The 57,671-nt window shown below is 40.3% G+C and carries 57 protein-coding genes (2 of these 57 cut by a window edge); 17 read left to right on the top strand and 40 right to left on the bottom strand.

Translation table 11 applies throughout. The features are described 5' to 3' along the window. From malK to FH976_RS04050, 4 genes are all read left to right on the top strand, one after another. A protein-coding gene (malK, locus tag FH976_RS04065; RefSeq protein ID WP_194089637.1) for a maltose/maltodextrin ABC transporter ATP-binding protein MalK crosses the window boundary here: on the top strand, nt 1–990 show its 3' portion. The gene continues 120 nt to the left of window position 1, outside the view; the window shows 990 of its 1,110 coding nt (coding positions 121–1,110); the start codon falls outside the window, past its left edge; its stop codon occupies nt 988–990. 502 nt (nt 991–1,492) lie between these two features. Then, nucleotides 1,493–2,773: a maltoporin LamB gene (gene lamB / locus FH976_RS04060; RefSeq protein ID WP_194089636.1), complete on the top strand. Its 1,281-nt coding sequence runs from the start codon at nt 1,493–1,495 to the stop codon at nt 2,771–2,773. Nucleotides 2,774–2,864: 91 nt separating this feature from the next. Next, entirely contained in the window at nt 2,865–4,223 is a 1,359-nt protein-coding gene (locus FH976_RS04055) for an alpha-amylase family glycosyl hydrolase (protein WP_194089635.1), read from the top strand. Between the two features lie 168 nt (nt 4,224–4,391). Next, nucleotides 4,392–5,339, top strand: coding sequence for a DMT family transporter (locus FH976_RS04050; protein ID WP_194089634.1), 948 nt, complete (start codon nt 4,392–4,394; stop codon nt 5,337–5,339). A 66-nt stretch (nt 5,340–5,405) separates the two neighbouring features. Here the strand turns inward: FH976_RS04050 and FH976_RS04045 are convergent, their stop codons facing one another. From FH976_RS04045 to FH976_RS03930, 24 genes are all read right to left on the bottom strand, one after another. Further along, nucleotides 5,406–6,176 carry an IclR family transcriptional regulator gene (locus FH976_RS04045; RefSeq protein WP_194089633.1) on the bottom strand — a complete coding sequence of 257 codons (771 nt, stop codon included), beginning with the start codon at nt 6,174–6,176 and terminating at the stop codon, nt 5,406–5,408. A 123-nt stretch (nt 6,177–6,299) separates the two neighbouring features. After that, on the bottom strand, nt 6,300–7,607 hold the full coding sequence (locus FH976_RS04040) for a TRAP transporter large permease (RefSeq protein WP_194089631.1): 1,308 nt from the start codon (nt 7,605–7,607) through the stop codon (nt 6,300–6,302). 11 nt (nt 7,608–7,618) lie between these two features. Beyond that, nucleotides 7,619–8,146 carry a TRAP transporter small permease gene (locus FH976_RS04035; RefSeq protein WP_194089630.1) on the bottom strand — a complete coding sequence of 176 codons (528 nt, stop codon included), beginning with the start codon at nt 8,144–8,146 and terminating at the stop codon, nt 7,619–7,621. Nucleotides 8,147–8,203: 57 nt separating this feature from the next. Further along, nucleotides 8,204–9,193 (bottom strand): TRAP transporter substrate-binding protein, encoded by a 990-nt coding sequence (locus FH976_RS04030; protein ID WP_194089629.1) that lies wholly within the window; start codon nt 9,191–9,193, stop codon nt 8,204–8,206. 39 nt (nt 9,194–9,232) lie between these two features. Continuing rightward, a complete protein-coding gene (gene kduI, locus FH976_RS04025; protein ID WP_194089627.1) occupies nt 9,233–10,072 on the bottom strand; it encodes a 5-dehydro-4-deoxy-D-glucuronate isomerase in 840 nt (279 codons plus the stop codon). A gap of 1,097 nt (nt 10,073–11,169) precedes the next feature. Beyond that, nucleotides 11,170–11,475 (bottom strand): excalibur calcium-binding domain-containing protein, encoded by a 306-nt coding sequence (locus tag FH976_RS15850; RefSeq protein WP_228767333.1) that lies wholly within the window; start codon nt 11,473–11,475, stop codon nt 11,170–11,172. Nucleotides 11,476–11,594: 119 nt separating this feature from the next. Next, nucleotides 11,595–12,080: an RDD family protein gene (locus tag FH976_RS04015; RefSeq protein ID WP_194089626.1), complete on the bottom strand. Its 486-nt coding sequence runs from the start codon at nt 12,078–12,080 to the stop codon at nt 11,595–11,597. 257 nt (nt 12,081–12,337) lie between these two features. Next, a complete protein-coding gene (locus tag FH976_RS04010) occupies nt 12,338–12,700 on the bottom strand; it encodes a SelT/SelW/SelH family protein (protein ID WP_194089625.1) in 363 nt (120 codons plus the stop codon). Nucleotides 12,701–12,814: 114 nt separating this feature from the next. Continuing rightward, the gene (locus FH976_RS04005) at nt 12,815–13,225 is read right to left on the bottom strand and encodes an SDR family NAD(P)-dependent oxidoreductase (protein ID WP_228767332.1); all 411 of its coding nucleotides are present in this window, start codon (nt 13,223–13,225) and stop codon (nt 12,815–12,817) included. Nucleotides 13,226–13,428: 203 nt separating this feature from the next. Then, nucleotides 13,429–14,532, bottom strand: coding sequence for a mechanosensitive ion channel family protein (locus FH976_RS04000; RefSeq protein ID WP_194089623.1), 1,104 nt, complete (start codon nt 14,530–14,532; stop codon nt 13,429–13,431). Between the two features lie 389 nt (nt 14,533–14,921). Continuing rightward, nucleotides 14,922–16,064 carry a cytochrome P450 gene (locus tag FH976_RS03995; protein WP_194089621.1) on the bottom strand — a complete coding sequence of 381 codons (1,143 nt, stop codon included), beginning with the start codon at nt 16,062–16,064 and terminating at the stop codon, nt 14,922–14,924. A gap of 202 nt (nt 16,065–16,266) precedes the next feature. Further along, complete coding sequence (locus FH976_RS03990; RefSeq protein WP_194089620.1) at nt 16,267–16,626, bottom strand: MmcQ/YjbR family DNA-binding protein; 360 nt, start codon at nt 16,624–16,626, stop codon at nt 16,267–16,269. Nucleotides 16,627–16,787: 161 nt separating this feature from the next. After that, entirely contained in the window at nt 16,788–17,420 is a 633-nt protein-coding gene (locus tag FH976_RS03985) for a DUF4823 domain-containing protein (RefSeq protein ID WP_228767331.1), read from the bottom strand. 889 nt (nt 17,421–18,309) lie between these two features. Beyond that, complete coding sequence (locus FH976_RS03980; RefSeq protein ID WP_194089619.1) at nt 18,310–19,062, bottom strand: DUF2971 domain-containing protein; 753 nt, start codon at nt 19,060–19,062, stop codon at nt 18,310–18,312. Nucleotides 19,063–19,658: 596 nt separating this feature from the next. Further along, entirely contained in the window at nt 19,659–19,934 is a 276-nt protein-coding gene (locus tag FH976_RS03975) for a hypothetical protein (protein ID WP_194089618.1), read from the bottom strand. A 23-nt stretch (nt 19,935–19,957) separates the two neighbouring features. After that, nucleotides 19,958–20,209 (bottom strand): hypothetical protein, encoded by a 252-nt coding sequence (locus tag FH976_RS03970; RefSeq protein WP_228767330.1) that lies wholly within the window; start codon nt 20,207–20,209, stop codon nt 19,958–19,960. A gap of 1,153 nt (nt 20,210–21,362) precedes the next feature. Beyond that, nucleotides 21,363–22,226, bottom strand: coding sequence for a cell division protein (locus FH976_RS03965; RefSeq protein ID WP_194089617.1), 864 nt, complete (start codon nt 22,224–22,226; stop codon nt 21,363–21,365). Nucleotides 22,227–22,320: 94 nt separating this feature from the next. Further along, a complete protein-coding gene (locus FH976_RS03960; protein WP_194089615.1) occupies nt 22,321–22,653 on the bottom strand; it encodes a hypothetical protein in 333 nt (110 codons plus the stop codon). Nucleotides 22,654–23,298: 645 nt separating this feature from the next. Next, nucleotides 23,299–23,547, bottom strand: a complete 249-nt coding sequence (locus FH976_RS03955; RefSeq protein WP_194089614.1) for a hypothetical protein — start codon at nt 23,545–23,547, stop codon at nt 23,299–23,301. Further along, entirely contained in the window at nt 23,538–23,789 is a 252-nt protein-coding gene (locus FH976_RS03950) for a hypothetical protein (protein WP_228767330.1), read from the bottom strand. Before FH976_RS03950 ends, FH976_RS03955 begins: the two co-directional genes overlap by 10 nt. Nucleotides 23,790–24,720: 931 nt before the next feature. Then, entirely contained in the window at nt 24,721–24,999 is a 279-nt protein-coding gene (locus FH976_RS03945; protein ID WP_194089612.1) for a hypothetical protein, read from the bottom strand. A 174-nt stretch (nt 25,000–25,173) separates the two neighbouring features. Continuing rightward, on the bottom strand, nt 25,174–25,323 hold the full coding sequence (locus tag FH976_RS03940) for a hypothetical protein (protein ID WP_194089611.1): 150 nt from the start codon (nt 25,321–25,323) through the stop codon (nt 25,174–25,176). Between the two features lie 731 nt (nt 25,324–26,054). Further along, entirely contained in the window at nt 26,055–26,333 is a 279-nt protein-coding gene (locus tag FH976_RS03935) for a hypothetical protein (RefSeq protein ID WP_194089610.1), read from the bottom strand. Nucleotides 26,334–26,740: 407 nt separating this feature from the next. Next, the gene (locus tag FH976_RS03930) at nt 26,741–27,148 is read right to left on the bottom strand and encodes a hypothetical protein (protein ID WP_194089609.1); all 408 of its coding nucleotides are present in this window, start codon (nt 27,146–27,148) and stop codon (nt 26,741–26,743) included. A 144-nt stretch (nt 27,149–27,292) separates the two neighbouring features. Between FH976_RS03930 and FH976_RS03925 the strand changes: the two genes are divergently transcribed. Beyond that, complete coding sequence (locus tag FH976_RS03925; protein ID WP_194089608.1) at nt 27,293–28,492, top strand: IS4 family transposase; 1,200 nt, start codon at nt 27,293–27,295, stop codon at nt 28,490–28,492. Nucleotides 28,493–28,606: 114 nt separating this feature from the next. Here FH976_RS03925 and FH976_RS03920 read toward each other — a convergent pair whose 3' ends face one another. Both FH976_RS03920 and FH976_RS03915 read right to left on the bottom strand, forming a co-directional pair. Next, nucleotides 28,607–28,900, bottom strand: coding sequence for a hypothetical protein (locus FH976_RS03920; RefSeq protein ID WP_194089607.1), 294 nt, complete (start codon nt 28,898–28,900; stop codon nt 28,607–28,609). Continuing rightward, on the bottom strand, nt 28,900–29,277 hold the full coding sequence (locus FH976_RS03915) for a hypothetical protein (RefSeq protein WP_194089606.1): 378 nt from the start codon (nt 29,275–29,277) through the stop codon (nt 28,900–28,902). Before FH976_RS03915 ends, FH976_RS03920 begins: the two co-directional genes overlap by 1 nt. A 231-nt stretch (nt 29,278–29,508) precedes the next feature. Between FH976_RS03915 and FH976_RS03910 the strand changes: the two genes are divergently transcribed. After that, nucleotides 29,509–30,486 (top strand): integron integrase, encoded by a 978-nt coding sequence (locus FH976_RS03910; protein ID WP_194089605.1) that lies wholly within the window; start codon nt 29,509–29,511, stop codon nt 30,484–30,486. 104 nt (nt 30,487–30,590) lie between these two features. Here FH976_RS03910 and add read toward each other — a convergent pair whose 3' ends face one another. The 6 genes from add to gcl form a co-directional block, all read right to left on the bottom strand. Further along, nucleotides 30,591–31,730: an adenosine deaminase gene (gene add, locus FH976_RS03905; RefSeq protein ID WP_194089604.1), complete on the bottom strand. Its 1,140-nt coding sequence runs from the start codon at nt 31,728–31,730 to the stop codon at nt 30,591–30,593. 388 nt (nt 31,731–32,118) lie between these two features. Beyond that, nucleotides 32,119–33,210, bottom strand: a complete 1,092-nt coding sequence (locus tag FH976_RS03900) for an NADH:flavin oxidoreductase/NADH oxidase (protein ID WP_194089603.1) — start codon at nt 33,208–33,210, stop codon at nt 32,119–32,121. A 240-nt stretch (nt 33,211–33,450) separates the two neighbouring features. Next, entirely contained in the window at nt 33,451–34,059 is a 609-nt protein-coding gene (locus FH976_RS03895; protein ID WP_194089602.1) for a TetR family transcriptional regulator C-terminal domain-containing protein, read from the bottom strand. A 411-nt stretch (nt 34,060–34,470) separates the two neighbouring features. Next, nucleotides 34,471–35,367, bottom strand: a complete 897-nt coding sequence (locus FH976_RS03890) for a 2-hydroxy-3-oxopropionate reductase (RefSeq protein ID WP_194089601.1) — start codon at nt 35,365–35,367, stop codon at nt 34,471–34,473. A gap of 55 nt (nt 35,368–35,422) precedes the next feature. After that, complete coding sequence (gene hyi, locus FH976_RS03885) at nt 35,423–36,202, bottom strand: hydroxypyruvate isomerase (protein ID WP_194089600.1); 780 nt, start codon at nt 36,200–36,202, stop codon at nt 35,423–35,425. A gap of 127 nt (nt 36,203–36,329) precedes the next feature. Beyond that, on the bottom strand, nt 36,330–38,105 hold the full coding sequence (gcl, locus tag FH976_RS03880; RefSeq protein WP_194089599.1) for a glyoxylate carboligase: 1,776 nt from the start codon (nt 38,103–38,105) through the stop codon (nt 36,330–36,332). Between the two features lie 299 nt (nt 38,106–38,404). Here gcl and aceB point away from each other — a divergent pair, with 299 nt between their 5' ends. From aceB to FH976_RS03865, 3 genes are all read left to right on the top strand, one after another. Further along, on the top strand, nt 38,405–40,042 hold the full coding sequence (gene aceB / locus FH976_RS03875; protein WP_407701625.1) for a malate synthase A: 1,638 nt from the start codon (nt 38,405–38,407) through the stop codon (nt 40,040–40,042). A 63-nt stretch (nt 40,043–40,105) separates the two neighbouring features. After that, nucleotides 40,106–40,534 (top strand): GlcG/HbpS family heme-binding protein, encoded by a 429-nt coding sequence (locus FH976_RS03870; RefSeq protein WP_194089597.1) that lies wholly within the window; start codon nt 40,106–40,108, stop codon nt 40,532–40,534. 56 nt (nt 40,535–40,590) lie between these two features. Further along, the gene (locus FH976_RS03865; RefSeq protein WP_194089596.1) at nt 40,591–41,325 is read left to right on the top strand and encodes a GntR family transcriptional regulator; all 735 of its coding nucleotides are present in this window, start codon (nt 40,591–40,593) and stop codon (nt 41,323–41,325) included. Nucleotides 41,326–41,608: 283 nt separating this feature from the next. On the opposite strand, the gene FH976_RS03860 is transcribed toward FH976_RS03865, so the two are convergent. Next, complete coding sequence (locus FH976_RS03860; RefSeq protein WP_194089595.1) at nt 41,609–42,256, bottom strand: glutathione S-transferase family protein; 648 nt, start codon at nt 42,254–42,256, stop codon at nt 41,609–41,611. A 371-nt stretch (nt 42,257–42,627) separates the two neighbouring features. Continuing rightward, nucleotides 42,628–45,039: a Lon protease family protein gene (locus FH976_RS03855; RefSeq protein ID WP_194089594.1), complete on the bottom strand. Its 2,412-nt coding sequence runs from the start codon at nt 45,037–45,039 to the stop codon at nt 42,628–42,630. 288 nt (nt 45,040–45,327) lie between these two features. Here FH976_RS03855 and FH976_RS03850 point away from each other — a divergent pair, with 288 nt between their 5' ends. The 6 genes from FH976_RS03850 (at nt 45,328) to FH976_RS03825 (ending at nt 49,803) form a co-directional block, all read left to right on the top strand. Further along, on the top strand, nt 45,328–45,984 hold the full coding sequence (locus FH976_RS03850; protein WP_194089593.1) for a nitroreductase family protein: 657 nt from the start codon (nt 45,328–45,330) through the stop codon (nt 45,982–45,984). A gap of 269 nt (nt 45,985–46,253) precedes the next feature. Beyond that, a complete protein-coding gene (locus FH976_RS03845; protein WP_194089592.1) occupies nt 46,254–46,574 on the top strand; it encodes an Ig-like domain-containing protein in 321 nt (106 codons plus the stop codon). A gap of 255 nt (nt 46,575–46,829) precedes the next feature. After that, nucleotides 46,830–47,255 carry a VOC family protein gene (locus FH976_RS03840; RefSeq protein WP_194089591.1) on the top strand — a complete coding sequence of 142 codons (426 nt, stop codon included), beginning with the start codon at nt 46,830–46,832 and terminating at the stop codon, nt 47,253–47,255. Nucleotides 47,256–47,305: 50 nt separating this feature from the next. Next, nucleotides 47,306–47,938, top strand: coding sequence for a Rossmann-fold NAD(P)-binding domain-containing protein (locus FH976_RS03835; RefSeq protein ID WP_194089590.1), 633 nt, complete (start codon nt 47,306–47,308; stop codon nt 47,936–47,938). A 306-nt stretch (nt 47,939–48,244) separates the two neighbouring features. After that, nucleotides 48,245–48,961, top strand: coding sequence for a HipA family kinase (locus tag FH976_RS03830; protein WP_194089589.1), 717 nt, complete (start codon nt 48,245–48,247; stop codon nt 48,959–48,961). Continuing rightward, nucleotides 48,958–49,803 (top strand): DUF3037 domain-containing protein, encoded by an 846-nt coding sequence (locus FH976_RS03825; RefSeq protein WP_194089588.1) that lies wholly within the window; start codon nt 48,958–48,960, stop codon nt 49,801–49,803. The genes FH976_RS03830 and FH976_RS03825 overlap by 4 nt, the downstream gene beginning before the upstream one ends. Before the next feature lie 121 nt (nt 49,804–49,924). On the opposite strand, the gene FH976_RS03820 is transcribed toward FH976_RS03825, so the two are convergent. Genes FH976_RS03820 through FH976_RS03810 form a run of 3 tightly spaced genes read right to left on the bottom strand, consistent with a single transcriptional unit; the run spans nt 49,925 to nt 52,585 of the window. Continuing rightward, a complete protein-coding gene (locus FH976_RS03820) occupies nt 49,925–50,719 on the bottom strand; it encodes an ABC transporter permease (protein WP_194089587.1) in 795 nt (264 codons plus the stop codon). Next, a complete protein-coding gene (locus FH976_RS03815) occupies nt 50,712–51,479 on the bottom strand; it encodes an ABC transporter ATP-binding protein (RefSeq protein ID WP_194089586.1) in 768 nt (255 codons plus the stop codon). The genes FH976_RS03820 and FH976_RS03815 overlap by 8 nt, the downstream gene beginning before the upstream one ends. Nucleotides 51,480–51,493: 14 nt before the next feature. Continuing rightward, on the bottom strand, nt 51,494–52,585 hold the full coding sequence (locus FH976_RS03810) for an ABC transporter substrate-binding protein (protein ID WP_194089585.1): 1,092 nt from the start codon (nt 52,583–52,585) through the stop codon (nt 51,494–51,496). Between the two features lie 306 nt (nt 52,586–52,891). Between FH976_RS03810 and FH976_RS03805 the strand changes: the two genes are divergently transcribed. Next, on the top strand, nt 52,892–53,767 hold the full coding sequence (locus tag FH976_RS03805) for a pirin family protein (RefSeq protein ID WP_194089584.1): 876 nt from the start codon (nt 52,892–52,894) through the stop codon (nt 53,765–53,767). A gap of 247 nt (nt 53,768–54,014) precedes the next feature. Here FH976_RS03805 and FH976_RS03800 read toward each other — a convergent pair whose 3' ends face one another. After that, nucleotides 54,015–54,791, bottom strand: a complete 777-nt coding sequence (locus tag FH976_RS03800; RefSeq protein WP_194089583.1) for an ABC transporter substrate-binding protein — start codon at nt 54,789–54,791, stop codon at nt 54,015–54,017. Nucleotides 54,792–54,852: 61 nt separating this feature from the next. Beyond that, nucleotides 54,853–55,962 (bottom strand): histidinol-phosphate transaminase, encoded by a 1,110-nt coding sequence (hisC, locus tag FH976_RS03795; protein WP_194089582.1) that lies wholly within the window; start codon nt 55,960–55,962, stop codon nt 54,853–54,855. Nucleotides 55,963–56,203: 241 nt separating this feature from the next. Between hisC and FH976_RS03790 the strand changes: the two genes are divergently transcribed. Beyond that, nucleotides 56,204–57,130 (top strand): LysR family transcriptional regulator, encoded by a 927-nt coding sequence (locus FH976_RS03790; RefSeq protein WP_194089581.1) that lies wholly within the window; start codon nt 56,204–56,206, stop codon nt 57,128–57,130. A 171-nt stretch (nt 57,131–57,301) separates the two neighbouring features. Here FH976_RS03790 and FH976_RS03785 read toward each other — a convergent pair whose 3' ends face one another. Then, on the bottom strand, nt 57,302–57,671 hold the final stretch of the coding sequence (locus FH976_RS03785; protein ID WP_194089580.1) for a DUF808 domain-containing protein. Its footprint extends 548 nt past the window's final position; the window shows 370 of its 918 coding nt (coding positions 549–918); the start codon falls outside the window, past its right edge; its stop codon occupies nt 57,302–57,304.

Here is a 57,671-nt window from a genome sequence, read left to right as displayed (position 1 = left end):
GGTAAATCGACATTACTACGCTGCATTGCTGGTTTAGAAGACATTACCTCTGGCGAGCTTTTCATTGGCGACAAAAAAATGAACGATGTACCTCCATCAGAGCGTGGCGTCGGCATGGTGTTTCAATCTTATGCGCTGTATCCGCACTTAAATTTATTCGACAATATGTCTTTTGGTTTAAAACTGGCTAAAGAAGATAAAGCCAAAATCAAATCTCGCGTTGATCACGCCGCGGATATTTTACAACTCGGTCATTTATTAGAGCGTCGCCCAAAAGCACTATCGGGTGGTCAGCGTCAACGAGTCGCAATTGGTCGTACGTTGGTGGCGCAACCTAAAGTATTCTTGCTCGATGAACCACTTTCTAATCTCGATGCTGCGCTACGTGTCCAAATGCGAATTGAACTTGCCAAGCTACACAAGAAACTCGGTTGCACCATGATATATGTGACTCATGACCAAGTAGAAGCAATGACCATGGCCGATAAAATCGTGGTATTAGATGGCGGCAGTGTTTCACAAGTAGGTAAGCCATTAGAGCTTTACCACTATCCAGAAAACCGTTTTGTGGCAGGATTTATTGGCTCGCCAAAAATGAACTTTATTAATGTACAAATCAAAGAAGTCGAAGCTGAGCGTGTGAAAGTAGAACTCGCAAGCCAAGCCGCTTTTTGGATACAGGTGGATGGTAGTACGGTCAAGCAAGGTGATCGCATGTCATTAGGCGTACGCCCAGAACATTTACTGCCAGCAAATGAAGGCGATGTCAGTATTAAAGGCAAGGTGCAAGTAGTAGAAAAACTAGGTAACGAAACCCAAGTCTACTTAAACCTTGATCACGTTGATGCTGATGTCATCTACCGTCAAAACGATACGTTAGATGTAGAGTCTGGAGATGCCTTTGAAATTGGTATTCCGGCTTACCGTTGCCATTTATTTCACAGCGATGGCAGAGCATGCCGCCGCTTATATCAAGAACCTGGCGTATAAACTCAACACGATTAAATTATTTTTCATAGTAATGCCCTTGCCCCATCCCTAACTGGTTTGGGGCTTTTTTTGGGGTTGTTAATAACCATTTGTTAATTCTCCTACTTGCTCGTCAAAACTGCCTTATATTTAAAATAATCAAATGCGACGCCAACTAAATTCTCATCAAATTTCAAAATAAAACCCCGATCACAAATCCGTATAATTCGTGATAGCTCTCCCATATTTAACACCAATCGTTAGGAAAAAACAGCGTACTTCACATTCGGTTCAACGCTTCTCTGCCCCAAGTGTGACCACCACACTCCTCCTTTAATTCTACTCCCCCTACGCCTCTCTTTTAGGAGGATGTTGAGTTAACGCATTTCTCGCAAGATAACTCCATCACTGAATGACTAAACCAAAGAAAGTTGTACGCATTCAGCGAACATCAACCCATTAAGTATTCATGTTAGTCATTGCATGAATCGGGTAACGGGAAACAATATAAAGGATTGTAATTATGAAAACGCTAAAGGTTTGTTTAACAGCTGCTGCGGTATCCTCTGCTCTTCTTGCTTCTTCTGCTATGGCAATTGAAGCTGACTTTCATGGTTATATGCGAGCGGGTGCTGGCATAAGTGCTCATGGTGGCGCGAATGAATCGTATGAAAAAAATAAAGTCGGTCGCCTGGGTAACGAGAACGACGTTTATGGTGAAATTCAATTAGACACCAAACCAATCAAAGCCGGTGAAACGGCAGAATTTATTGTTAGCTCAATGATTGCTTATGGCTCTGATGGCTCGAACGGTTGGGAATCGGCTCGCGATGATGACAACGGCGCAGATGTGGCTTTAGCGCAATTTAACGTGCAAGCAAAAGGCCTATTCGATGCGGATCCAGATGCCACTCTTTGGGCTGGTAAGCGTTACTACCAACGTCAAGACATTCATATCACTGACTTCTACTATTGGAATACTTCTGGTGGCGCGGGCGGCGGTATTGAAAATGTCACAGCAGGGCCAGGTAAAATCTCATTTGCTTTTATGCGTGATGATGCTTTAGGAACGGATGTCGGTGTCGACCTTGATAACGATGGTGTTAATGACAACCAAAACGTCAATGTTAACAACTTGGATTTACGTTATGCCGACCTTGGTTTGTGGCAAGATGCGACTTTAGAACTTGGTGTTAACTACTACATGGTTAATGAAACCGATGAGCAAGATGATTTAGATATTGATACTAAAGACAGCGTAATGGCAACCGCGGTCATTACTCAAGGCAACTTCTTTGGTGGTTTCAACAAAACAGTTTTCCAATTTGCCACTAACGGCGCAGCATCAGGTATGGCTGGGCTAGGTTCAGGTAGCTGGATCCCTGCGGTTTCGGATGGTGATACTGGTTTCCGCGTCATTAACTTTGGTGTGGTAGATTTAAGCGAGAACTGGGATTTCGGTCACCAAGTCATGTACGCTCAAAGCTCTTATAAGGGCGATAAAAAAGACCATACTTTTGCCAATATTGTTGTGCGTCCAATCTATAACTGGTCTGAAATCATGAAAACCGAACTTGAAGCGGGTTACTACACCGAAGACAATCAGTGGGGAACCGATGGCGCCGATAATGAAGGGGCTAAATTTACGGTCGCTCAAGCATGGTCTGCGGGATCTGGCTTCTGGGCTCGCCCTGAAATTCGCGTCTACGCCTCTTATGTTGATGACTTTAAAAATGATGACCGCTTTGGAAAAGGCAATTCATCTGAAATGTCTGTCGGTATCCAAGCGGAAGCATGGTGGTAATGCCATCGTAGTCGCTTAAATTCTAACGCTAGCTTTTGCTGGCGTTAGTTGTTTTCTCTCAATTTGTTTTTATTAATATTTAAGGGGCATTATGTCTGTATTCACACAAAAACCAGCCGTATTTCAAGCTGATGTGATTTTACATGCCTTTGATTGGCCATATCACAAAGTCACGGAAGAAGCTGAACGTATTGCGCAACTCGGCTACCAATCCGTCTTAATTTCACCGCCAATGAAGTCACCAGATGAAGAAAAATGGTGGATGCGTTATCAACCGCAAGATTATCGCGTTATCGACAATCCATTGGGAAATACACTGGATTTCATTGCCATGATTGAAGCGCTAAAACAGCAGAAAATCAAAATCTATGTCGATGTCGTTTTTAATCACATGGCGAATGAAGCCTATCTACGCAGCGATCTCAATTACCCCAATCAAACGATCTTAGCGCAATATCAAGCTCAGCCAGAGCACTATGAGCGCCTACGTTTATTTGGTGATTTATCTCAACCGCTATTCACCAAAATCGATTTTGAAGCCGCTTTTCCAATTAAAAACTGGCTGGATGCAAAAGAAGTACAAACAGGTCGCTTAAGTGGCAGTGACACCGATCCGGGATTGCCGACGCTTGCGCCAACCGACAACGTGATAAAACAACAACAACATTATATCTGTGCGCTAAAAAAGCTGGGCGTAAACGGCTTTCGCATTGATGCAGCAAAGCACCTCTCCGCTCAACATATCGAAAAGGTTTGGACTCCTAATATTTGTGCTGATGTCAGAGTTTTTGGCGAGATCATTACCGATGGTGGCGTGGATAAAGCCGAGTATGAAATATTCTTGCAACCTTTTATCAAGCACACCAGCTTTGATGCGTATGACTTTCCATTGTTCCACTCTATTTTGAATGTGTTTGAACATAACACCAGTATGAAATCTTTATTATCGGTGGCAGAAAATGGTCAATGTTTAGCGTCGGATCGCGCGATCACCTTTGCTGTTACTCACGATATTCCTAACAACGATATCTTTCGTAATCAGCTAATGTCACCGCAACATGAGCAACTCGCGTATTGTTACTTACTCGGTGCTTGTGATGGTTCACCGCTCATTTATACCGATTTAAACACCAGTAATGATTACGACTCATTAGGTCACCCTCGTTGGATGAGAAGCTGGTACGATAATAACTTAGTTAAGATGATTCATTTTTATAAGCATGTTCATGGCGAACCGATTCATGTTCTTGCCTGTGGTAATGAATTATTAGTGTTGCTGCGCGGCAGCATTGAAGCGGCTAAAGGTATTGTTGCTATCAATAAAAGTAATGAAGAATTTCAAGTTAATCTCCCCGTCGCGCAATATAGTGTGCTGCTGGGTGGGGATGATTTACTCTCTCAACATACCTTAACCATTCCAGCCCAATCTGGCTTAATGTTAATGGCGTAAATGTAAACTCAAGCTCCCAACTCAGCCTTTTAATCTTCCCTCTGAATTTTTATTATTTAAAGAGAAGATTAGAAGGTTTATTCTGTTTTTCTCATCGAGATATCACTCTAATTTTGCTATATTGATCCCCTTCCAATATTCCTTTCTTTTACTTTTTTTGGATATAGCATGACACACACTAATAATGAATTTTTTACCCGACCATTAGTTGTTTTTGGCCTTGCGATTTTATGTACTTTTCTTTGGGGGAGTGCTTATCCCGCCATTAAAACGGGCTATGCTTTACTGGAAATTGGGCAACACGATACCGCCTCACAAATGGTGTTTGCTGGGCAACGCTTTTTATTAGCCGGTATATTTTTACTTATCATTGCGCGCGTGATGGGCAAACATAAATTTGGCATGACGATTCAAAAGTTTCGTCAAATTGCTCTGCTTGGTCTCACTCAAACCACATTGCAATATATCTTTTTCTACATTGGGCTGGCGTACACGACAGGCGTAAAAGCATCCATCATGAATGCGACAGGGACATTTTTTAGTGTGTTACTTGCGCACTTCATTTATCAAAATGATCGCCTAACGCATAGGAAAGCACTTGGTTGTGGAATTGGGTTTTTAGGCGTATTTATCGTTAACTTTGATTCATCTCTACTTGATTTCCATTTCTCTTTAGCGGGTGAAGGTTCAATCGTATTGGCGGCATTTTTGCTTGCTTCAGCCTCGATCTATGGCAAAAAACTATCACAAAAAATGGATGCAATGTTAATGACAGCTTGGCAGCTAAGCATTGGCGGCGTTTTATTATTAGTTATTGGTTTTAGTTTTGGTGGTAGCAGCGGTGAATTTGATAACTCATCGGTATTATTGATGATTTATTTAGCCCTGTTATCTTCTGCTGCGTTTGCGTTGTGGAGTGTTTTATTAAAATACAACTCAGTAGGAATGATCACCATTTTCAACTTCTTAATTCCTATATTTGGTAGCTTGCTATCGGCCCTATTCCTCGATGAAAATATTTTGGAATGGAAAAATCTTGTCGCATTAATTCTCGTGTGTAGTGGTATTTACCTCGTAACGAGAGTTCGCCGAAAAGCGGTTGAATATAAGGTTTAGATCGAATCTTAATTGAACCTATAGACTAAGTTCGGATATCATTTTATCCGAACTTATTATTTGAACTTAAGACAAATTCTGATGCAGTTGTGATGCCAGTGATAATAGCTCATTACGTGTATTCTCTAAGTCTGCAATATGATGATGAACAGTTTTAGAATTAAGCGTCATAAACGGCGTGGTTACCACCGCGACAATTTCACCAAACACACCGAAAATGGGCACTGAGATATTGGTTACACCGGATATTTGTGGACTCTCACCAACATAATAACCCTGCTGTTTTGTTTTCTCGATTTGCCCTAATGCATGTTTCACTTCTTCTTTCGTTGCACTTACTTCAAGCGATATCATCGCCTCTCGTTGCGACTCTTCACTAAAACTTAATAAAACAATTCCTGAACCAGATGAACAAATATCTAACTTTGCTCCCAATCGTAAACTAAAACCCATTTTATACGGACTTTCATGGCTGGCGATCACGATTAATTCGCCATTACTATAACGACTTAAATGACAGGATTGATTTACTTTTAAGCACAGCTTTTCCATTAACGAAACCGCGCGTTTTAGTAAAATAGCTACCGGTGGTGATTGGTTAGACAAGGCAAACATTTTAAGGGTTAATGCATAGCCCGAGCTGTCTGCATCATATTGAATATACTGCTTTTCAACTAGCACCGATAGCATACGAAAAATTTCATTCACACTGCGATTCAATCGTTCTGAGATTTGTTTTTTGGTAAGCGGCTCAGACTGAAGCGCAAGTAACTCTAAAATCTCTAACCCTTTTTCTAAAGCAGGCGCTCGATATTCTGTTTTCTTATTTATTTCCATTCTACATCCAAGCTTATCGACTATGCGTTGATTAATCTTATCATCAAGATAGAAAAAAGCCCCAAACATGTTCTCTTTCGAGTTGAGGGGCTTAAATCACATTTTATATATATCGTGGAGCTATTAGCCCACAAGTCCCATCGCTTGTGGAATTGCCATCGAAATAGCAGGAATGTAAGTCACCATCATTAAGACTAAGAAAATCACAAAGAAAAATGGCAATAGCGTTTTAATCACACTATCAATACTAACGCCACTGACCTTACAACCGGTAAACAATATTGGCCCTACAGGAGGGGTAATCGTACCAAGTGATAAGTTGAACACCAATAAGATACCAAACTGAACCGGATCCATTCCCAATCCCATACAAATAGGCAGAAATATGGGCGTAAAGATCAAAACCGCTGGCGTTGGATCCATGAAGGTTCCCACAAACAACAACACGATATTGATGATCAATAAGATGATGATCGGATTATCAGTTAAAGACAATAAACTGTCTGCGATCATGCCTGGAATTTGAGTGAATGCCATGACCCAAGACATAATCGAAGAGGTTGCTAACATAAAGATAACAATCGCCGACATTTTTGCCGTATTTAGGAATATCTGGGGCAGTGTTTTAAAATCAAGAGACCGATAGCAGCCACTCAAGAATAATGAATACACGACGGCAATCGCCGAAGCTTCTGTGGCAGTAAATATGCCACCTAAAATTCCACCAATGACGACCACAATCAAAGATAAGCTTGGAATTGCATCAATCGCCACTTTTCCACATTCAGCCAGTGTCATTCGATGCCGAGCAAGATAACCACGACGTTTGGCCATAATACCGGCCACAATCATCACGCCAACCCCCCATAAAATACCCGGTAAATACCCACCCATAAACAAAGCAGAGATAGACACACTACCTGCAACAGTCGCATAAACAATCAAGGTATTACTTGGTGGGATCAACATTCCCGTTGGCGCAGAAGCTATATTGACTGCGGTACTAAAGGCCGGATCATAACCTTCTTTCTTCTGAATTGGCGACATAATGCCACCGACCGCCGCCGCCGATGCCACGCCAGAGCCACTGATAGAACCAAACAACATGTTCGATACCACATTAGTTTGCGCTAAAGAGCCAGGGAAGAAGCCACTGATAATTTTAGAAAAGTTAATTAGGCGGATCGCGATCCCGCCGTTATTCATAATATTACCTGCAAGGATAAAGAAAGGTATCGCCAGCAAAGCAAAGGAGTCAAGACCCACAAACATACGTTGAGCCGAAGTTAACATCGCCCCTTTCATTGGCAAAATGACCAACATGGCGGCAAAAGATGAAATCCCAACACTGATACTAATTGGCGTACCAATAATCAGGAAAAAAACCACACCACCAAGCATGATCAATGCGGCAAGAATTGCTAAATCCATATTCATCACTCCTATTTATTAGACTCATGATTTATTTCTTTTAAACGAGCAAATAGATTGATCTCGTTACAAATGAAATAAAATAAAATACATAATCCACTAATCGGAATAGCAGAATAAATAACCCCCATAGGGATTTGTAATGCTGAATCTAATTGCCACATTTGGCGCATTGCGGTGTTATAGCCACCAAAAATCATGATGCAATAAGTAAAGACAATAACCACCAGTTCAATGAACATATCGGCAATAACTTTCATTTTTGGTGAAAACTTATCTTTAACAAAAGAAATACTCATGTGTTCTCTTAAACCAAACACATAAGCACTACCAAAAAAGATCAACCAAATAAACAAATAGCGAGATAACACCTCACTAACGCCACTTGGACTATTAAATAAATAGCGTGAAATCACTTGATAAGTAACAAGTAAAGTCATTGCTCCGACAATCGTAATACATGCCCAAGAGGCAATAAAATCGACCGCAGACTTAACCTGATTGACTCTCTTTAGAAAGTTAGATTGATTGTTTACCATTTCACTTAGCCCCAAAAAAGTTGGGCATTATTATGATACCCAACTTCCTTTTTCTGTTTACTGCATTGATACCACTTTGTTGTATAGATCTTTTTGCGCTGGAGTTTCAACTAACTCATCTTGCAACTTCTTACAGCTTTCTTGGAACGGTTTGATATCAACATCCGTAAACGTTGCACCATGGGATTTAGCATTGGCTTTTGCCGCGGAAATTTGCTGATTCCAAATATTAAATTCTTCCACCGTACTTGCTTTGATCAATTTTCTCAGTGTCGCTTGGTCTTCTTTTGACATCGTGTCTAAGAAGTCGGTACTGATCACGACTAAGTCCGGCACCATTAAATGGCGAGTGCTCGAGAAGAAAGGCGCGACTTCGTATTGTTTTAAGTCAGAATAAGTAATTTCATTGTTTTCAGCGCCGTCAAGAACACCTTGCTGCACAGCACTGTATACTTCACCTTGTCCCATCGGAACGCCTGTCCCACCCATACATGACAACATTTTGATCATGGTATCTGATTGCATCACACGAATTTTTTCGCCTTTCATATCAGCAATATTTTTTACCGGACCACTTTTGGTGTACATGCTGCGAGCACCTGCGGTATAGGCGGTTAATACTTCAAAACCAAATCGTTGAGTAGATGAAAATAGGTTATCTAAGATGCCAGAAGTAAACACTTTTTCTTGATGTTCAGGGCCTGAATAGATATATGGCATTCCGATCACACGGAAAGTCTTATCGTAATTTTCAACTAATGGATTAGCGACAACTGCCATTTGAATCGAACCCGTTTGAACTAACTCTAATGCTGCACGTTGATCACCTAATAGTTCATTAGGAAAAATTGAAACTTTATAACGACCTTCTGTTTCTTCAGTTAACTTTTTACCGAAGTCTTGTAACGCAAGGTATTGTGGGTGTTTATTTGATTGGTTAAATGCCGCTTTAATTTCAGTCGCAGCACTTACCATGGATGACATAGCCAGTGAGCCGCCAATGACAGCTGCAAGAGTCGCAAGTTTTAACGTTTTATTTTTCAACATACTATTCATCTCCATGAGAATAATTATTTTAATATTCGATTACTTAATGGTTTCCATATCAATGAAATCCATATCATCAAACGTTTGGTTTTCACCGACCATTCCCCAAACAAAACTATAATTTTGCGTACCGCAACCAGAATGGATAGACCAACTAGGTGAAAGTACTAGTTGTTTGTTTCGTACCACGATGTGACGAGTTTCTTGCGGCTCACCCATAAAGTGGAAAACCACTTGAGATGGCTGAACATTAAAATATAAATACGCTTCCATACGACGTTCATGCGTATGCGCTGGCATGGTATTCCATACACTGCCCGGTTTTAGATGAGTTACCCCCATACAAAGCTGACAAGTTGGCAGCACATCTGGATGTAAATACTGAGTAATCAAGCGTGCATTGGCATTTTCTTGCGTGCCTAAGTCCACCTGTTTAGCTTCAGAGCGACGGATAATACGAGATGGATATGTGTGATGCGCAGGCGCACTCAAGCAATAGAAAGCAGGGTCTAATTCAGAATCGAGTGAAATAAATTCAATATTTTGTTCACCTTTGCCTAAGTAAACGGCATCTAAATGTTCCAATACATAAGAGACACCATTACAATTAATTTCAGCCTTGCTGCCTAGATTTAAGATACCTAGCTCACGCCTTTCTAAGAAATAATCGGTACCGAATGCCTTCTTTTCCACTAAATCGTCAAGCTTTAACGGTTTATCCGTTGGGCAAACCCCCATCGCCACAATACGGTCAATATGGCTGTAAACAATCGTTAACTCATTTGGCTTAAATAGATCTTCAGTTAAGAACTCATCACGCAAACGAGTCGTGTCATATTGCTTCGCATCGATAGGGTTACTGTTGTAATTAATGTGCATGTCATTCTCCTCAGTAATGTACTCAGAGTAACCGTTATTTATATACAAACAATAGCATTCATATACGAACAATCCATTCTGTGATCAAAGTTCATATTATTTTTGAAACGATGTTTCTTTATATGATCAAGATCAACAGTGAACAATAAAAGCTCACAAAAATGGAGAATCACTCTTTTTCGATGGAAAAACGTGCAAAAAATACCTTTTAACTGACTAAGAACTTTCTTTTTGCACCATCAAGCCGCACTGATTTTGGCTCATAGCTCATTGAGTATTCGGTATTGGATATTGGATATTGGATATTGGATATTGGATATTGGATATTGGATATTGGGAGCATTCCACGCCTATTTAACTCGACGTCGACTTTATGTGGAGACAACTAAGCGTTATAAAACTGTAACCGGTTTGATTTTATGCTAGAAATTTTTAGCGATATTTGGGCAATACCACTGTTCAAATTATAGTGACAGCGTTTAATATTTTGGTCTTAATCGCGGGGTTTGGAATGACTTACACATATTTAAGAAGTGAAGACACCGTGGTGCCAATACCAGTATGTTGAGGATTGTTACCTTTTAAATCGTGATAAAAGCGTTTTTCTTACACCCGATGGAAATGGGATGATTCAAATCGGTGAGGTTATGACTAAAACCTAGTGACCTGTAGCCATTTAATTTTTCCAACTATAACAGCTTGAAAAAATTAAATAGCACCAATAATTATTATCCATATTATTCCAATTCATCCCCTTTATTAGAAAGAACCTTAGAACCACAGCGATTACATTTTATATAACGATTCATATTGTAGTAATGACCACCATTTATAAACTCATGAACTAATAAAGCTAGCCGACCAAATAATGATTTATTGTTATCATATTTAAGTGCCCGTTTAACACCTTATTGTATTGGTTCTAACCACCCTTAAATTAACCATAAATAACATGATTAACAATACGACCATTCAGATTTTTACGATTAAACACTATACCTTCTAATTTCATACCTAAACATTCACAAACCTTATGACTCGGTAAGTTATTATCATCTGCTAAAATCTGAAGTGATTTTCTTACTATATATTTAAAGTTACCATTTATTAAATTGCTTTTCGCATGGTATTCCGTCTCGATCACCATCCATTTTTGTATTAGGACAATTATTCAGAAAATATTTAGCTTCTTCGTATGACCCCATTTGAGAACAATATTGTCTGCCATCACATCTATAGGTCACTTTAAAATTAGGTATTTCTTTTTCAAAATTTTGCATTTCCGCATTATTAGTCAATTCAGAAACAACTTGAGAAGTTTTCTCTTCAATAACAGAATTATTTTTTAAATAAACCTGCCAAATTGCCAAACCAATCAAGGTGATAATTAATAATCTGTTCAATCGAACTCCATGTTAAATAAAACTTATAGTACTTTACTAAATCGCACTATAAATTTACTTTACCAGGCTTCAAGCTGAGAACGCCGAGCCTGTTAGCTTTCATTTAAGTAATTTTCAGTCTAATTCTTACCAAAAAAATTAACTTCATCAACATTATGTTTAGCATTAATTACAACTGTATTCGCCAATTTATCATGCCAACCTTGTTTACGTTTGTCCCAAATGATCCAGAAGAAGCCAAGACACAAAGGTAGGAATGCAATTATATATCCCAGATATCGAATTATGTATTGGCGTTGTGTAGGCTTATTGCCAGTATCAGCATCTACAATTCGAGCTGATATAGCCATTTTACCTGGTGTTGCTTGTTTATAGGTCCAGAAAATCATGGTAACGACAAATGGAAACACCCAACTGAGTATGAAATCTGTACCACCGTGGATAATTGTTTCAGATTCTAAATAAGACCAGCCATATACAGATATCAAAATTGGATAAGTAATAATCGATATGAGTATACCGTCAATTATACTGGCTCCAAATCTAGGCCAAAAACCAGAGTATTCATAAATATCGCTCATTCTAGCTGGAGTGTTGTCGTTCATAAATATACTTCCCTTGTAATGTTTAAATATCCAAATATGCCATTAGTTTTATTTATATTGTATTGATATTTATTCGAGGGATTAATATTTGCGAGACAAGTATAATTTCAATTTGTCTAAGGCTTTGCTAAGAAGAAGATTATGGTTGGTTAAAATGGTTAGTTATAATAGCGGAGCGATGAGTAACTGTTTTCACTCCGTCTAATCAACCTGTTATGCAGATATTACACGTTAAAAAACTTAACCAAAATAAGCATTCAACGGAGTATTAATTTGCAGTAAGGTTTATCTATCAACATCCATATATATTGACCATCGACTTCAATCAGGTATGACTTTCCGCTTGGTGGAAGTGTGCCAATTTCTTCTTTCGTCATATTAGGATAATCAGCCAAGATAATTAGACGGAGATCAACCATTTGTGCAGCGTAACCACTAGCAATATAGTTGTTAACCAAATCATTAGGCGATTTAGCATTGATAAATTCTGTCGCTTTTTCTGACATAGCAGAAAGTTCAACGCATTTACCATGGCTTTCTATTACGTTCCATTCCTCTACTTGTGCTGAGCTGGAAAAGCTAGACACACATAAAAGCAAACCAAAGAAAGTGACTCTCATACAAAGTACCTGTTGGATTCAATTTATAATCTAAGAGTCTTTATCACATTACTAAAATAAAACCTTTTTAATACGAGTATCCTGCGATCGAGCTAACGCTAAGCTCACCTGCCTCTATGCGGAATAGCGGTCAGGTGAAGCGATGAAACGACTACCGTGTTTGACGGCAGCGAGTGCCCCCCAAAAACGGACTTCGAAACTATCATGTGCCGCAGCGAGATCAATATCCGTAGTGGCCACTGGAGCAGAGCTACCCCAATCATTTGCCGTAATAACGAGATGATCAAACTCTCCAACCTTCTCAAAAAGATCAGAAATACTGGCCTCGTCCCGCAGATCGACCGTCTTACCCGTTATCCCCGGTAGATGTTCTATCGCTGCATCGACGCGAGCAGAATTGCGTGAAGCAATCACAACCTGTGCGCCCAACTCATGCACTAACCCAGCAACTGCAAAGCCAATACCAGAAGCCCCGCCGATAACCACGACCCGCTTTCCATCAAGCGATGTAGCTAAATTGATCATTGTGCGTCTCCTTTCAAGAAAAATAAATTATATATTAGCAAGCTCATGATTTTATCTATGTAATCGAAAACCGGAGCTCACAGAATCAGTATAATACCTCGTCCTAAACACCCGCGCCTTTATAGCAGACGCTCCGTGATTCAGAACATTATGCTACAGCGTGGCTCATGTTGTAGTAAACGAACGTAAGTAAAAAACGCCTATCAGCTATCAGGTTCCCGCATAGGCGCTTCGTTTAACCACACATGATTGACTGGCAACACCTTACAACCTTTACCGCGGGCAATATCGGCAATACCCATTAGAATTTCTTCTTGCGCTTTAGCAAAATCCGCATAAGGCACGAAACTATGACGTCCTGTCGACTGCACCCAAGCATAAATACTGAGCTTAAGGGCTTTATCTCCGAATTCGCTAAAACGAAAAACAAAATATTTCAGGTCTTCACGCGCGGCCAACAGCTTATTGCCCTCTTCGACAACTTCATTGATTTTTTCGTAATCGGCATAGCTCAATAGAACATCCTGTGAGAGCGTGCGGTGTGTAAGACGAGAATGGTTGATCAAGTTTTCAGTGTTAAAAGTAGAGTTGGGCACGTAAATACGCTTACCATCCCACCCGTCGATGGTAGTCGAGCGCCAACCAATATAAGCAACCGTACCGGACAGGCCTGTACTTTTGAGAATAATGTCATCGCCCAGCTTGAAAATTCGACTGGCATACACAGTCAGACCACCGAAAAAGTTAGACACTAAGTTCTGGGCGGCAAAACCCACCGCAATACCAGCGGCACCACCAAAAGCTAGCAACCCAGAAACAGAAAGGCCTAACGCCTGAAAAACACCAAGAGCCACCATCAGAAACGCAACGATTACGGCAATCTTTTTCACCGCTGTGGCTGCAGTCCGGTCTACATAAATATCCTGAACACTGGCACGCTTGAAGTAATTTTCTTCAACGCGATTAATCAAGCGAAACAGAAACCAACCCATCAAAAAAATGAATAAAACTTTCTGAACTGGCGAATTTATATCGTCAATTATTGGATAGCCACTACCCGGCGGAAAATAATGTCGCGTGGCAATAATAACGCCCAATAACCAAACTGACGCTCGTAAAGGCGCGTTAGAAGCATTAACTATAGCACTACGCCACACCTTTACTTCCGGCTTATCCCTTTTCCAGAGAAATGTTAGCGTTACACCTAAAATAAGGTTGATCGCCATCAGACCCACTAATAAAAATAATGGGAAAACCCACCATATATCACTGGCCAAAAAATCTTTAATTGGCTCGAACCACTCCATCAAAATTCTCCTCTCTTCGGGGGGTAAACGGTAGAAAACTCACCTTAATTAGCAAATAAATGCCTATAGAAAGCAGTTTAATTTAAGCACGAATCAGGAAGTGATCACAAACCTCATGTTCATTTCGCTACTATGCAAAAGCCCAATAGTATCGTAGCTTTTGTTAAGCCCGCGGCTCTGTCACCACATGAATTTCAATACCAGCGTACCCTGTTGTGCCCGGTTATACCTCATCATTTTTTTAAACTCGAAGTGTTTCCGCTAAGTTAAAACGAATGCCTTATTCACCGGAAAATTCGGAGTGCAGCAGTAATTTTTCCGAGTGTAGCAACTTGTTAGCATCATCAGCTATATTAAGTTTTGCTAAAAATGGAGGCTCCTCAAATCTATTAAGAAAACACAATCGGTACCCGATGAAAGCCTCCAAGAGGTGTAATTTCTCGTTCTACTTGTTGATTCGGGGCCAGTTTAATCGTTTGTACCGAAGACAATAACGTCTGTAGCATGATCCGCAGCTCCCAAGTTGCTAACAGACGACCCGGGCAAGCGTGTTTGCCAACCCCGTAAACTAGATTAGTATCTCTATTTCTTTCAGGACAAAAATTATTGTCTCTGAATACCGATTCATCTCGATTAGCAGAAGTCCAGTTTAATTTTATTTTGGCTCCACTTGGAATATCATGCCCACTAATTCGTACAGGGCAGGTAGTCATTCTCCGATTCGAAATGAATGGGTCATCAATGCGTAAAACTTCATCGATAAATGCCTCCACTTCGCTGTCTTTGGCTGCTTTTAACTGTTCTACAAGAATTGGTTTCTGTGCTATTTCATATACAATGACACCAACACATAACGCGATAGATCCAAGATCACCGCCAGTCCAATTTCGCATAATAGAAATTAATTCTGGCTCCGACAACCGTCGCCCAAGGCTAACGTCATTACATAGCTGAGTAACCACATCACTACTTTCTTCCGCTTGATCAGACCGCCGCTGACTAATAATAGATCGAATTATTTCATCGAATTGTTTTGCAACAATTTCCATTTTTTTATGGTTTCGAGAACGAGTAGCCGCATGATTGTCAGTCATCCATTTCAACAAACGAGGCTCTAATTCTTTTGGCCAACCTAGCCATTCACATTGTGCACGTACAGCAAAAACAGCACCAATGTCGCTTACCGCATCCAATATCTCGCCTTTAGGTAACTCTATCATTAGTTGAGTAGCCACTTTTTGAAAAACGGGAATGTACGGTTTTAACATTTCTTCACTTAAATACCGGTCAATAACTTTTCTATAACGTGTGTGTTCATCACCATCTAATCCATTCGGAATTTGAAGGTAACGAGACACAGCACTGGAAAAACGCTCATGATCGCTAGCGGCTGCTACGACATCCGCATGTTTAAGTAGCACCCACTCACCGAAAGTATTCTTGACCACTGCATGGTTTTGTCGTAATTCGTCGGTATATTCACGTAAATCTCGCCCCTCGGGAGATATATAGTCTGGAATGTGATTAGTCATGTATTCTCCTACACCATCAAAAGGCTAACTTTTTGTCGCTAAACAGGTTACACACTTTAAATAATTTACCGCATTAATTCATGATTTAAATAGACATATATTGATAGTTGGCAGGCCGCCCTAATGCTAACGCCGCGCTCACCGAGAGCTTTAAAATTGTCCGAGTGCAGCGCCTTGTTAGGTGGCATATTGGAGAGCGTCTTCAATCATGTGTGGTGAGTTGATGACTGTCATCAATCAGCTCATAAATTTCTTTTTCTGGGACCGTGTTATCCAGAACCGTCAGCCAATGCTCTTTGTTCATGTGATACGCAGGCAGAAAGCCTTCTTTCATGCGTAAAGAGCCTACGAGTTCTGGCCTGCATTTTACGTTGACCACGTCAACCTCGCCGTCTCCCTTGAGACCGAGTTTATCTCTTGGAACGTTCATTAGGAGGGCAAACCACTTGTCTGACCCTTGATGCCGCAACACCGTGTAATTTGGAAACTTTGCCCACGGAAAATCAGGCTTTGCTTGGTATTTATTATCTGCATATTTGATGATTGCCGTTTTTAGGCTCATATCCGTTTTCCTTGGAGTAAAGATCAATCGCAAGAGCGGGTCATTGTGGACGCCTAACGCTTAAATAATTGGCGCACCCACTTAGCTAACAAAGCGCACCAAACCTACAAACCAAAATGCCAAGCCCCAGCCGTCCAATTTATTTTTTTGTTATACGATTTTTATAGAATACCTTGCCAATAATCATTTACCGCTTCAGGCAATAAATCCTGAGGATGATCGCCCCCAAAAGTAAAAATACCACTTTTCCCATTTATCACGGCAGATTTAATAATTGTACTATCTGATATTCTGGTGACTGATATTTTCACTTGAAGTTTATCTGGGATTCCTGACCATTCCGTTGCCCTATCCTCCCAATGTAAAATTGTCGGATAGACTAAATAATCAAATTTATTTTGTTTTGCATAATTTAGTGCTTCTGAATATGTTTGATGTTCTTTGGCTACTACAACATTGTCTAATTTTGTCATTAGTGATGCTTTTATTGATTGAGTTAGCATATCACCAGATCCGATATAGTTTTTGGAACCATATTGCCCATTTTCAGAAACGGCAATATAAATTGAATCTGTGGAAAGTACCTTAACATTCGAAGTAAGTTCTGATACCTGTAAGTTATGACTATCTGCACAGCCAACAACCATAAATAAAAATGATATGTAAAATAATGATTTCTTCACCAGACTTCCTCTGTCATTGCTTCTCGTATAACGCTTAAATAATTGGCGAACTACTTTACCAACAAAGCGCACCAAACCTAAAACCAAAACAGCCAAGCCCCAACCGTCCAATTTATTTTCTTGTTAGAACACCACAAATGTTAAAGCGGCTTGACCGCTCCAATAAAATATTAAAGAAACCCATTTCACTCAAACGGTTAATCACATTTATGGGATCAAGTTGAGATAAAAACGAAAAATGGACGAACTTGGCTACGATACTTTCAACGATTAACAACTACGAAACCAGCCAAAAACCAGATAACAAACTCAAACGCGACTGTTGAAAAAGTCACATTGAAAGTTAAAGCCACGAAGCGAAAAACACTGAACGAATGGGCTGAGAAACTTAAGCTAATTGGCAGAAAAGCCAATCATTTCTGAGTAACTAAAACCTTGAAAATACGAACACGTTCTAACGCCACAATAAATGGCGCTTACCGTTAAATTTACCAAACACACAGAACTTCAAACCAAAACAGCCAAGCTCCATGCGTCCATTTAATTTTTTTGTTATGAAAGGCGTTTCCCAACCGTGGCACAAAACCCAAGGCACACGATAAACCATCTGAAATAACGCTGTGCTGATGACCCACGAAACTGACCAAAAATCCAATTTTAGCGATTAGATAATTCACTTTAACAGCGTTGCGCCGCCCACAAAAGTTACCACCAAATTGATGAAATATTGAGAACGAAAAAGCCAATTGGCATATTAGTTTTTAGTTGAATTTAAACGGCGCTCAGCGACAAAGAACCAAACCAAGTTACAGCAAAAAATAGCGTTAAATTGAACCGATCAACTTTCAAATTTAGATGAACTAAACCACCAAAAAACTCATGCTTTTCATCAGCTTCATAACGCCGAGTGCAACGGCAGTTTGTGGAGTGGCTTTTTGTGCGAGCGTAGCGCCCCGTACAAAAGGAGCCACGGAACAAACTGTCCGACTGGCACGACTTGTTATGCATTTGCCAATATATGAGGCGTATAGTTAACTTCCTCAAAAGTCACTTTGTAATGCTCTTTGGACCGCGTCCCTTTATAAAATTTAGCCTCTGGATTCTGGCCTTGAATAATTAGGCAGATAATTTCTAAGAAATCTTGGTCGGCCTCAGGGCCGAAGTACACACCTGTTAACGACTCTTTTGGATAGTGGTACACCTTATTTATCTCACTATGTAAAGCACGCCATTCCTTTTCGTAGCTCCAATTAGATGACTTTGTACAAAATAGCGCCTTCAAGAAATACAAGCCATCTATTGAAAATATTTTCCGATAATCCAGCTCAGGCGGATTATCGAGGTACTCGACAGGTAACAATTTTCCAAAATGTTCGTTATCAGTATCAAACTCTAAGCAAAAACCTTTAGCGGACGATGCATAATGAGACCACATCAAAAGATTATCATTACTTTCGCTGAAGCAGCATACACCTCTAGATTTAAAAACCTCATTTGCACGCTCCTTTAGCATATTTTCTGCAAGAACCACCCCCATGGCAGCCAACTCACCAGTAGACTGACTTTCGATTTCAGTCAATTTTGGATGATCTTTAAGTTCTTCCCTTAGGAATTTAAGTATATAAGGGACTTCATCTATATAGGGGACACGAAATTTAATATCCATTCTGCAGTCGAATGGATCATTAAAGTTCAATGGAGAATTGAAATATATCGCTTGAGACTTAAGGTTTGTCAAAGCTTGTATAGACATTGATTCATACTTAAATATTCTTTTTTGGATAACTCAAACGATCCCCCTGAGTGCATAACGCTTAAATAATTGGCGAACCCACTTAACCAACAAAGCGCGCCAAACCTAAAACCAAAACTGCCAAGCCCCAACGTCCAATTTATTTTTTTGTTAGAACACCACTAATGTTCAAGCGGCTTGACCGCCCCACTAAAATATTAAAGAAACCCATTTTACTCAAACGGTTAATGATATTTATGGGATCAAGCTGAGATAAAAACGAAAAACAGATGTACTTGGTTACGATATTTACAGCAATTAACAACCACGAACCCCACCAAAAACCAGATGCACAATTCAAACGCGACTTTCACAAAAGCTACGTTAAAAATTAAAGTTACGAAGCGACAAAAGCAAAACGAATGGGTTGAGAAACTTATGCTAATTGATAAGAAAGCAGACCACTTTTGAACAAGCAAAACCTTGAAAATACGAACACGTTCTAACGCCTAAAGCACGCGCCCAATACCGGAGCTTGAGCTTTGTGCGAGTATTTTGGCGCACAAAGCTCAAGTGGAGAGTATTGGGTCGCCGTGACTTTTTTTGTTAAATGCACTTTACCAGAACCGCTTCTTATCTTTTTGGTAGCATTTATACGCTAGAACCAGAAATGAAAAGAGAGCAACTAATGCAGCTTTATCGTATTTCTTAGCAATTTTATGAGCAATGACATCCTGAATCCCTTTTACAGAGCCCTGTAACTCAAAGTTACTGAGCATATGCTGACCAAGAAGAAGGATACCAAAGTAGAACACAGCGCCAAAAATAAGGGCCCACTGAGTTTTCTTTGATAAAGCCAATACATATAAGAATTCGTTCAACCAATTAGGCATTAGCTCTCCGTAGCCGATGACATTTAACGCCACAATAAATGGCGCTTCCAGTTAAATTTACCAAACACACAAAACTTCAAACCAAAACAGCCAAGCTCCATGCGTCCATTTGATTTTTTTGTTAGAACACCACGAATGTTCAAGCGGCTTGACCGCCCCAATAAAATATTAAAGAAACCCATTTTACTCAAACGGTTAATGACATTTATGGGATCAAGTTGAAATAAAAACGAAAAATAGACGAACTTGGCTACGATACTTTCAACGATTAACAACCACGAAACCCACCAAAAGCCAGATGGAAAATTCAAACGCGACTTTCACAAAAGCCACGTGAAAGCTGAAATATCGAAGCGAAAAACACAGAGCGAATGGGTTGAGAAACTTAAGCTAATTGGCAGAAACGCCAACCACTTTTGGATAGCTAAAGCCTTGAAAATACGAATACGTTCTAACGCCTAAATAATTGGCGCACACACTTAACCAGCAAAGCGCGCCAAACCTATAACCAAAACAGCCAAGCCCCAAACGTCCAATTTATTTTTTTGTTAGAACACCACGAATGTTCAAGCGGCTTGACCGCCTCCAACAAAATATTAAAGAAACCTATTTTACTCAAACGGTTAATGACATTTATGGGATCAAGCTGAAATAAAAACGAGAAATAGATGAACTTGGCGATAATACTTTCAACTATTAACAACCACGAAACTAGCCCAAAACCAGATGACAAACTTCAACGCGACTTTTACAAAAATCACATTGAAAGATGGAATATCGAAGCGAAAAACACGGAACAAATGGGTTGAGAAACTTGGGCTAATTGGCAGAAAAGCCAACCATTTTTGAATAACTAAAACCTTGAAAATACGAATACGTTCTAACGCTTAAATAATTGGCGAACCCACTTTACCAACAAAGCACGCCAAACTTAAAACCCAAAATGCCAAGTCCCAACCGTCCAATTTATTTTTTTGTTAGAACAACAGGAATGTTAAAGCGGCTTGACCGCCCCACTAAAATATTAAAGAAACCCATTTCACTCAAACGGTTAATAACATTTATGGGATCACGCTGAAATAAAAACGAAAAATGGACGAACTTGACTACGATATTTTCAACGATTAACAATTACGAAACCAACTAAAAACCAGATGAACAACTCAAACGCGACTTTCACAAAAGCTACGTTCAAAATTAAAGTTACGAAGCGGCAAACACAAAACGAATGAGTTGAGAAACTTGGGCTAATTGACAGAAAAGCCAACCACTTCTGAACAACTTAAACCTTGAAAATACGAATACGTTCTAACGCCGCATTAAGGGGTGAACAACGCCACCACCCAACCTAACGCATTGTACCTTAAACACTAAATTTGAAGTAGAAGCAAAAATGCCAAGCGTTGAGAATCCCTCTTAAATGCTTTGTTAGCTATATGATTCGATACGCTGAAGTGACTCCTTTTCAAACTTCAACGCTTCAGTACGATCACCTAAATATCGAGGAACACTCTGTAGCGCCATAAAGCCACCAACTGGATTTTCATGGTAACCTATTATTAAACCGCCATAACAATTATGAGCATGGCAGTCTCGAAGTAGGGTGGAGTTATTCGTTACTAGAATGTTGCTTGGTCTTATTAAGATTTCAACCCCATTTCTCAACAAACGCCCGCGATTAATAACAACGCGATTAGGAGGGAAAAACTCTACTTCAAATAGAATTTTTTTATGCGCCTCTCTAATTGTTAGTTTTTTTCCAACTAACTGTATATCCCACGGGGAAGTCGAATAAATTAGTTGGTTATTTTTGATATGAAGCACTGGTGCGTTGCATTCATCGAATACAACCAGATTGAGCAGTAGATGACCGTCAGCTAAAATCAATCCAATCAATGGTGTACCATCAACACTTACAGGCACCATTGCGGTCCCGTACCCATTATCTTTACAGGTAAAGCTATTGCTGCCGATCTCTATTGTTGCTTCAGTTCCCGCAAAATGTAAGTTGTAAGGCTTAGAGTTCCCCTCTTTCAAGTTGAAAGGAGCTTTATTTGCAGCTTTCACAACTTCAACTGGCAGTAGCCCGCCAGTTTTTTCTCTATGGTGCTGGTCACATAATAGTGTAATTTCATCAGCAACATGACGCTTTACTACAGCCCACTCCTCCATATGCTCATATTCATACAACGGCAAACCACAAATGACACAGCCAAAGCCACACCTCTGACGAACTTCTCGTTGAATTGGTAGTGGAATATTCCGACTGTTGCATTGCTCTATTTCACTCATAGTTTTCCTCGATTTTCAAAAGACAGCTAACGCCGCCAACACAGGCGAGCGTCAGCGAGTCCAGCCAGCTTGCTGGCGTTTGTGATTGGCCTTGTTAGTGCTGATTTTCAATATCATACATACAATGCTGACAATAAGTGCCGCCTAGCTCCATGTCACGACCATATGCATTTACTAAGTCGTGAATATCTATAGAGCCAGCGCAATGACCATCGCAAGCGACTTCAACAAGATGAAGAACATCTTGGTTATAGCGATATATTTGTTTCTCTGTAAGGTTATCTAGGGTTTGTTCGCCTATGATTTGTCGGCTTATACCTCGTGCACGATCATCTTCGATCATGTCACATTCCAAAAGATATTCTAGAACGGATGCAAGTGCTTTCCTTGATTCCAGATCTTCCATGTAATCTACAATTGAACTCATGCGGATTTCTCTCCTTTATGTAGTGGCACTAACGCTTAAATAATTGGCGAACCCACTTTACTAACCAAGCGCACCAAACCTATCACCCAAAATACCAAGCTCCAAACGTCCAATTTATTTTTTTGTTAGAACACCAAGAATGTTCAAGCGGCTTGACCGCCCCAATAAAGTATTAAAGAAGCCCATTTTACTCAAACGGTTAATCACATTTATGGGATCAAGTTGAGATAAAAACGAAAAATGGACGAACTTGGCTACGATATTGCCAGCAATTCGCAACTACAAAACTAGCCCAAAACCAGATGGCAAACTCAAACGCTACTTTCGAAAAAGCTACATTGAACGTTAAAATCACGAAGCGAAAACCACCGAACGAATGGGTTGAGAAACTTGGGCTAATTGACAGAGAAACCAACCGCTTTTGAACAACTTAAACCTTGAAAATACGAATACGTTCTAACGCTTAAATAATTGGCGTACCCACTTTACCAACAAAGCCCGCCGAACTTAAAACCCAAAATGCCAAGCCCCAACCGTCCAATTTATTTTTTTGTTAGAACACCACGAAACTCTATGCGGCTTGGCCGCCCCAATAAAATATTAAATAAACCATTTTAACTCAAACAGTTAATGACATTTATGGGATCAAGCTGAAATAAAAACGGAAAATGGACGAACTTGGTTACGATATTTTCCGCGATTAACAACCACGAAACTCACCAAAAACCAGACGCACAATTCAAACGCGGCTGTCGAAAAAGTCACATTGAAAGATAAAGCATCGAAGCGAAAAACACCGAACGAATGAGTTGAGAAACTTGGGCTAATTGGCAGAAACACCAACCGCTTTTGAACAACTAAAACCTTGAAAATACGAATACGTTCTAACGCCACAATAAATGGCGCTTCCAGTTAAATTTACCAAACACACAAAACTTCAAACCAAAACAGCCAAGCTCCATGCGTCCATTTGATTTTTTTGTTAGAACACCACGAATGTTCAAGCGGCTTGACCGCCCCAATAAAATATTAAAGAAACCCATTTTACTCAAACGGTTAATGACATTTATGGGATCAAGTTGAAATAAAAACGAAAAATAGACGAACTTGGCTACGATACTTTCAACGATTAACAACCACGAAACCCACCAAAAGCCAGATGGAAAATTCAAACGCGACTTTCACAAAAGCCACGTGAAAGCTGAAATATCGAAGCGAAAAACACAGAGCGAATGGGTTGAGAAACTTAAGCTAATTGGCAGAAACGCCAACCACTTTTGGATAGCTAAAGCCTTGAAAATACGAATACGTTCTAACGCTTAAATAATTGGCGCACCCACTCAACTTGCAAAGCGCGCCAAACCTAAAACCAAAACAGCCAAGCCCCAAACGTCCAATTTATTTTTTTGTTAGAACACCACGAAACTCTATGCGGCTTGGCCGCCCCAATAAAATATTAAAGAAACCCATTTTACTCAAACGGTTAATGACATTTATGGGATCAAGCTGAAATAAAAAACGTGAAATGGACGAACTTGGTTACGATATTTTCCGCGATTAACAACCACGAAACTCCCAAAAACCAGACCCATAATTCAAACGCGACTGTCGAAAAAGCCACATTGAAAGTTAAAGTCACGAAGCGAAAAACACAGAACGAATGGGTTGAGAAACTTGAGCTAATTGGTAGAAAAACCAACCACTGTTGAATAGCTAAAACTTTGAAAATACGAACACGTTCTAACGCCATAATAAATGGCGCTTCCAGTTAAACTTGCCAAACACACGAAACTTCAAACCAAAACAGCCAAGCTCCATGCGTCCATTTAATTTTTTTGTTATGAAAGGCGCTTCCCAACCGTGGCACAAAACCCAAAGCACACGATAAACCATCTGAAATAACGCCGTGCTGATGACCCACAAAACTGACCAAAAATATAATTTCAGCGATTAGGAAACGTACTTTAACAACGTTGCGTCGCCCACAAAAGTCACCACCAAATAATTGGCACTTGATGATATTTTGAGAACGAAAAAGTTTGTTGGCATATTAGTTTTTAGTTGAATTTAAACGGCGCTCAACACCAAAGAACCAAACCAAGTCACAACAAAAAATAGCGTTAAATTGAACCGCTCAACTTTAAAGTTTTGATGAACTAAACCACCAAAAAACTCATGCTTTTCATCAGCTTCATAACGCCACAATAAATGGCGCTTCCAGTTAAACTTACCAAACACACCGAACTTCAAACCAAAACAGCCAAGCTCCATGCGTCCATTTAATTTTTTTGTTATGAAAGGCGTTTCCCAACCGTGGCACAAAACCCAAAGCACACGATAAACCATCTGAAATAACGCCGTGCTGATGACCCACAAAACTAATCAAAAACCGAATTACAGCGATTAGAAAACTTACTTTAACAACGTTGTGCCGCCTACAAAAGTCACCACCAAATAATTGCCACTTGATGATATTTTGAGAACGAAAAAGCCAATTGGCATATTAGTTTTTAGTTGAATTTAAACGGCGCTCAACACCAAAGAACCAAACCAAGTCACAACAAAAAATAGCGTTAAATTGAACAGCTCAACTTTCAAATTTTGATGAACTAAACCACCAAAAAACTCATGCTTTTCATCAGCTTCATAACGCTTAAATAATTGGCGCATCCACTTAACTAGCAAAGCGCGCCAAACCTAAAACCAAAACAGCCAAGCTCCAAACGTCCAATTTATTTTTTTGTTAGAACACCACGAAACTCAACGCGGCTTGGCCGCCCCAATAAAATATTAAAGAAACCCATTTTACTCAAACGGTTAATGACATTTATGGGATCAAGCTGAAATAAAAACGAAAAATGGACGAACTTGGTTACGAGACTTTCAACGATTAACAACCACGAAACCGACCAAAAACCAGATAGCAAACTCAAACGCGACTTTCGAAAAAGCTACATTGAAAGTTGAAATCACGAAGCGAAAAACACGGAACGAATGGGTTGAGAAACTTGTGCTAATTGGCAGGAAAACTAGCTATTTATGGAGAGTTTAAACCTTAAAAATACGAACACGTTCTAACGCCACAATAAATGGCGCTTCCAGTTAAACTTGCCAAATGCACAGAACTTCAAACCAAAACAGCCAAGCTCCATGCGTCCATTTGATTTTTTTGTTATGAAAGGCGCTTCCCAACCGTGGCACAAAACCCAAAGCACACTATAAACCATCTGAAATAACGCCGTGCTGATGACCCACGAAACTCACCAAAAACCCAATTTCAGCGATTAAAAAACGTACTTTAACAACGTTGCGCCACCTACAAAAGTCACCACCAAACAATTGCCACTTGGTGAAATATTGAGAACGAAAAGGCTAATTGGCATATTAGTTTTTAGTTGAACTCAAACGGCGCTCGACGCCAAAGAACCAAACCAAGTTACAGCAAAAAATAACGTTAAATTGAACCGCTCAACTTTCAAATTTGGATGAACTAAACCACCAAAAAATTCATGTTTTTCTTCAGCTTCATAACGCCATAATAAATGGCGCTTCCAGTTAAACTTGCCAAACACACGAAACTTCAAACCAAAACAGCCAAGCTCCATGCGTCCATTTAATTTTTTTGTTATGAAAGGCGCTTCCCAACCGTGGCACAAAACCCAAAGCACACGATAAACCATCTGAAATAACGCCGTGCTGATGACCCACAAAACTGACCAAAAATATAATTTCAGCGATTAGGAAACGTACTTTAACAACGTTGCGTCGCCCACAAAAGTCACCACCAAATAATTGGCACTTGATGATATTTTGAGAACGAAAAAGTTTGTTGGCATATTAGTTTTTAGTTGAATTTAAACGGCGCTCAACACCAAAGAACCAAACCAAGTCACAACAAAAAATAGCGTTAAATTGAACAGCTCAACTTTAAAATTTTGATGAACTAAACCACCAAAAAACTCATGCTTTTCATCAGCTTCATAACGCTTTACTAAATGGCACCTTTCGACAAGCTACCAACGAATTCCATACTTTATACCAAAAATGGCAAACTCTAAGTGTCCATTTAAGTAATTTGTTATGTTTATTAACCTAATGCTCCCAGCAATAAACAGAACAAACCAGGGACGAATATGACTTTGAAAATAAACGGAGGCAATAAATCGCCAATAGCTTTACCTCCGTATGTTTCAAACTTGTTTCCTAGAGCAAATAATGTTGCCCAACCAGTAAGAGCTGCTCCAAAAAAGTTAAAAATGCTAACCCAATTAATTTCCTCTTGGAGATCTAGCTTCCCAACCCAAAAACCTACAGATAAGACAAATACAAGAATCACGATCGTCGTTAATAATGAAAACCAAAAGCCAGCGCGTAGCCCTTTAACTTCAATATCTCTTCGTTCAATATCATACTCATTACCCATAATCTGTTTTGCATGGTCCCCAAAACGCTCCTTACTGAAGAGCAAGAAGAATAATGCTTTGAATAAATACACTTAAATATAAACCTCGTAAACATAACGCTTAAATCTTACGAATCCCCTCATAATTTATAATATAAACAATGAAGTAGACACGCATCGCTACCTTTGATCTAATGATTATCGCCAAACAAACACTTCGATCAATTGGAGATAACGATGCGCGATATTCAGATTCTACAACAATCTATCCAAAATCACTGCCCCAACATTCACAAAAAACGACTTGATTCTCTGATACTTGCGACCAAAAGCGTTCTCAGTGGCGCTGATCTTACGTTAACCAAGTTAGGCCGAAAACTCGACACCAATACGACGGTAAAGCATTCGATTAAACGCATTGATAGACTGCTGGGTAATCATCAATTACATCGAGAAAAAGAAGACATTTATAAATGGCATGCCCAGTTAATTACTCGGGCAAATCCTTGCCCGGTTATTCTTGTCGACTGGTCGGATGTTCGCGAACAACTGAGATATATGACGCTCCGCGCCTCCGTTGTGTTGGATGGGCGAGCGGTGACACTTTATGAACAAGTATTTGAATATCAACACTATAACTCGCCTAAAAGTCATCAACAATTTCTCGATACTTTGTCGACAATATTGCCTCACGAAGCATCGCCTATCATTGTGTCCGATGCGGGATTTAGGAACACATGGTTTCGACAAGTAGAAGATAAAGGCTGGTTTTGGCTTGGAAGAGTGCGAGGTGATGTCTCTTTAAAGCAACCCAATAAAACTTGGGTATCGAATAAAACGGTCTACCCTGACGCGAGTAATAAACCAATCTATCTGGGTCGTTGCTTATTGGCTAGACGGACCTCGCTTGCCTGTGAAGCTTATCTTTATAAAGGGTTAGAAAAGGGACGAAAAGCAAAACGTCATAGTCGGACAAGCCAGAAGCATTCTGCCACTCATCTATATCAACGCAGCGCAAAGGAGCCTTGGTTATTGGCCACCAACATATCGAGACATGTGCTCAATGAAGTTCAAATCGTTAATTTATACGCGAAGAGAATGCAAATTGAAGAGTCATTCCGAGATCTAAAAAGTACAGCCTATGGCATCGCACTTCGACATAATCGAACCCGCAGTACAAAGCGTTTAGATATTCTGTTACTCATTGCATTGCTGGCAGAAATTTTAATGTGGTGGAATGGCTTAGCCGCCATTCAATCCAAGTGGCACTTTGACTTTCAAGCGAATAGTATCAAGCACCGAAGAGTCCTATCAATCCCTAGGTTAGGTCGTGAGGTTCGAGATCACCGACGATATCAAATCAATGAATCCCAATATCAGTGGGCAATATTGGAATATCAGCGATTAACACACAACGCTGGGCTAGGCAAAATATGAGGGGATCCGTCAGCGCTTAAATAATTGGCGAACCCACTTTACCAACAAAGCGCGCCAAACCTACAACCTAAAATGCTAAGCCCCAACCGTCCAATTTATTTTTTTGTTAGAAATTTAGCCCCACCGACCTGATGATTGAGGATTATTGATAAAATCCCACACCTCTTGATTGGCTAACCCATTGGCTTGATTAGCATCAGTAATTAAACATGTTAAACAATTAGAAAATCTATCGGTTATAATCTTAGTTATTTCTGGAATACCAAACTCACAAACAACTAATATTGCATTTGGCGACACTGCATACCAGTTCTTAATAATACTTTGCGTATTTAGGTAATCTAGTATTTCATCCCTATTAATAACAGGCGGTATTGGTGAGAAAAATGTAATTAAAAAGACTCCCATTACTGCTCCCCTCCATTATTTACCTGCTTAGCTTTGGGATTAACAATATTTTCAATTGACGTATAAGGCATTTCAATAGTACCAATTTTTTGTTGAATAATTTGCAAGGACTCATGTCTTATTTGATAATCTTCAGACTGCAGTTTTTCACTCTTAAATAAAGCAAAATATACAAAACCCAAACAAGTAACTACAACAGGAAGTACTCCGGAAAATATTAAAATTTCAAAAGCGGGGCTAGAGTCACGCAGAGCGTATGAACCAGTAAGAAATATAGGCGTTGCTATGCCTGTCAACCACAGCATAGGATTTAATGCACTTTTGACATGTAATGATTGTGCCGCACTTTCAGCAGAACTTCCTGACTGTTGAAACATCTACATGTTGCTCCTTAAATTTTCTAACGCTTAATAGACAGAAACCATCCATCTATCCAATCTGTCTATCTTTTCTCATTTATTAGAATCGTACAAACATTTATTTTAATAACAAGATGCTAGCTCTACTTTTAAAACATAACACCATGACTAGACAGAAAAAATCCATATTGCTTGATGACTTTGACTAATATATCAGCACTGGTTAAACATACATAGGTTTAAAGGGCGATGAAATCTGAATTTTTGACATACATCCATGATTATATGTTGTCTCGCCATTATGCGTTAAGGACGGTTCAAACTTACTTATACTGGATTAAACAATTTATACTTTTTCACAATAAACGACATCCCAATACAATGGGTGATGCAGAGGTAGAACAATATCTCACTCAATTGGTTACAGTGAAAAATGTATCAGTAAAAACTCAGGCTACCGCGCTAAATTCAATCACCTTTTTATATCAGCATATTGTCGAAAGGCCGTTAAGCTTAGATATGAAATTTAAGCGCTCTTCGGTTTCACCTAAACTTCCTGTCGTGCTAACCCAAACAGAAATACAGTTATTGTTATTTCAAATTCAACCCAAATATTTGTTACTGGCCCAACTTTTATACGGCAGTGGTTTACGGTTAATGGAAGCGCTACGATTAAGGTATGATGATATTGATTACGATTATGGCGCGCTCAAAATTTGGCAAGGGAAAGGAAATAAAAATCGGACGGTTACACTCGCCAAAGAGCTTTATCCTCACCTACAAGCACAGCAAAAAATAGTTGAGCAATATTTCACTTTAGATATGCGAAATACAAGTTTTGCGGGTGTTTGGCTGCCAACGGCATTGGATAGAAAATACCCCAACGCGCCCAAAGATCTAAAGTGGCAGTATTTATTTCCTTCTCAAAAGCTAAGTGTGGACCCTCAGAGTAAGAAATTACGACGACATCATATTGATGCTTCATCACTACAAAAAGAGATTAAACGCGCTTCAAAACTTGCTCAAATTAATAAGAAGGTATCATGTCATACGCTTAGGCATTCGTTTGCAACCCACTTGCTAGAATCTGGAGCTGACATTCGAACAGTTCAAGAGCAGCTTGGGCATTCAGATGTGAAAACGACTCAGATTTATACTCATGTATTAGAAAGAGGTGCCAGTGGTGTGCTCAGCCCTCTTTCTCGTTTGGCCGGGTTTCAAAAGTAACCATCTAAATGTTTTATTTAAGCAAACAAATGAATCACAAAAAAACGTTGATTCAGTCGACGTTTTGAGTTGTTATTAATTCTAACGAAATCTAATCCCAAACCTTATTGCTGAGTCAATCTCGCTTGCAAGCGTTGCTTTAATGCACCATCAGCTAACGTTTGGCAATGGGTATTTAAGTTCCGCCAATCTTGCTGACTGAACTGAGTATAAACTTGAGCAATTAAACGCTGCTTAGTCTCATCATCAACAAATGCCGCCTCTAAAGCGCACAAGGTGACATCTAATAATTCGACTCGGTTGAAACCAAATACCTCTTCAGCTAAACGATATTCTTTAGCCACATCAGTCCCAAACAAACCAGCATCATCAGTATTAATAGACAAACGAACGCCTGCCTCATACAAACGACGCAATGGGTGCTGATCTAAAGACTGTTCAAATTCAGTCACCAAAATTCGGTTACTGGTCGGCGCGACTTCCAGCGTGATTTGCTCATCGATTAGCGCTTGAATTAGCGCAGGATCTTTAATCGCTGCAATACCATGCCCAATACGTTTTGCGCCACACGCTAATGCATCACGGATACTTTCAGGGCCACGAATTTCACCAGCATGATACGATTTTTGCAGAGGAATTTGAGCCACCAGCTGATGGGCATAATTGAAATCGGTAAATTCACCAGCCATTTCATTGCCCGCAATATTAAAACCCGTCACTTCACTGCGAGGCTGCGCTGCCACAAAATCAGCGCTCATTTTAAATTCATCAAGGCTCAAATGACGAACACCACACGCATGCAAACGAGTTTCGGTGCCATATTTGGCTTTTACTTCATTGATTGCGCGCAAAATGCCATCCATTAAACCATGGTAACGAACGGCATCTAATGTGTTGCTCTCTTCGTTGTGACACATATGAAAAGCCGAGGTGATCATTTCGCAATACACCAAACCTTGCTCAGCATTACGGGTTAAATAATCTTTCATCACCAAGTAATAATCATCTGCATCACGAACTAAATCTGCCACTACATCATAAGCAGTAACGAAAGCCCCAAAATCCGATTCATCATATTGATAACGTCCATTAGGAAAATCGCTTTTATCGTATTGCCCTTCGGGATAGAGGAAATCGCTTGGTAAAGTGACATTATGTTTTTGGGCTAGAATAGCGGCCAGCTCAGGGGTTACCGAACCTTCAATATGTTCATGTAAGATCACTTTAGGAAGTTGTGTACTCATAATCGCTGGGCCTTATTTAATGGATGAAGAATAACGGCAGCACCATACCAATAATTGAGTAATTGGCAATAGTATAAAAAGCAAAGTTTGCCTGGCTTCAAAATGCAAACGATACCCTTGTAATTTATAGAGCCCTGTCAATTAAGAGAACCTTATCAAGTTAGCGAACACTGCAACAAAGCTCTAGCTTTAGCGTTAACTTTGACTTTAACTTCAAGTACGAAAAGTGAAAAGTGAAAAGTGAAAAGTGAAAAGTGAAAAGTGAAAAGTGAAAAGTGAAGATATAAAAAATCCAGCGCTCGTAGTACAAGCTCTGGATTTAAATGAACAACGATGAATACTAAAATACTTTAGCTAACGAATAGTTCATTAACGAATAGCGATCTCATTAATAGCGCTCTAACCAATGTGCGTATGGCGCAGGCAAGATCCATGATGGCTTATCCACATTCAACGCTTTGGCTAAACGATAAGTGTAATGCGGATCAGCTAAATACGCTTTACCCATCATCACCACATCCATTTGATCTTCTTCTACTACTCGATTGGCATCTTCTGGTTTATCAATTCCCCATGCAGACGCTACTGGCAAACCGGTTTCTTTACGCACTCGCTCAGAGATTGGTGCTAAGAAGGCAGGCCCCCACGGAACTTGCGCGCTTGGTGTTGAAAATCCAACGCTCACACTTACCATATCCAAACCTTGTTCTTTCATTTGGCTTAACAGCGCGATCGATTCTTGCAAGGTTTCTTCATCGCGACCATCGAATTCCAATACGCCAAAACGAATGGTAAGCGGCAAATTTTCTGGCCAAACGGCGCGAACAGCTGCAAAGGTTTCCAGTAAGAAACGACCGCGGTTTTCAGCGCTGCCACCGTATTGATCGGTGCGTTGATTCGAGTGCGCCGAGAAAAAACTTTGCGCCAAATAACCATGAGCAAAGTGTAACTCTAACCATTCAAAACCAGCATCTAATGCACGTTTAGCACCATCGACAAAATCTTGCTTTACACGTTCAATATCGGCAATGCTCATTTCTGTTGGCACTTTTTCTAAATTTCCACCACCGAATGCAATCGCAGAAGGCGCAATGGTTTGCCAGCCTTTTGGTTGATCGTTAGCAATATGATCATCACCATCCCACGGACGATTAGCGCTGGCTTTACGACCGGCATGCGCAATTTGAATACCCGCCACACTGCCGTTAACTTTGATACTTTCAGCGATTTTTGCCAAAGCTACCGCTTGTTCATCATTCCAAATGCCTAAACAATTTGGGCTAATACGACCTTCTGGTGACACCGCTGTGGCTTCAAGAATAACTAAACCTGCGCCACCTCGCGCAAGTCCAGCGTAATGAATATCATGCCATTGATTAGCAACGCCATTTTCAGCGCTGTATTGGCACATTGGTGGAACGGCAAGACGGTTTTTTAAGACAACATCTTTTAATGCGAATGAGTTAAATAATGCAGACATTTATGCTTACCTTTTTCAATTGAGAATGTTCAACGAAGAAGTCAGCATAATAGCGCCAGATCAAAGATGACTGAAATGACATTAATGGATAGTTAATATATCTTTTAAGAATGTAAGTAACGGCAGGAATGCTTAAGATGAATATTTATATACCGATATTTATAGATAGATACTTATGAGTAAATCCTTATAAATAAATGCTGATAAACAGCTGTTTATAAACGAACAGCAAAGTGGCTATCAGTTCTTAACACCACACCCTTTTAAAATAATCGTTGTTAGGAATTCAGCCGCTTCATCGTAATCTTGTCGAGATAACTTCTTTTTATCTAACACACGACAGATCTGCCAGCCGAAATCAGCGTAAGTTTGCGTCGCCGCCCAAATGGTAAACATAAGATGGTGGGCAGACACTTTCTCCATCAAACCTTGGCTCATCCATGAATTAAATTTGGCTAGGATCATTTCAGATTGCTGTTGCAGTTCATCTTCAATATCTTTCGGTAAAGACGTGCCACCAGACATCACTTCATTGGCAAAAACTTTGGAGGCATGAGCATGATCGCGTGAAATAATTAATTTGGTTTTAATGTATTCAGTCAGCGCTTCTTTCGGATTATCAAGCACTTGAATAGGTAGCGAGGATTTAAGAAGTGGTGCTGTCACGCTTTCTAATACCGCGCGATACAGGTTATCTTTTGAGGTGTAGTAATAGTAGATATTGGGCTTTGGAATATTCGCTTCTTTAGCAATGTCGGCAACTTTCGTGGCAGCATAACCGTATTTAGCAAAGTGCTGACTAGCGGCTTCTATAATGGCATGTTGATTACGCTCTCGTACTTTTGCCACTATCTATTCCTCACTAGTTGACTATCACAATGTATACCGTGAGATGTTTTAACATAGCTGACAAAAAAATCCTTCTTTTTCTCAAAATTTTGTTATCTGTATCTATACAAAGTCTTTCTTTTTAAAAGGAATACGCAAAAAATCCCGAGATAACCAGGATGATAAATATGAAAGGAAGCACACAAATTCCATTCATTCGTTATTGCTTATTAAATTAAAGCAGAAACGTATTTACCACTAACCTAGTTACTCGGGGCGCACTCAAAGGAGACGAAATCGTGCGTTAAAACAAGTTATTAGTAATCACCTTGATATGCTCCCAAACAGACCAAAGTGACAGTCCAGTACATGACTAATAACCTGCCATTTCTAAACTAGAAATATTAAAAATAATAGGATAAATAAGTATACTTATTCACCTCGGATATTATGGTTACCTAGTTTTTCGATTGCTTTGATCAACGCCGAGTGATCCCAGTTAGAACCATCCATTTCTGCACAATCACCAAACAATTCTTGGGTTCTTGCTGTATTAGGTAACTCAAGACCTAACTGTTTTGCACCCGTTAAAGCTAAGTTTAAATCTTTTTGATGCAGTGAAATTCTAAAGCCAGGATCAAACGTACCTTTCACCATACGCTCACCGTGCACTTCAAGTACTTTAGAGTTAGCAAATCCACCCATTAATGCGTCACGAACACGCGCCGGATCCGCGCCTGCTTTTGAAGCAAACACTAACGCTTCAGATACCGCTTCAATGTTCAATGCCACAATGATTTGGTTGGCAACTTTACAGATTTGCCCTGCGCCATTATCACCGACTAAAGTAATGTTTTTACCCATTATTTCAAACAATGGTTTCGCTTGTTCAAACGCAGATTCATCACCACCCACCATAATGGTTAGCGTGGCATTGATTGCGCCAACTTCACCACCAGAAACCGGTGCATCTAAATATTGTGCGCCTGCTTCTTTAATTTGTTTTGCGAATTCTTGTGTTTCAATCGGTGCGATTGAGCTCATGTCGATCACAAGTTTGCCAGCCGATAAACCTTCAGCAATACCGTTGTCACCAAACAGTGCATCGGCAACATCTGGTGTATTTGGCACCATAGTGATAATGATGTCAGCTGCTTGTGCCGCTTCCTTACCGCTATGTACAACCGTTGCTCCGCCGTCAACCAACTCTTGTGGTGGCGCAACGAAGTGATCTGTTACCACAATCGAGTAACCTGCTTTTTGTAAATTGACGGCCATTGGTTTACCCATGATGCCCGTACCGATAAATGCAATTGTTGGAGTCGTCATAATATTGTCCTTAATTCTTTAATTTTATAAACTTAAAATGTCTTTAAGCGATTTATCACACCGCTAAATTATCCATCCAGCGTAATCCTTCGTGCGTAGTCGTCTTCGGTTTGTATTCACAACCAATCCAACCTTGATAGCCAATCGAATCAAGATGATTAAACAAAAATGGATAGTTAATCTCTCCCGTTCCTGGCTCATTGCGACCTGGGTTATCTGCTAACTGCACATGCTGTATTTGACCAATATGCTCACTAAGCGTTGGCGCAAGATCGCCTTCCATAATTTGCATATGATAAATGTCGTATTGGAAGTTAAGATTATCGCTGCCCACTTTGGCAATAATATCTAATGCTTGCTTAGTGTTATTAAGGAAGAACCCTAGAATATCACGGGTATTGATCGCTTCAATAATTAAACTAATGCCATTTTCTTGTAAGGCTTGCGCTGCAAAACGTAAATTTGACACAAACGTTTCTTCCGCTTGCTCATTACTCACACCGTCAGGCACGATCCCAGCAAGACAATTCACTTGAGTACATTCCAGCACTTTTGCGTATTGAATCGCTTTGGTAACGCCTTGTTGAAACTCTTCAACACGTTTAGGGTCAACCGCAATACCACGATCGCCTTCTGCCCAATCACCCGCAGGTAAATTAAACAGCACTTGAGTTAAGTGATTTGTATCTAAAACATTTTTAATCGTTGTGGCTTCAAAATCATAAGGGAATAAATATTCCACCCCTTGAAAACCAGCGTCCGCTGCTTGTCCAAAGCGTTGCAAGAAATCGACTTCGGTAAACAGCATCGATAAGTTGGCCGCAAATTTAGGCATAATATAATCCTCTTTTTATGCTCAATCTTTTTTTCGTAGAGCCTGCCATTGATATGACAAGCTCTATAAATGAAAGAATGTAAATGGGTTAATTAATCACTACGGATTAAAAACTATCCGTTGAAACCTATTGGTTAAAAGTAATGGCGGTTGGTGCATCATCACTGCCTTCCGCTAGGCTTTCAAATTCGTTTACACCGGTAATTTCAACGCCCATTGCGATGTTGGTTACGCGCTCTAAAATGAATTCAACCACAACAGGCACGCGATGTTTCGCCATTAGTTCTTTCGCTTTTTCAAATGCAGCGGCGGCATCTTCTGGCTTACGAACACGAATCGCTTTACAGCCTAAACCTTCAACCACTGCCACATGATCAACCCCATAGCCTTCCATTTCTGGTGCATTTTGATTATCAAATGCAAGCTGAACACAGTAATCAATATCAAACTGACGCTGCGCTTGACGAATCAAACCAAGGTAAGAGTTGTTCACTACAACGTGGATATAAGGAAGATTGAATTGTGCGCCAACGGCTAATTCTTCAATCATAAATTGGAAATCATAGTCACCTGAAATCGCCACAATTGGACGTTTTGGATCAGCTGCGCGTACCCCTAATGCAGCCGAGATTGTCCAACCCAACGGGCCAGCTTGACCACAGTTGATCCAATGACGCGGTTTATAAACATGCAAGAATTGCGCTGCCGCGATTTGAGACAAACCGATGGTGCTGACATAACAAGTATCTTCACCAAATGCACGGTTCATTTCTTCATAAACACGCATTGGTTTCATTGGTACTTCGTCAAAGTGAGTTTTACGCAACATGCTCGATTTACGTTCGATACACTCGCTGACCCAAGCACTAGTATCTTTCAACTGACCAGCGGCTTTCATTTCTTTAGCCACTTCAAGGAACAAAGTTAAAGCAGATTTTGCATCCGACACAATGCCAAGATCAGGACAGAACACACGACCAATCTGAGTCGGTTCAATATCCACATGCACAAATTTACGACCTTCGGTGTACACATCCACCGAACCGGTATGGCGATTCGCCCAACGGTTACCAATGCCAAGTACAAAATCTGATGCCAACATGCTCGCGTTGCCGTAACGATGAGAAGTTTGAAGCCCCACCATACCTGCCATCAATTCATGGTTATCTGGGATCGTGCCCCACCCCATTAATGTTGGAATAACAGGAACATTTAACAGCTCAGCTAATTCTTGTAGCTCAGCACTCGCGCCAGCATTAATAACGCCACCGCCAGAAACGATGAGTGGTTTTTCAGATTGGGTCAGCATGGTTAATGCTTTTTCAACTTGAGCGCGAGTCGCACTTGGTTGGTATGGTTCAAGTGGCTCATAAGTATCAATATCAAATTCAATTTCAGCTAACTGAACATCAATTGGTAAATCGATAAGTACCGGGCCAGGACGACCAGAACGCATAATATGGAAAGCTTGTTGGAATACTCGTGGCACTAGAGCTGGCTCTAAAACCGTGGTAGCCCACTTAGTCACTGGTTTAGCAATAGATTCAATATCAACTGCTTGGAAATCTTCTTTGTGCAAACGAGCACGTGGAGCTTGGCCAGTAATACAAAGAATTGGAATAGAGTCCGCAGAAGCAGAGTATAAGCCCGTGATCATATCCGTGCCCGCAGGGCCAGAAGTCCCAATACACACACCGATATTTTTATCATTGGTACGTGTATAGCCTTCAGCCATGTGTGAAGCACCTTCAACGTGGCGAGCCAATACATGGTCAATGCCACCGATTTTTTTCATCGCCGCATAAAATGGATTGATCGCTGCACCTGGTACACCAAAGGTAATATCGACGCCTTCACGCTTTAATACTTCAACTGCTGCTTCAATTGCTTTCATCTTCGCCATAATCTAAATCCTTTTAATTAAGATTGTATACAATAAAAAATACATGACTTAGTTTAGGCAGAGATCGGGCTAACTGGCAAATAAAAAAATAAATTAATTGTATACAATGTGGGATTTTTTAATTAAGTGACTATTTTTAAAGATAAAATAGTTGTAGAAGTGTAGGTTTAAAGGCTTAGATGATGATCACACTACGTTAAATATGTTTTGATTTAATGTTAAAAAAGGGATATACCTAGTAAAAATATAAAACATTAATGTACACAATACCACTCATTCCTATGTACATAAAGGAGACAATTATGCACAAAACAGAGGAACGTGAACAAGAAGCGGCATCGAATAAAAGCCCTGCCATAAAAGTGATCGGCACACTACAAAGCGCACAGCAACAAGCGATTTTTTCGCCACCAGCGATAGAGTTCTTGGACGCTTTAGTCACCAAATTTAGCGCGCCGTTAGATGAAGTCATGGCGTTGCGTCGTCAACGCCAATCTCAATTTGATAATGGTGAGTTACCTGACTTTCGAGCTGATACACAGCATATTCGACAAGATAAAAGCTGGAAAGTCGCTCCGATCCCTGCGGTTTTACAAGATCGTCGCGTTGAAATTACCGGTCCAATTGATCGTAAAATGGTGATCAACGCACTCAACTCTGGCGCAAAAGTATTCATGTGCTGTTTTGAGGATGCGTCTGCTCCTACTTGGGAGAACATGATTGACGGACAAGTAAACTTAAAAGATGCCAATGCTGGCACTATTAGTTACTTTGATGAAAAGAAAGGTAAAAGTTACGATTTAATCAGTAACCCTGCACAGTTATTAGCTCGCCCTCGTGGCCTGCATCTTCCAGAAAAACACATCCAATATAATGATAAGCCAATTGCGGGTTGTTTAATGGACTTCGCATTGTATTTCTTCCATAACTACCAAACTCGCGCTCAAAAAGGCGATGGCGTGTATTACTACATTCCTAAGCTAGAAAGTATGGAAGAAGCCAAGTGGTGGGATGATGTGTTTACTTTCACTGAAGATTATTTCTCAGTAGAACGCGGCACGATCAAAGCAACAGTATTGATTGAAACCCTACCAGCGGTATTCCAAATGGAAGAGATGCTGTACGTCATGCGTGAACATATTGTCGCCATGAACTGTGGGCGTTGGGATTATATTTTTAGCTATATTAAAACGCTGAAAAATCATAAAGATCGCATCCTACCCGACCGTCATAGCATTGGAATGGATAAACCGTTCTTAAATGCTTATAGCCAGCTATTAGTGAAAACTTGTCATGCTCGTGGCGCACTCGCGATGGGTGGTATGTCAGCCTTTATTCCAAACGCTGATCCTGAGGTCATGGCACAAGTTAGGGCTAAAGTCGAAGATGATAAAGATCGTGAATCCTCTAACGGGCACGATGGCGGTTGGGTTGCCCATCCAAAACTTGTCGAAATTGTGATGGACATTTTTGAGAAGAAATTAAATGGCAATATAAACCAAATCGATTACGACAGCAGCTATGTAGGCGAAATCACCGCGCAGCAACTGTTAGAACCTTGCACTGGGCCTCGCAATGAAGAAGGCTTACGCAAAAATATTCGCATCGCGTTGTATTACATTGAAGCTTGGATTAGTGGCGTAGGTTGCGTCCCGATTTATGGTTTGATGGAAGATGCCGCGACTGCAGAAATCTCACGCGCTGGAATTTGGCAATGGATCAAACACGGCGTGAAACTTGACGATGGCCAAGTTGTAACAGAGGCGTATTTCCGCTCTTTGTTGGCTGAAGAACTAATCACGATTAAACAAGAAGTTGGCGAGCAACGTTATGCTCAAGGACGATTTGAAGAAACGGCCAAGATGTTCGATACACTATCGACCCAAGACGATTTTGCAGAGTTCTTGACTCTACCGAGCTATTCACTTCTTTGTTAATGGAATTGGGTTAAGCCGTTTCAATATGATCGGTTTAACCCTTATAACAATGAAGGACCTAATATGAGTTTGACACTACAACAGGCTTTAAATATCACCCAAGGCGCATTTGAGGCTGGTATTACATTAAAAACTGCCCCACTCACTGTGGCTGTACTAGACAGTGGTGGCAAACTAGTTTCCCTACAGCGGCAAGATGGCTCAAGCATGTTACGGCCTGATATAGCCACAGCAAAAGCATGGGGAGCATTAGCATTAGGATGTTCATCGAGAAAACTCGCACAAGATGCGGAAATTCGTCCGGCGTTTATTTCAGCCATTAATGTATTGGCTCAAGGCAACCTCGTTCCTGTACCTGGTGGTTTGCTGATCAAAACAGAAACTAATCAAATTATTGGTGCGGTCGGGATCAGTGGTGACTTATCTGATTTGGACGAAAAGTGTGCGCTGGAAGGTATTTTGCATGCAAAGTTGTATTCATTAGATACATAAGTAAAATAGTGTCTATAATGTACAATATTATTTTTGGAATATCAGCAGATTAGGCCATGACTAAATTAACGAAACTATCGAATACTAAAATTCAGGCAAAGGCCAATAATCAAACTCAAGATGATGTGGTGTACTGCTACATCTTTGATGCGATTTTGGAGCAGCGCCTACCACCAAATACCAAGCTCAATGAAGAATCATTAAGTGAAATATTTGGGGTAAGCCGCACGATTATTCGTCGTGCCCTCTTACGCCTATCGCTTGAGCAAGTTGTTGATATTAAACCAAATCGTGGCGCTACTGTTTCAGCGCCAACCATTGATGAAGCGGTTCAAATATTAAAAGCGCGAGAAATAGCAGAACTTGCCGTAACTGAACTCGCAACAGAAAACTGTAACCAAGTTCAATTGCAAGTATTGCGTAATTTAGTCATTAGTGAAAATGAAGCCATTGCTAATAATGATGTGGGTAAAGGTATTCGCTTATCCGGTGAGTTCCATATTGAGCTAGCTAAAATGGCTAAAAATGCCCCTTTGCTGCATTTTTTACGCAGCTTGGTTTCACAAACCTCTTTGCTTATCGCTCAATATGAAGGCAGTAATAATAGTAATTGTTCACAAGACGAACATACAAACTTATTAAATGCAATTGAATCGGGTGATAAAGAGCAGGCGCTTCACTTAATGGATCACCATTTACAGCATATTAGAGCTAACTTGAACTTAAATGATGATGCCACATCCAGCGACTTACATGTCGTATTTTCAGATGTAATTCGCTCAAGAGCTTAAGTGCTCATATTCTACAATTTATCCAAAATCTAAAACCCTGATAGTGCATAAAACTATCAGGGTTATTTTTATTTCATGGTATCTACACTATCGATATCAATAGAAATAGAAATAGAAATAGAAATAGAAATAATAAAAGACTCAAGCACCATTTTGAAGTGATGGCTTGAGCTTTTTTACCCCTTAGTAACTAAGATGTAAGCAACTAAGGTGTGAGTAACTACCGTGTGAGTAACTACCGTATAAGCGACTAAGATGTATTTTTCGACTACGATTACGTTAGTTAAATATCTGTACCTGCTTCGTCTTCTTCAACAATATCATTCTCTAAGCTTGCCTCTGCCAACCATTGTTGAATGGCTTCACTTTGAAGCACTTTTTCTTGATACTGCCGAGCAAGATCAGACAACTCAATTTGATACGTTTTAAAACGCAATGCTAAAGGTGCGTACATCGCATCAGCAATCGACCACTCACCAAACAACCAAGCATTGGGGTTCTGCTTCATTTGCTCAGACCACATGGCATCGACTCGTGCAACATCCTTTTTGGCTAAATCACTCAAATCTACCTTTCGAATAGCACGACAATTCATTGGCAACTCGTTGCGAAGCGCGCTAAACCCTGAATGCATTTCACAAGCAAGTGCACGCGCTTTACCACGCAACGATTGATTTTGTGGCCAAGCTTTTCCACCTAAAACATTTTCATTTATGTATTCTAAAATTGCTAATGAATCCCAAATAGCGACATCATTATCCACCAGAGCTGGCACTTTGGCAGCCGGTGAAACCGCTTGTAGTGATTGATAAAATTCATCCGTAAATAAGGTCAACTTAACCACATCTACTTGTATATTATTTTGGGCGAAAATAAGCCAGCCACGTAAAGACCAACTCGAATAATTTTGATTACCTATATATAGTTTCATTCACACTCCTTGTGTTGATATCTTTTTGTAGTAACCCTTTCATTATAAGACTATAAAATGGGTTGTTTCGTTTGAATTTCATCCAGAATAAGCGAGAATTTAATTAAAGTAAATCAACCAAATATTACAACAATTAATAAAACGATCACTGCAATAATACCGAAAACTTTAAGGCCTAATTTAACGTCCCCACCACCATTTGGCGCTTGATTACAACATCCCATCATTCTCTCCTTTTTATTTCTTAAAGGGATTATAAAGCTTACTACAAGGGTAAAGTAAACCACTATCTAACTTATTGGCGTGCCATAAAAAATACCCTGCCAAATCTGACAGGGTATCCGTTCGTTTATTATTATTTTAGCGAGTAATTATTTTCTTAATGCATTCAGCTTGGCTTGGGTTATTCCAAACACACTGCCCGCACCAAAGGTAAAATCATCACCCAATACACCCGCTTCAACACCCGTAAAAATTTCAAGCGCCTGAGTCACATGCTCAATTGCCCAAATATGAAAGTCCCCTTTCGCCACGGCTTGTCGTACTTCGGCGGATAACATTAAATTATGCACATTCGATTGCGGAATGATCACACCTTGTGTTGAGCGACGACCTTTAATTTTACATACATTAAAGAAGCCTTCTATTTTCTCATTCACGCCACCAATCGGCTGTGCTTCGCCAAACTGATTCATAGAACTTGTAATCGCAATATCTTGTCTTAATGGCAACTTAGAGTACGCCGATACAATCGCACACACTTCCGCCATCGAGGCACTGTCGCCATCAACGCCGCCATAAGATTGCTCAAAGGTAATATGCGTGGTTAACGGAATCTTGGCATTTCGACCCAAAATTGAGGCAAGGTAAGCCGATAAAATCATCACACCTTTCGAGTGAATACTGCCGCCTAAATCGACATTACGCTCAATATCTAAGATATCGCCATCGCCATAAGCCGTCGTTGCCGTAATACGGTTCGGTGCTCCAAACATGTGATCGCTCGTCGATAACACAGAAAGCGCATTCACCACTCCCACAGCGCAGCCTTCTGTTTTAATCAGCGTGGTGCCATTGCTGAAGGTTTCCATCACATTATCTTGCAAGCGATTAACACGTAGCTCTTGATTGCTTAAGGCTTGATCAACATGTGACGCCCGGATCAAATTGGATTTTGCACCACGAGCCACGTAGTTAGATTCACGCAATAAGTTAGCAATATGAGCAGAGTGTAACGATAACTTATTCTGATTTCCCGACATCCGTGAGCTATGTTCAATAATCTTGGCAATGGCTTTTTTGTCGCAATGCAACAAGCCGTTATCGCGCACTATGCTTGAGATAAAACGTGCATAATGCATTTCAGCATCAACGGTACGGGTCATCTCATCTTCAAAATCTGCGGTGACTCTAAACAGTTCGCTGAATTCTGGATCGTAATGTTGTAAGAGTTGATAGGTCCGATAATCACCAAATAAGATGATTTTCACATCCAATGGAATCGCTTCAGGATCAAGCGATACCGCACCAGATAATGTCACCTCTTTTTCAAGCGACGTTAAGCTTAACTGACGAGCTCGTAAGGCGCGTTTAATTCCATCCCACACATAAGGCTGTTCAAGAACCTTAATCGCATCCATCAATAACACGCCGCCATTGGCTTTATGCAAACTGCCAGAGCGGATCAATGAGAAATCCGTAAAGACTGTACCTTTATAAGTTGCCGTTTCGACACATCCGAAAATGCTGTGATAATTGGGACTATCTTCCACTACAATCGGAAAAGTATTATCAACCTGATTAACCAAAACATTAATACTATAACGGCGCGGAAGTTTGCCATCTAAAGACGCAGAAGCAATTTCATTTTGCTCATCACTTTCTTGTAAGAAAATTTCAACATTCTCGACAATATCTTTTTGCAAATCCGATAAATGCTGCTTTATTTCGGGGTGCTCTGCATAAACGTCTTTTAACGCTTTAATTTGATAAGCCAGCACATCTAATGTGGTTTCATCATTCAGCTTTTTGATCTTATCGCTAAAGGCTTCTTCCCATTCCGTCAGTTGGCGAACCATACCGCGAAGTTTGAACTCTAACGCATCAATGGTGGTGCGAAAATAATCTTGCTCTTTACGGGTCAATGAATCAAAGGTTTCTTCACTATGCAGCTTTTCTTCATCGAGCATGGCAATAAATTCATAATCCCCTTGCATCGTTACCGCAAGGCTAACGCGTTTTTCTTTCGCTTCTTTGGTTATTTCTTCTAATGCCGTTTGTTGTTTCTGATTTAACTGATTTTTTAACTTTTCTGAGCGAGTAAAATACACTTCATTATCAAACGCTAGCGGCAACGCTTTCACTAATTTACTGAGCAGTTTTTCAATATCGAGGCGAAACGGCTTACCCACTCCAGACTGAAGCTTTAACACTTTTGGTTTGCGAATATCTTCAAAATTAGCGACATAGCACCAATCAAACAGCTGTAAATCTTCAGGTTTATGGCGGTTAAGGTAACGTAGAATCATCGTCCGTTTGCCTAAACCATTTTGTCCCGATGCATAAATATTGTAGCCTTTGTCTTTAATTGACATGGCAAATTCAACGGCTTTTTGGGCGCGTTCTTGACCTACAATTTCATCAATCGGTGGAATATCTTTGGTTGATTTACAAGGAAATTGCTCAAGATCAGCAGGATTGTAAAGCTTAGAAGCATCAAGAGTATTGAAAAATGATGCAGGAGATGTTGAGTTCAAGTCAGTTGAATGCGAATTTTTCGACATAAGCAATCCTTACTCAGTTAAAGGCTATAAACCACTGTAGCACTGCATACATTTAGAGTAGTACGCTTTTATCGTAATTTTTGTGATTAGACCTAAATTGATGATTAAGCGGTCAAATATCACTCAAATCCCATACCAAAAATACCACCCGATCATTATCAAATTTTTCGATAAAGTCATTCAAAAAAGTTTTGACCTGTGATGAAAAAAAAAGAGATATAATCCCCGACACTCAATAAAAATCCAGATGACGCTAACGTTGTCCATTTATCATTAAAAAGGTTTCTTATGACGCATCCAATAATTAAAGATCTTACCAGCCGCCACACTGCTAAACGTTATGATTCAAGCAAGAAAGTTTCAGCCGAAGATATGCAGATATTAAAGGATGCTATACGTTTATCACCATCTTCTATTAACTCTCAACCATGGAAGTTTGTTGTTTTAGAATCAGACCAAGCGAAACAGCGCTTCCACAATACCTTTGCAAATAAATTCCAATTTAATCAACCGCATGCAACAGCAGCGTCACACATCATTTTATTTGCTCATAAAATGCAGTACATCAGGGCTGATTATGAAAAAGTCGTCGATCAAGGCATCATTGATGGTCGTACTAAAGCAGAAGACAAACAACAAGCTTTTGGTGGGTTTGTATTCGTCGATTTAAATACCAATGAGCAAGGCTTCAATAACGATTGGACCAAATCTCAAACTTACCTTGCTTTGGGTAATGCCTTGCATACTCTAGCTCGTTTAGGCATTGATTCTACAACGATGGAAGGTGTCGATTCTGAAATGATTGGTCAAGAGTTTGCAGCCGAATTAGATGGCTACGAGTGTCATGTTGCCCTTGCGATTGGTTATCACGACTCATATGAAGATTATAATGCCAAGTTGCCTAAATCACGTTTGGCTGAGCAAGAAGTAATGATCACTTTATAATCAATTGTATTAATGATTATTTTTCTATGGCAGCTTTTAAACAGGCTGCCATTTTTTATAACTGCGTTTAAACCTCCCTCTATTTCCAACAGCCCAATCACTCCCAAATCATGTTGCAAAAATGCTAACAATCATTTGCCAATCCACATCATTCGAATTATTTGACCAACTCGAACAAATAATTCCAATTTATCGTGACGGAGATCACACTTATAATGGCTGCATATTGATTAGCTCGTTGGTGAGTCTAATCAGACGGAGGAAATACCATGAAAAAATTACTAACTGCAATCGCTATTACAACTCTATTTAGTTCAGCGGCAATGGCGGCATCTTCATCAGATGTAACTTTACAAGTATCTCAACGCTACAATAATGCGATAGTTACCGTGGAACAAGATGGTCAACCGTTAACCGATTACCCTGTGACTATCGACGGCATGGGATCTCGTCAAGTAATGACCAATGATCATGGCCAACTACATTTCGCAAACCATTACAATAATGTACAAAGCTATACCTTTACGATTAATGACCAAAATGGTAACGCTATTTCGAAAACTGTCAGCATTATTGGTGATAAAAACTAGTACAGCCAATTAAACGACATTTAGATAATAAGGAGTCATTATCTATGTTTAACCTTGGTACTAAATGACACCTGCAGGAAAACAGCTGTGTCATTTGGCATAAAACATCTCTCAGTACACTTCCCCACCCCCTCATACATATCATATTCTTAAGCCTTAGCTCACGATTCATATCGCTGCTATAGTAACTGCATCACTTTTATTATAAGTGACACCATAAACATTACTTTATTGACTAAATCGCTTGGAGAATTTATGACGTTATCCCCTTTTCATCTCGCTATTCCTGTTTATGACTTAGCGACTGCTCGTGATTTTTATCACCGCGTTTTTGGACTCGAAGAAGGTCGTTCTAGCGATCATTGGGTCGATTTTGATTTCTATGGTCATCAATTAGTGATTCATGAGCATCCAAAAACCACCACTCAAGAACATGCTCATACTAATGCAGTGGATGGTCACAATGTTCCCGTGCCTCACTTTGGTATTGTATTGCAATGGGAACAATGGGAGGCGCTTGCCGATCGGTTAAGACACTTTAATATTGAATTTGTGATTGAGCCCTATATCCGCTTCAAAGATCAAGTTGGGGAGCAAGCCACTATGTTTTTATTCGACCCTTGCGGTAATGCATTAGAATTCAAAGCCTTTAAAGACATGAGCCAGCTGTTCGCTAAGTGATAAGATATCAGCATAACCAACAACACAGCCGGCTTAAGTAGGAAGGTAAGATGAAATTATTAATCGTTGGCGCAACAGGTTTAGTGGGGCGTCGCGTTTTACAACTCGCTTTAGCCGATCCTAAAATTACGTCAATTATTGCTCCAACTCGCCGCGCACTGCTGGAACACCCTAAGTTAATATCCCCTATTGTCGATTTTGAGCAACTCCCACCGCATGAAACATGGTGGAATGTCGATGCCGTGATTTGCACATTAGGCACCACCATTAAAAACTCAGGTTCGAAAGCCGCATTTAAACGTGTCGATCATGACTATCCTTTGATGGTGGCAAGCGTCGCACATCAACATGGTGCCTCCACTTATGCACTCAATTCAGCCGTTGGTGCTAACGAAAACTCAAAGGTTTTTTATAACCAAGTGAAAGGTGAATTAGAACGAGATTTACAAGCAATTGGATTTAACTCACTCACCTTGGTTCAACCCGGTTTAATCGGTGGTATGCGTAAAGAGTTTCGATTAGGCGAACGAGTACTGGCGATAACATTAGCTTTCTTCGGACCAATACTGCCTAAACGATGGCGCATAAGCCCGGCCGACAATATTGCAAAAGCTCTATTGAATTCGGCAATAGAATCTAAATCAGGTTGTCACTGTATTGGCTCTGAGCAATTAGCGGGGTGAGGTTTAAAACTTGTGTTGTCCGGCGTTGTCATTCTGGATAGCGACGAAGGAGCGTAGTTCAGAATCTTCTAAAGCATGTTGCTAACTATTCTATACCCCGAAGTGAGTCAGTGATTTTCTTATATTAGCAATTAATGAATAATTAAAGGTATGATGGGAAGTAAATTAACTCGATGCCTAATTTTAATGGTGCAGATCACTTAATGAGCACCCAAAAGAAATATACGCACCAGAGTAAGCGACTAGCGTAATTGTACTTGGTCGAGTGTTTGAGTACTCGGTAATGTGGTAATAAAGAGAGATTCCATGGCAAAAAAAGAAGAGATTTGTATTGAGAAGATCTCACGAGAAATGACTCAAGGAAAAACAGCACCTTACCTTTGTACTGATGATGAAAACAATAAGCATATTGTCAAGGGGCGAAAAGCCGCATCTAGCGGTCTAGTTAAAGAATGGATCTGTGCACGATTAGGTACTGCTTTTGGCTTGCCAATCCCAGATTTCGCATTAGCATGGGCCGATGCTCCTTTACAAAAAGTAAAGGAGTTATACGAGTACAATTTCGCTTCAAGATTTATTGAGAATATTCAAGATGTAACAACATCAACGTTATCTAAACTACCAAAGCAGTTACTAAAAGACCTTTACTTCTTTGATTACTGGATTAGAAACAATGACCGAACTCTTAGACAAGGACAAGGGAATCCAAACTTTTTTTATAACCCAGCCAAAGATAATGCGCTTGTAATTGATCATAATTTAGCGTTTGATAAGGAATTCGAACTTAGCAAGCATAAAGAGCTACATGTGTCCGCACCATTTATAGAGTGGAACGAAATATTCGAGACTGAACGTGCATACTACACAGAGTTAATTGAACTATCTCTAAAAGAAATGGAAAATATGCTAGCTGAGCTTCCTGAAGAGTGGCTTGAAATCTATTCTATAGAACAGGTTAATCAAGAAATTTTACCTATACTAAGCCAATATAAAAACGACAACTTTTGGGAGGACATCAAGTGAGAAAACTGTTTGAGTACGCTGTTATACGTTTTATGCCATTTGCTGAAACCCAAGAATTCGCGAATGTTGGGATTGTTCTATGGGCTAACGACTACCCAAATACAGTGCTTATTAAACTTGCACCAGCACCATTTACACGTATCAACAATTTTTTTGATGACATTGATGGGGGGCTTTATGGTAAAGCCCGTTCATTTATGGAAATAGAGTTAGAACGTATCAAGCATTATGTAAAGAGGGTTGATGGGAATGAGTTATCTGCTGTAATGCATGAGTTAACACGCAAACGTGAAGGAGTAATCACCTTCAGTGAAACTGGTGTAATACTTGCTGAAAATGGCGATGCCGTTCTTAATCGCCTATATCAAACTTATATTGGCAGAGATCTACCAATAACCAAAGAGCAGCGTGAGCGATTAATGGTTAGAGAGCTTAAAGAGCAATTTGGATCTCTTCCATTGAGATACAAGGAAAGCTCTGTTGATGCTGGGTTTGGTAAAATAAAAATTCCACTAGTTACCTTAATTGGCAGAGACCTTCGTGCAATTAAACCGATGTCATTCAACCAAGCTAAACCCATGGATATTGCAGATCATGGAGACAGATGGATTTCTCGTGTTGGGCATATACTTGATGCGAAAGCAATTAAAGCTGACGACTTTTTGTTTACGATTGAAGCACCAAAATCTAATAAGCATGAAATTCTAATGGCGTTTGACTCGGTAAAGAATGGAATGAAGCGATTAGGGGTTCAAGTCTTACCTTTCAAAAACAAAGGGAAGATTCTCGATTTTGCTGAACCAGATTTATCAATAACACCAGTTGACTTCAAACTAAACTAAGTACTGTATAAGTGATATTTTTTGAACCGCCTTCGGGCGGTTTTTTGTGCTCGCTACAAACAATGCCCCACGAGACAAATAATCTTCGTGGGGTATTTATCGCCATATCAATAGTTAAATTCTAACGCCACTTCAACAGCCGCTTTTCTATTTGCCCAATCACAAAGCTGATTATTATGCCAAGCAGAGACAGTATTGCCACACCGGTAAATAAACGGTCGAGATCGTACAGCGATCCGGCTTCAAGAATATACGCACCAATGCCGTACTCGGCGCCAAGCATTTCTGCCGCCACTAGCAAGATAATAGCGATCGCTAAACTGACTCGCAGGCCAGATAATATGCCCGGCATAGCGCCCGGCAGTACGATTTTACGCACAATCGAAAACCAAGACATCGAGAAGCTTTGCCCCATCCGAATAAGCGAACGATCGACATTATCGACCGCACCATAAGTTGCCACCACGGTTGGGGTAAACGTACCAAAGGCAATCAGCGCGTATTTAGATACTTCATCAATCCCAAACCAAATAACAAATAACGGCAGTAATGCGATTTTAGGAATAGGGAAAATCGCTGAAATTAATGGTACTAATCCTGCCCGCGCCAATGAGAACAAACCAATCACTAAACCTAAGCCGATCCCCACCACCACACCAAGACTAGCCCCCACCGCCAAACGAGTTAATGACGGCAACAGCTGCTGCCATAACAAACCACTTTGATAGAGGTCGACAAAGGTTGCCCACACATTAGAAGGTTGAGGGACCGTTAGCGGTGACAGGAAGCCACTGCGTGAACCTAACTCCCACAACGCAATCAATGCTACAAATACAATAACGCCAACCCAAGGTTTCGGCTGAGGAGCAAAACCACCACCGCGAAATGGCACCGGTTTTTGAGTTAGGTTATCCATTGATCAACTCTCCTTCTGCGGCCATGGCTTCATCTCGCATTAAGTTCCATAGATAGGATTGCTTTTCGGCTAACTCAGCATCTCCTGCATGGCGTTCATTCAATGGCGTTTCAATTTCAACCACTTCATGGATGCAACCAGGGCGGCGCGATAGCACCACAATTTTATGACCCAACCTCACCGCTTCATTTAAATTATGCGTAACGTATACCGCGGTGAAAGGTTCTTTAATCCACAAGCTCACTAAATCATCCATCAATAGCTCGCGAGTTTGGCTGTCGAGTGCTGACAAAGGTTCATCCATCAACATTACCGCCGGTTTCACAGCTAAAGCACGCGCAATCGCCACCCTTTGCTTCATTCCGCCTGATAATTGCTTAGGCAGTGCTTGGCGAAAATCGCTTAAGTTAGTTCGTGCCAGAACATCGGTAATAATGCTCTCCACTTGTGCTTTCGGTAATTTATGGTCTTCCAACACCACGCTGATATTGCCTTCCACCGTGCGCCAAGGCAGTAGCGCAAAATGTTGAAATACGTACGTTAGCGGATTCAAACATGCTTGTGGCGGCTCGCCGACTTGTAAAACCTGCCCACTGCTCGCTTGCTCTAAACCGCCAATCAAGCGTAATAAGGTTGATTTTCCACAGCCAGACGGCCCAACAATACAGACAATTTTTCCGGCTGGAATATCTAAGTTGATATCGCGCAACACTTCCATAGGTCCGTATGCATGGCTTAGTTTTTCAATGCTTAAATTCATATTGTCTCTGGTATTTATTTAGTGGCTTCTTTTTTCATATCCATTGCTTTTGTATCAACTGATTTAGCATCAACCGTTTTCACATAACTGGTATCCACAATATCAGTCAGCTTGATTGAAGTATTAACCATCTTACCTTGCTGAAACCAATCCAATTGATTTTGCAAAGACGCCATGTTTAAGAAGTTATCGGCATTTAATCGCATCGAACCATTGATGATGCTTGGGGCGGCTTTGTCGAGAGGTTGATCGGTATAGATGTATTTATGGATCAGTTTCACCATATCATCTTCACCTTGCTGACCTGCGGTATGATCGATCATGGCAGCATTATAATCCGCCGCACCCTTAGCAATTGCAGTCAGGAATGCTTGAGTTTGCGCGCGTTCGTCGGTGGCATTGTGGGTGGAGGTAAAAATGGTGGTGACTTGGTAATTAGGCAAGTAATCCGACACATTACCAATAATATGAACCGCGCCAGCATCCGCCAAAGGCTTAGCAATATGCGGAACAATCGACCATGCATCTACTTGGCCTGATTTCATTGCACCAATAATCGCACCGACTTTTTGCAACGGTTTAAAGTGCATGGTGATGTGATCTTGGGCTTCAATTTGTGCGCCAACATAATGGAACGACGATCCTTTCTGGGAAATAGCCCACATCTTGCCATCGAGTTTAGATGGATCGGTCACGCCAGATTCAAATGCTTTATTGGAAACCACAATTTTTTGACCACTGACTTTTGGATCTTCCGACAATGAACCACCGATAATTTTGATCGCGCCTTTATCAGCCAAGGAAATCAAACCACCCGACATTGCGGTCACGGCGTAATCAACATCTTTAGATGCTACCGCCACTGCCATTGGTTGCGCCGCTTGGAAGAATTTCAGTTTTACATCCAACCCTTGCTGCTTAAAGTACCCACGTTCAAGCGCCACAAAAGTCGCAGCATGACTGGTGAAACGTAGTGCGCCCACCGTAATTTCTGTGTTTTTAACAGCCGCGGTATCTTGCGCAAAAGCATTCGCAGTATAAATAGTGGATAAGGTCGCAAGTGAGCTAATTAAGGCCAGTAAAGGTTTTCTTTGAAGGTTGAACATCCTGTTCTCCATGCCGGTTATTTTTATCGTTATATTAATGCAAAAATGTCTTGATGAATTGTTACAAATCGGAGGTATATCACTAAACTATGTTATTTTATAAGTGGAATCAATGGTCAAGATAGCCCCCACCGCACACTCTTCACTTAAAGATGCATTCATAACCGCTGCATCCATAGCACCTTACACATATAACGATCTTTGTTGTTCAGTTTTTTCGAACAAGTTCATTGATCTACGCCCATCATCAAGCTCAATATCTTGTTCTATTATGAATGCATATTAACTAATCATCCCGAGGTCACTATGTCTCAATTAAATCAACGTCCCGTGCATTTCGTTATGCAATCTCAAAATACATCCGATGGTGACGGAGTGAAAATTCGTCGGGTTGCTGGTTTCAATAATAAATACTTCTCACCGTTTTTAATGGTGGATGAATTAAAAGCTGACGATAAAAAAGATTATGTGGGTGGTTTTCCTCCGCATCCTCATCGCGGTATCGAAACCTTAACCTATATGATGAATGGGCACTTTCAGCACAAAGATCATATGGGCAATGTAGGTGAATTACGCAGCGGTGGCGCACAATGGATGGCAGCCGGACAAGGCGTGATCCACAGCGAAATGCCGATCATGGAAGATGGTCAATTACACGGTTTTCAGATTTGGATTAATCAACCAGCACGCGACAAAATGCAGCCTGCTAAATATTTTGATTTTCAGCCTGAATCAATTACTGAAAAATTTATAACCGAAACGAATCTACTGCGGATTTTATCAGGCGACTTAATCGTGAACGGTGAACCACTACAAGGCCCATTAACGGATACAGGCGTACCGGCTACTGTTGCTGATTGGAAAGCCCAAGCAGGCAACACTATTTCACTCAAAATACCAAGTGGCCATAATGCACTTATCTATGTCTATAAAGGGAATGTAACCGTTTCAGGAAAGGCATTAAAACAAAGTGACTTTGCCATTATGAAGCCTGTTATGCCACTAGATAATAGCCATGATGAAATTGAAATAACATCAGATTCTGACACCGGACTGCTGATTTTTGTAGGTGAACCGATTGATGAACCCATTGTCCACCACGGACCTTTTGTGATGAACAGCATTGATGAAATTAACCAAGCGATTAATGACTATCAAGCGGGTAAATTTCATCGTTATTAGTCTAGCTAGCGAATCACATCGTGCTTCAGAGCTAGAGCTACTTGAGATATTGATCGAAAACTAAAAGCTTCATGAATAGTTAACATACCCAAGCATCAATAGATCACTATAATTACTGTGTGTGCTTCTGATTCGCAATCATAATAAGCGACTCCCTGCTTAGTTTATCGCTTTAGAGTAAACGAAAGCAGGGATTTTTTTGTTTAAAATTCATTACAACTAAAAAATAGCTTTATGATTTTTTGGCCTAGTCACCATAAATATCGAAGTTGAAATATTTAGCTGCAATTTTGTCGTAAGTGCCATTTTTACGTATTTCCGCTATTGCCTTATTAAAAGCATCCGCGAGCTTGGTATCTTGTTTACGCAGAGCTAACGCCGTTCCCTCTCCCACATAAGCTTTATCCGTTACTGGCGTGCCAACCAACGCAAAGCCTTTACCTAATGGTTTATCTAAGAACGCCAATTGAAGTTGATCCGCATTACCAAACGCTGCATCGAGACGACCATTTTCCAAATCTAAATAGACTTCGTCTTGACCTTTATAACGTTTGATAGATGCCACATCACCAAATTTTTCCGTCACATAAGTATCATGAATAGTGCCAATTTGAACACCAATCGTTTTACCTGTTAGACCTGCTTTATCCAGAGTAAAACCAGCATCACTTTTTGCGACAAAACGAGCCGGAGTTTGGTAGTACTTATTAGTGAACAGAATACGTTTTTTACGCTCTTCAGTAATACGCATAGACGCCATAATGACATCCGATTTGCGCGCTAATAATGCAGGGACCAAACCATCCCAATCTTGAGTGCTCCACACACATTTAAAATTGGCTTCTTTACATAATGCCGCGGCAATTTCGATATCAAAACCTGCAGGCTCACCATTTGAATCTTTGTAGTTAAAAGGTGGATAGGTGAAATCTGAAGATAAACGCACTACCTTTTGATCGGCCGCTTGCGCCGGTAGCCACAACATAGAACAAAGCACAGCCGCAATCGTAATTATTTTTTTCATGACTAAATCCTTTTAAATTATTATATTAGATGTACCGTTTGTATTCGGCGTATTGTTTATATTAAGTATATTGTTTTAACGCATTTAATGTTTCAACCATACTGGCTTTGCTGCCAATGGTGATACGAACACACCCTTTCACACTCAATTCATTAGCGGGGCTTCTTGCAACAATGCCTTTGCTAATTAAGTAATCATACATACTACTTTGAGTGTTAAATCGCACGAGAACAAAATTCGTACTCGAGGCGTAAACTTTTTCGACGATAGCTAATTCTGAAATTTCAGCACTAAACCAGTCTCTTACTTCTATTAGCGACTTAGTTTGCTGTTCCATCTGCTGAATTCCTGCGGGACTCAGTGCTTTTTGAGCAATTTCAGCGCTAGGATCCGCAATAGGATAAGGGGCAATTAAGCGAGAAACATAGGTCATCACGCTAGAATCTGCCAACATAAAACCCACCCGAATCGCCGCTAAACCAAAAGCTTTTGATAAGGTTCGAATCACAATCAAATGTGGATATTCAGCCATTAAGCCAACTACAGAAGTATGCGGTGCAAATTCAATATAAGCTTCATCAACCACCACTAGTGACTTATCTTTACTCGCTTCCAATAAGGTAAGTAAATCTTGCTGGTGCAGCACATTGCCGGTGGGATTATTTGGCGAACACAAAAAGACTAAACTGGTTTTATCAAGCTTGGTTTCTATCGTGGCGAGATCCAATTGAAAGTTCTCTAATAATGGCACCACGGCAGTATTCACCGAAAATGCATCAGCGCAAAACTCATACATACCATAAGTCGGTGGACACACTAGGATTTGATCGTTACCTGGTTGGCAAAACGTGCGAACTAATAAATCAATTGCTTCATCCGCCCCACGTACCGCAATGGTTTCAAGGTTTGACGAAAAGACAATATTAGATTGGTATTCGCAGTAAGCTTGGTAGTCGGCAGCAATATCATGAGGCAAGAAATCAGGGTAACGATTGTAGTGCGTGTTTTTGCCTTCGCTCACATCACCGTATTGGCAGCAACTTTCAAGCTCATTCGCATTAAGCCATAAGTGCCCTGTATTTCCGGTTTGACGAGCAATACGACGTGCCGATTGATAAGGTATGAGTTTTTCTACCGCTGGCGGAACTAATTTTTCAGCTAATGGTTTCATGACCACCCTCAGTTTAAATTGAATAATAAAATACACAAATACGATAAAAATAAATATTAATGCCATTTATGTGCATATTTATTTTAATAATTACATCATATACAAAATTAAGTTGAAATGAGAATCGAAAAGTTGTCATACTAGCCATGATAAAATCGCATAGCTACAAAGGTGAAATGACAAAAACCATATACCAAAAATTATGCGTCAAGAAGAACAAAATAAACAGACAAGGGACGCCATGTTTAGCCGACTACCTTCTACCAAAGAACTGCATGCTTTTTTAATCACGGCAGAAGAGCAAAATTTTACCGCCGCTGCACAACGTTTAAACCTCACTCAAGGTGCGGTTAGCCGACAAATTGGTTCACTCGAACAAAAACTGGATGTGACATTATTTCAAAGACATGCCAGAGGATTAACCTTGACCACCAAAGGACATACCTTTATGGCATCAGTAGAGTCTATCTTGAATCAATTACAACGTGCGGTAGAACAGATTTCCTATGATAAACAGAAGCTAAAACTAAAAGCACCCAGTTGCATTACGCCTTGGCTACTCCCTAAGTTAATGAATTTTCAGCAAGCTCATCCAGAAATTGATGTGGAACTGACGTCAACCATTAAGCATCAAATTAACTTTACCGCTGAATCCTTCGATGCCGCTATTGGCTACGGCGACTACTCACACAATGCTGAAAACTTACTTGCTGATTTACTGTTTGAAGAAGTGCTTACACCCATGTGCTCACCGGAGTTACTGACGGGAAAAAAAGGAAATGAAAGCTTTGACTTCGCAAGCCTGAGCGCTCTCACTTGGCTACATGCAACGCCGCAAAAATCGGATTGGGATCTATGGCTAACTCATGCTAGTAAAGCGCTGCAACAACCTCAACTGATTCATTTAACTGGCGCGAAGAATCAACACTTTGCCACCCTAGATCTCTCTGTGAATGCTGCGATTCAACAGTTTGGAATTACGATTGGTGATGTGACACTTGCACAACAAGAAATTGAATTAGGCCGCTTGGTTACACCGCATCCACTACGCATTACATCAGGAAAGGGTTATTACTTGGTTAGGCCAAAATCGACCGAAAATGAAAGTTTAAATAGGTTAATTACATGGCTATGCAAAGAAGTGGAAAGCGCTGACAGTTCCATCTAAGTCATGCTGAAATACTATGCCGAAGCGATAAGCTATATCTTAACGACAAGCTATAACTAAACGAGAAACTGCACCTAAATGACAATACTCATCATTTAGGTACAGCTTGTAGGTAAGTCTTGAAATAGGACTATATGGAGACTTGACCCATTATAAAAAACAATTTCGAATCTAATGCTTCAACTTCAAAAACACTTGTCCAATGCCAACTAATATTGACCCCGCGATTAAACCTAATAAACCGCTAATGACGAGGGGCGTGATTGCGTTCACAAACGTCAGCGCTGCAAAAGGGGCATTAAGTGCCAATGTCCAGTGATGCACCATTGATAGACTGTGCTCAATGATGCCCCCGCCCACTAAAAACATCGCCACAGTACCAACCACGGTGAGCACTTTCATTAGTTTAGGCGCCATCGCAACAAGGCCATTACCGAAAAAACTAAGAGCGCCCTTGCCTTGGCTTTTACGTTGTAAATAAAAACCTAAATCATCTAATTTGACAATACCAGCGACAAGCCCATAAACGCCACACGTCATC

Origin of the sequence: Vibrio hibernica (assembly GCF_015223435.1) — a bacterium.
Taxonomy (GTDB): Bacteria; Pseudomonadota; Gammaproteobacteria; order Enterobacterales; family Vibrionaceae; genus Vibrio; species Vibrio hibernica.
This window is presented reverse-complemented; position numbering and strand designations above follow the sequence as displayed.

Coding starts and splice junctions, on each gene's coding strand:
- lamB (WP_194089636.1), top strand. CDS start 1,493: ATGAAAACGCTAAAGGTTTGTTTAACAGCTGCTGCGGTATCCTCTGCT.
- FH976_RS04055 (WP_194089635.1), top strand. CDS start 2,865: ATGTCTGTATTCACACAAAAACCAGCCGTATTTCAAGCTGATGTGATT.
- FH976_RS04050 (WP_194089634.1), top strand. CDS start 4,392: ATGACACACACTAATAATGAATTTTTTACCCGACCATTAGTTGTTTTT.
- FH976_RS04045 (WP_194089633.1), bottom strand. CDS start 6,176: ATGGAAATAAATAAGAAAACAGAATATCGAGCGCCTGCTTTAGAAAAA.
- FH976_RS04040 (WP_194089631.1), bottom strand. CDS start 7,607: ATGGATTTAGCAATTCTTGCCGCATTGATCATGCTTGGTGGTGTGGTT.
- FH976_RS04035 (WP_194089630.1), bottom strand. CDS start 8,146: ATGGTAAACAATCAATCTAACTTTCTAAAGAGAGTCAATCAGGTTAAG.
- FH976_RS04030 (WP_194089629.1), bottom strand. CDS start 9,193: ATGTTGAAAAATAAAACGTTAAAACTTGCGACTCTTGCAGCTGTCATT.
- kduI (WP_194089627.1), bottom strand. CDS start 10,072: ATGCACATTAATTACAACAGTAACCCTATCGATGCGAAGCAATATGAC.
- FH976_RS04015 (WP_194089626.1), bottom strand. CDS start 12,080: ATGAACGACAACACTCCAGCTAGAATGAGCGATATTTATGAATACTCT.
- FH976_RS04010 (WP_194089625.1), bottom strand. CDS start 12,700: ATGAGAGTCACTTTCTTTGGTTTGCTTTTATGTGTGTCTAGCTTTTCC.
- FH976_RS04005 (WP_228767332.1), bottom strand. CDS start 13,225: ATGATCAATTTAGCTACATCGCTTGATGGAAAGCGGGTCGTGGTTATC.
- FH976_RS04000 (WP_194089623.1), bottom strand. CDS start 14,532: ATGGAGTGGTTCGAGCCAATTAAAGATTTTTTGGCCAGTGATATATGG.
- FH976_RS03995 (WP_194089621.1), bottom strand. CDS start 16,064: ATGACTAATCACATTCCAGACTATATATCTCCCGAGGGGCGAGATTTA.
- FH976_RS03990 (WP_194089620.1), bottom strand. CDS start 16,626: ATGAGCCTAAAAACGGCAATCATCAAATATGCAGATAATAAATACCAA.
- FH976_RS03980 (WP_194089619.1), bottom strand. CDS start 19,062: ATGTCTATACAAGCTTTGACAAACCTTAAGTCTCAAGCGATATATTTC.
- FH976_RS03975 (WP_194089618.1), bottom strand. CDS start 19,934: ATGCCTAATTGGTTGAACGAATTCTTATATGTATTGGCTTTATCAAAG.
- FH976_RS03965 (WP_194089617.1), bottom strand. CDS start 22,226: ATGAGTGAAATAGAGCAATGCAACAGTCGGAATATTCCACTACCAATT.
- FH976_RS03960 (WP_194089615.1), bottom strand. CDS start 22,653: ATGAGTTCAATTGTAGATTACATGGAAGATCTGGAATCAAGGAAAGCA.
- FH976_RS03945 (WP_194089612.1), bottom strand. CDS start 24,999: ATGGTTTATCGTGTGCTTTGGGTTTTGTGCCACGGTTGGGAAACGCCT.
- FH976_RS03940 (WP_194089611.1), bottom strand. CDS start 25,323: ATGCGCCAATTATTTAAGCGTTATGAAGCTGATGAAAAGCATGAGTTT.
- FH976_RS03935 (WP_194089610.1), bottom strand. CDS start 26,333: ATGGTTTATCGTGTGCTTTGGGTTTTGTGCCACGGTTGGGAAGCGCCT.
- FH976_RS03925 (WP_194089608.1), top strand. CDS start 27,293: ATGCGCGATATTCAGATTCTACAACAATCTATCCAAAATCACTGCCCC.
- FH976_RS03920 (WP_194089607.1), bottom strand. CDS start 28,900: ATGGGAGTCTTTTTAATTACATTTTTCTCACCAATACCGCCTGTTATT.
- FH976_RS03915 (WP_194089606.1), bottom strand. CDS start 29,277: ATGTTTCAACAGTCAGGAAGTTCTGCTGAAAGTGCGGCACAATCATTA.
- FH976_RS03910 (WP_194089605.1), top strand. CDS start 29,509: ATGAAATCTGAATTTTTGACATACATCCATGATTATATGTTGTCTCGC.
- add (WP_194089604.1), bottom strand. CDS start 31,730: ATGAGTACACAACTTCCTAAAGTGATCTTACATGAACATATTGAAGGT.
- FH976_RS03900 (WP_194089603.1), bottom strand. CDS start 33,210: ATGTCTGCATTATTTAACTCATTCGCATTAAAAGATGTTGTCTTAAAA.
- FH976_RS03890 (WP_194089601.1), bottom strand. CDS start 35,367: ATGACGACTCCAACAATTGCATTTATCGGTACGGGCATCATGGGTAAA.
- hyi (WP_194089600.1), bottom strand. CDS start 36,202: ATGCCTAAATTTGCGGCCAACTTATCGATGCTGTTTACCGAAGTCGAT.
- gcl (WP_194089599.1), bottom strand. CDS start 38,105: ATGGCGAAGATGAAAGCAATTGAAGCAGCAGTTGAAGTATTAAAGCGT.
- FH976_RS03870 (WP_194089597.1), top strand. CDS start 40,106: ATGAGTTTGACACTACAACAGGCTTTAAATATCACCCAAGGCGCATTT.
- FH976_RS03865 (WP_194089596.1), top strand. CDS start 40,591: ATGACTAAATTAACGAAACTATCGAATACTAAAATTCAGGCAAAGGCC.
- FH976_RS03860 (WP_194089595.1), bottom strand. CDS start 42,256: ATGAAACTATATATAGGTAATCAAAATTATTCGAGTTGGTCTTTACGT.
- FH976_RS03855 (WP_194089594.1), bottom strand. CDS start 45,039: ATGTCGAAAAATTCGCATTCAACTGACTTGAACTCAACATCTCCTGCA.
- FH976_RS03850 (WP_194089593.1), top strand. CDS start 45,328: ATGACGCATCCAATAATTAAAGATCTTACCAGCCGCCACACTGCTAAA.
- FH976_RS03845 (WP_194089592.1), top strand. CDS start 46,254: ATGAAAAAATTACTAACTGCAATCGCTATTACAACTCTATTTAGTTCA.
- FH976_RS03840 (WP_194089591.1), top strand. CDS start 46,830: ATGACGTTATCCCCTTTTCATCTCGCTATTCCTGTTTATGACTTAGCG.
- FH976_RS03835 (WP_194089590.1), top strand. CDS start 47,306: ATGAAATTATTAATCGTTGGCGCAACAGGTTTAGTGGGGCGTCGCGTT.
- FH976_RS03830 (WP_194089589.1), top strand. CDS start 48,245: ATGGCAAAAAAAGAAGAGATTTGTATTGAGAAGATCTCACGAGAAATG.
- FH976_RS03820 (WP_194089587.1), bottom strand. CDS start 50,719: ATGGATAACCTAACTCAAAAACCGGTGCCATTTCGCGGTGGTGGTTTT.
- FH976_RS03815 (WP_194089586.1), bottom strand. CDS start 51,479: ATGAATTTAAGCATTGAAAAACTAAGCCATGCATACGGACCTATGGAA.
- FH976_RS03810 (WP_194089585.1), bottom strand. CDS start 52,585: ATGTTCAACCTTCAAAGAAAACCTTTACTGGCCTTAATTAGCTCACTT.
- FH976_RS03805 (WP_194089584.1), top strand. CDS start 52,892: ATGTCTCAATTAAATCAACGTCCCGTGCATTTCGTTATGCAATCTCAA.
- FH976_RS03800 (WP_194089583.1), bottom strand. CDS start 54,791: ATGAAAAAAATAATTACGATTGCGGCTGTGCTTTGTTCTATGTTGTGG.
- hisC (WP_194089582.1), bottom strand. CDS start 55,962: ATGAAACCATTAGCTGAAAAATTAGTTCCGCCAGCGGTAGAAAAACTC.
- FH976_RS03790 (WP_194089581.1), top strand. CDS start 56,204: ATGTTTAGCCGACTACCTTCTACCAAAGAACTGCATGCTTTTTTAATC.